Below are 57,671 nucleotides of genomic sequence, written 5' to 3'. Positions count from 1 at the left end.
CATGGACACAAAGAACGGGTTATTCAGCGTGGAGACAACCAGCGCAATGTTCTCTTTCGCCATCGCGCCAACGCTGACGGAAAGGGTAAGAGCGGTTGCAGAGACTATCATTGCCAGCTTTTTCATATTCATCGTCATCGTCATCGTTCCTATTATCAGTAAAGTGACTCGGCCAGTGAAGTTACTTGCCGCTTCGGTTTTCAACCAGCACCGCCAGCAGAATGACAGCGCCTTTTACAATCATTTGGAAGTAGGCGGAAACGCCCAACAGGTTGAGCGCGTTGCTTAAAAAGCCCAGGATCAGCGCGCCGATAAGCGTACCGGTAATGCGCCCCTTGCCCCCGGCAAGGCTGGTGCCGCCCAGCACGACGGCGGCGATGGCGTCCAGCTCATAGCCCAGTCCCGCCGTTGGCTGCGCCGAAGAGAGGCGGCCGACTTCAATCACGCCTGCCAGCGCCGTCAGCATGCCGCACAGAGCGTAAACGATAATCTTGACCCGATCGACGCTGATGCCCGACAGGCGGGTCGCCGCCTCGTTGCCTCCCAGCGCATAAATGTAGCGGCCAAGGCGAGTATGGTTAAGCAGGTACCAGGCAGCGATAAATACGACAGCCATAATCCAGATCGGTGCGGGAACACCCAGCGGCGTGCCGATGCCGAACCACTCAAACGCCTCGGCGGACTCATTAAAGCCCAGGTTAATCGGGCTGCCTTCGGAATACACCAGCGTCGCCCCGCGCAGCATCAGCATCATCACCAGCGTGGCGATAAACGCCTGCACCTTACCCTTGGCGACAATCACGCCGGAAACGCCGCCGATAGCGGCCCCCAGCAGTAACGCCCCCGCGACGGCAACGAAGACGTTGACCTCCAGCCCGACGATAGACGCCGCCACCGCGCCGGTCAGCGCCAGTACGGAGCCGACGGACAGGTCAATGCCGGACGTCAAAATCACCAGCGTCATGCCCACGGCGATAATCGCGTTCACCGAGGTCTGCTGCAGGATGTTGAACATGTTGTTGAGCGTGAAGAAGTTGGGGCTTAGAAACGACACCACGACAATCAGCACGATAAGCGCTATCAGCGACTTCTGCTCAAGCAGCCACTCTTTGCCGAACCGCTTGGTGGAAGGGGAATGGTTTAACGTATTCACGAATTATGACTCCTGCTCTACGCGGTTGCTGTTTATCAACTTACCTACGGCCGCCGCCATCAGTACTTCCTGCGTGGCCTGCGCTATGGGGAACTCGCCGCTGATGCGGCCTTCATGCATTACCAGAACGCGATCGCTCATGCCGATAACTTCAGGCATTTCCGAGGAGACGAGGATGATGCTTAGCCCCTCGCGCTTGAACTGGTTGATAAGCTGATAGATCTCTTTCTTGGCGCCGACGTCCACGCCGCGGGTGGGCTCATCCAGAATCAGTACGTTGGGCCGCGTCATTAGCCCGCGGGCGATCGCCACCTTCTGCTGGTTGCCGCCCGACAGCAAACCGATCGGCTGCATCATGGAGGGCGTTTTGACGTTGAACAGCTGGATAAAGTCGCCTACCGCCTGCCGCTCTTCGCCGTGCTTGAGGCTTCCCCACCGCCGGCTGAAGTAGCGCAGCGCCGTCAGGGACATGTTCTCTTTTACCGACATGCCGAGCACCAGCCCGTCGCCCTTGCGGTCTTCCGAGATGTAGACAATGCCGTTTTTCAGGCCGTCCTGAGGACGCTTAATCGCCACGGGGCGACCGTCGAGCAGGATTTCCCCCTTACCGTGGGGCAATGCGCCGTAAATCATTTTCACCAGCTCGGTGCGCCCTGCGCCCATCAGGCCGGAAACGCCGAGGATCTCGCCGCGATAAAGCTCAAAGTTGGCGCTATTGACGCCGTTGCCGGAAAGCCCCTTAACCTGAAGGCGAAGCGAGCCTCTGGGCAATTCCAAACGCGGATAGCGTTCATCGAGCTTTCGGCCCACCATCATTTCAATCAGCCGGTCTTCATCCAGCGACGAAACCGGACGTTCGCCGACAAACCCGCCGTCGCGAAGCACCGTTACGTCGTCGCAAATTTCGAAAATCTCTTTCAGGCGGTGGGAAATATAGACGATACCGCACCCTTGGGTGCGCAGCTCGTTGATAACGTTAAACAGCGAGGCGGTTTCCGTGTCGGTCAGAGCGTCGGTCGGTTCATCCATAATGATGACTCTCGACTCGAAGCTCAGCACCTTGGCGATTTCCACCATCTGTCTGTCGCCGATGGACAGCTCGCTCACCGGCATATGGCTGTCAAAGCGAACGTTCAGCCTTGCCAGCAGGCGGTTGGCCTCCGCATAGGTCTTCTTCCAGTTGATGCGCCCGATGGCGTTGACGAACTCCCGGCCTAGGAAAATATTTTCCGCCACGCTCAGCTGGGGGATCAGGTTCAATTCCTGGTGGATAATGCCGATCCCCGCCTCCTGAGAGGCCTTGGGGCCGTTAAACGCGGTCGGCTGCCCTAGATACTCGATGGTCCCCGCGTCTTTGGTATAAATGCCGGTCAGCACCTTCATCAGCGTAGACTTGCCCGCGCCGTTTTCCCCCAGCAGGGCCATCACCTTACCGGGATAAACGTTCAGGCTGGCGCCCGACAGCGCCTTTACGCCGGGAAACGATTTCTCTATTCCGCTGAGCTTAAGCAGAGGCTGCATCTTCATCGCTCCTTTAAAAAACCACGCCGGAGCACAAAATGACGTTGGCAAAAGGCGAGCACTCGCCGGTGCGCACCAGCGCCCGGCTGCCGGCGGTCAGCGCCTTAAACTCCGCGTGCGGCACGTATTCGACGGCAATGCGGTTGCGCTGGTTTTCCTCCAGATCCCGCAGTCGCGCCAGCAGTTGGAGGTGCAGCTCGGCGTTTTTCTCTTTAATTTCCGAAGCGATAATCGCTTTTTCTACCTGCATTTCTTCAACTACTGCGTCGAACACCTGTAAAAAAGAGGGAACGCCGTGAGTCAGGGCGAGATCGATACGCTCAACCAAGGCGGGAACCGGCAGGCCGGCATCGCCGATAGTCAGCGTATCGGTATGGCCGAGCCGGGCTATCGCAGAGGACAGCGGGGCGTTAAGCAGGAGGCCTTTTTTCATATGTTCCTCTCTATTCCTCTTAATCAGAGCACTGTCGATTCAGGTTAAAAAATCGACATCGAAACGTTTCGCTATTGAGCCGAGTTTAGGAATGAACGAAAAGAAAGCAATTTTTTTATTGGAAAACTGTGACAGTCATCGAAACGTTTCGATTTAGGCTGAACGCGGAATCGTGACAGCTGGAAAGGCAAGAAAAACTCGTTCGAAGTGAAGCTTCAGATTAATAACAAACACTGAAAACAAGCGCTGAACTGAGTGCGAAGTCAATCGGAGGGAGAGGTTACTCGCTTCGCTCGCCCTACGGGCCAACACGTTGTGTTGTTCAACGCCTAAAGGCGTTGTCCGTTGGGGTCGACTTGGCGTAAGCCAACGACAAACCGGCAAAGCCGGTTTGAATAGCGCTTGCGCTGGCACTGATGGGTGAAGCCCTTCGGGCTTCATAACTGCCCCTAGGAAGGCTATGCCCGACGCACTCCCAAAGCTAATAAAGGCGCCCTTCCGGCCGAGCACAATGGTAATATAGGCAGATAGTACTTTCGGCCGGAATATACACAAAAGGTAATTAAGACAATTCCTGCTCCATCACCAACATCTCCCGCAACTGCGACGAAACCACAAACTCCGCCTCCGTCTTTTGGCGGATCTGTTCAACGCTCACGCCCGGCGCGTGCTCGGTCAACGTTAGTTGGCCATTGATAAACTGGAACACCGCCAGTTCGGTCACCACGGTAGACACGCAGCCGCACGCCGTCAGCGGCAGCGTACAGCTACGCAGGATTTTAGACGCGCCGCTCTTGGCGCAGTGCTCCATCGCCACGATCACCTTTCGCGAACCGGTGACCAGATCCATCGCGCCGCCCATGCCGGGCACCATCTTGCCGGGAATCATCCAGTTGGCCAGATTGCCGTGCTGGTCAACCTCCAGCCCGCCCAACACGCAGGCGTCCACGTGGCCGCCGCGAATAAGCGCAAAGGAAAACGCGCTGTCAAACGTCGCGCCGCCGGGAATAATCCCACACGGCTGCCCGCCGGCGTTGGCGACGTCTGGATCGGGGTTTTCTTCATCCGCCGGGCAGATGCCGACAAAGCCGTTTTCCGACTGCAGGACGATGTCTACGCCGTCCGGCAGATAGTGGGCCACCATGGTCGGCAGGCCGATGCCGAGGTTGACCACGTCGCCATCTTTTAGCTCCAGCGCCACGCGCTTGGCGATAAAGGCTTTAGGGCTCATAGCGCGCCTCCTTTAAATACGCCGCTGACCAGCAGGCCCGGCGTCATGATGCTGTCAGGATCCATTGCGCCAACCTCGACCAGCTCCTCCACTTCGGCAAACACCCGCTCGGCCGCCAGCGCCACCAGCGGGTTAAAGTTTCTCGCCGAGCGACGATAATAGAGATTGCCCGCCGCGTCGCCGCGCTTGGCATAGACGATCGCCAAATCGGCGCGCAGCGGCATTTCCAGCAGGTAGTGACGACCATCGATGGTCATTCTCTGCTTACCTTCTTCCACTACGGTACCAACGCCCGTCGGCGTCAGAAAGCCGCCCAGCCCGGCACCGCCGGCGCGAATTCGCTCCGCCAGCGTCCCCTGCGGCACCAGCTCGACTTCCATCTCGCCGGCAATCATTTTACGGCCCGTTTCCGGGTGCAGGCCGATATGGGAGGCAATCACCTTGCGCACCCTGCCCGCCTCCACCAGCGGCGCCACGCCAACGTCCGGTTTGCCGGTGTCGTTGCCGATAAGCGTCAGGTCTTTGACGCCGGAATCCAGCAGCATTTGCACCAGCGTCGGGGGCGTGCCCTGCCCCATAAATCCGCCGAACATCACGCTCATGCCGTCGCGAAAGTGGCGGGAGAGGTCCTCCCGCGCGGTGACTTTAGACTTCATGACTCATCCTCCTTGGCAAATTACAGGCGTTCAACCACGACGGACACGCCCTGCCCGCCGCCAACGCACAGCGTCGCCAGCCCGAAGGTTTTGTCCCTAGCGCGCAGCGCGTGCAAAAGCGAGACCAGGATGCGAGCGCCCGAAGCGCCGATCGGATGGCCCAGCGCGATCGCGCCGCCGTTGACGTTGGTCTTTTCCATATCGAAACAGAGTTCGCGCCCCACGGCGATAAACTGGGCGGCAAAGGCCTCGTTGGCCTCAATCAGGTCGAGATCCTTAACGCCAAGCCGCGCCTTTTCCAACGCCTTTATCGTCGAAGGTACCGGCCCAATGCCCATCACCGACGGGTCGACGCCCGCGGTCGCATAGCCGCGGATGCGGGCCAGCGGCGTCAACCCAAGCGACTTCGCCTTCTGCGCCGACATCACGATAAGCGCCGCCGCGCCGTCGTTAATACCGGATGCGTTGCCGGCGGTCACCGTTCCCTCTTTGGCGAAGGCCGGGCGCAGCTTTGCGAGCGCCTCGGCGCTCGCATCGGCTCGCGGATACTCGTCGCAGTCGAATACGACCTCCTTTTTCCTCTGCATCACGGTCACCGGCACGATTTCGCCTGCAAACGCGCCGCTTTCCGTCGCCGCCACCGCGCGCTGCTGGGAACGCAGCGCCACTTCGTCCTGCTCTTGGCGGCTGATGCCGTAGCGCTGGGCGACGTTTTCCGCCGTAATGCCCATGTGGTATTGGTTAAAGGCGCAGCTCAAGCCGTCATGCACCACGCTGTCGGTCAAGGTGCCGTTGCCCATGCGGTAGCCCCAGCGGGCCTTGTCCAGCAGGTAGGGCGCGGCGGACATGTTTTCCATGCCGCCCGCCAGCACGACGTCGGCATCACCGGCAGCGATCGACTGCGCCGCCATAATGACGCTCTTCAACCCTGACCCGCAGACCACGTTAATCGAGGTGGCCGGAACGGCTTCGGGAATGCCGGCCCGAATGGCCGCCTGCCGCGCCGGGTTCTGTCCAAGCCCGGCCTGAAGCACGTTGCCGAGCACCACGTCGTTTACCGCGTCGGACGTAATCCCCGCCCGAGCGATGGCCTCTTTCGCCACGATAGCGCCCAGCTCAGGCGCGCTAACGCCCGCAAGCGAGCCGCCGAAGCTGCCGATGGCCGTGCGTACGGCGCTGACGATAACGATATCGTTCATCACTTTGCTCCCCGCAGGTTCAGGATCTGACGCGCCTCATCAGGCGTCGCCGGGTCGCGACCGGCCTCTTTCGCCAGGCGCACCGCGCGCTCGACGAACTCGGCGTTGGACTTCGCCAGCCGCCCCTTGCTGTAGTAGACGTTGTCCTCCATGCCGACGCGCACGTGCCCGCCCAGCGCCAGCGTCGCCAGCAGCACGGGCATATGGCCGCGGCCGATGCCGAACGCCGACCAGTGGGCGTCCGCCGGCAGCAGGTTCCTGAGGTAGACCAGGTTTTCCACCGTGGCCGCCGTGCCGCCCGCAGCGCCCAGCACCAGCTGATAGTAAGCGGGCGTTTTAATCAGGTTCTTTTTGATGTAGTGGAGGGAGTTATAAAACATCCCGGCATCGAAAATTTCGATCTCCGGCCGCACGCCGTTGTCGATCATCAACTGACCGAGCTTTTCCAGAAACGCCGGATGGTTGATAAACAGGCCGCTGTGGGCCCAGTTCATCGAACCGCAGTCGTAGGAGGCCAGCTCCGGCTTCAGCGCCGCCACGTGCATCATGCGCGTTTCGTCGGTCGCGTTCAGGTCGCCGGAAGTGGTGAGGTTAATCACGATGTCGCACTTCTCGCGAATAAGGCCTACCGTCTCACGAAACTTCTCGATGTTCATCGTGCCCTTGCCTTCGTCGTCGCGCATGTGCAGGTGGGCAATGGCGGCGCCCGCCTGCCAGCATTCGTAAACGTCGTTGGCTATCTCTTTCGGCGTTAGCGGAATGTTGGGGTTGTCCTGCTTGGTCGGAAAGGCGCCGGTGGTGGCGACGGTAATAATGGTTTTGTTATTCATTTCAGCTTTCTCCCTGTACTTCAGCGCCAGGCTGCGCCGCGGCAGCCGGTCGTTTTTCTTTGTCGATATCGGGCAGCGCGAACATCATCAGCCCGGCCAGGCAGAAGAAGACGGCGCAAATCATGATGCCGGTCACCAGACCGTAGCTCTGGGCGATAAAGCCCATGGCGAATGGAGCGAAGGCGGAAACGCCCCGGCCGATGTTGAAACAGAAACCCGCCCCTAACGTGCGAACACGGGTTGGGAACAGCTCGGGGAAGTAGGAGCCCATCAGTCCGACGAACGCGGTGAAGAAGGCGTAAACCGGCCCCATCACCAGCAGCGCGGTATGGCCGGTCATGTTGACGTAAATGGGCAGCGTTATCGCCGTGCCGATAAACGAAATCACCAGCGCTTTGCGGCGGCCGGCCTTGTCGGCCAAAATGCCGAACACGTTATAGCCGACGAACATGCCCACGTTCAGCACCACGAAGAACAGCGACATGGTTTCAATGCTCAGACCGCGATCCTGCGTCAGGAACAGCGGCAGCCAGGTGGTACAGCCCCAGTAGCCGATGAGGCCGAAGCTGGCGACCACGGTGGCCAGCAGCGTGTTGCGGGCCAGCTCTTTGGAAAAAATTTCGCCAATGCGCACCTTCTCACCCTTGCCCTTCTGCGCCTCTTTCTGCTTTTTCCAGCTTTCGGACTCCGGCACGAATATCAGGAAGTAGACGGCGGCGATAATCGCACCCGCGCCGCACAGGAACAGAGCGCGCCAGCCGTAGGTCGGAATGATAAGGTAGGCTAAAAACGCCGCAAGGCCTGCGCCCGCAGGGAACGAGCTCAGCACGAAGGAGGCTGCTCTGCCCCGCTGCTTCGGCGGCCAGGTCTCCGCGATGTAGGCCACGATGATGCTCCAAACTCCGCCTAAGCCCAGGCCCGCGAGGAAGCGCAGCACCAGAATTTCAAACCAGGTGCTGGTAAAGGCGATGGCCGCCGTCAGAACGCTGAATACCATCAGGCTCCAGAACAGGGTTTTACGGCGCCCGTAGTTGTCGGCGCACCAGCCTACGACGATGCTGCTCAGGCCGATGCCGACCATCGTCGCCGTCGCCAGCAGGCCGCCGTCCGCCTTGGAAATACCCAGATCGGCAATAATCACCGGCATGGATACGGCAAGCAGTAGAATATCTACCGCGTCGAACATGTAGCCAAAAAAGCCGCCGAACAGAACGTGCCACTTTACCCGGGAATTACCGGCGGTCGCAGCGGCGTTGTCATGAGATTGCTTCATAGCGTCGTCTCCCGTCAGAGGTCGAACATGGCGACCGGCCTGCACCATCCGGCGCTGGCGGCCTTAATTTTGATGGGGAAGCAGGCAATCTTGAAGCCAAACGGCGGTAGCTTATCCAGATTGTTCATCTTCTCCATGTGGTAGTACTCGCGCTCAATGCCGGCGAAGTGCCCTTCCCAAATCAGGGAGGAATCGCCGGTTTCTTCAAATTCTTCGGCAATCAGCGACAGCGGGCGATCCCAGCTCCAGGCGTCGGTGCCGACGACCTTTATGCCGCGCTCCAGCAGGTAGAGCGTCGCTTCGCGAGTCATGCCGCAGCCCGCGCTGGTGTAAGCGGCGGTGCCCCACTGCTTCATAGCGCCGGTGTAAATGACGACGATGTCTAGCGGCTTTAACGTATAGCCGATGCGAGCCAATTCCGCCTCCAGCAGCTCAACGGTAATCTTGCCGCCTTCACCTGGAACCTCGGAGAAGTCGAGCTTAACGCCGTCCGAGAAGCACCATTCAAGGGGAATGTGGTCGATAGTACGGGCCGGTTCGCCCTGATTCATGGTCGGGTGATAGTGCCACGGCGCGTCCAGATGGGTGCCGCTATGGGTAGTCAGTTGGATATACTCAATCGACCAGCCCAGCCCGCCGGGTAAATCCTTCTCGGTCGCCGTCGGGAAAAACTGGCGCATGTGTTCCGCCCCCTTGTCGTGCCCCCAGTAGTCAATGCGGGTCGGCATGGACGGCGGGTCGCAGGGGGTTTGGTCTTCAATCGTTACGCTCAGATCGATGATTTTCATGTTGGTTCTCACTGTTGCTTTTATATTTGGTCGTACGTCCAACCTACAATAATTTAGACAGTCGTCCAAATTGATTTATCAGGATCGTGAACGAGATCGAAAAATGGCGGGATAAGTAAATAAAGAGTTTGTAAGATGCTAATTAATTGTGTGGATTTTCGGCCTATTTAGGCGACAGCGGCACAAAACTTAACGCATTTTTACCCGAGCGACTTATAATGCCGCTTTAATGGAATTAAGAAACGGCGCTTTGACGGTAGCCCTAACGGTACGAACATGCAGATATCGACATCCGAAAAAATCCTGAACGCCGCAGAAGAGCTTTTTGCCCAAAGCAGCTATGACGCCGTCTCTATTCGGCAAATCACGCAAAAGGCCGACGTGAAGCTGGCGCTGGCACACTACCACTTTGGCACCAAAGAGTCGCTGTTCGACGCGGTCATCAAGCGCCGCATCGGCCAGCTTAGCCAGTCTCGCCTGCAGCTGTTGGACTACTTTCGTCAACAGAACGACGGCAATCCTCTGCCCCTTGAAAAAATCGTCCACGCCTTCGTGATGCCCTACCTGTTCTGGCACCTGAACGGCGGTGACGGCTGGCGCAGCTACGCCCGCATCGTATCAACGCTGCTCGGCTACAACCTGACGCTGCTTCAGGAGCAGTTTGACGGCGGCGCCAGAGCGTTTCAGCAGGAGATGCGCCGCTCGATGCCCAACGCCGACGAGGCGAGCGTTCAGTGGGGGTTCGACTTTATGGTCGGCGTGATGTGCAATACGTTCTCCGAAGTCGACCGCATCGGCGGGCTGTCGGGCGGGCTTTGCACGACGGAAAATAAAGAAGAGGCCTGCGAATACCTGCTGGCGTTTATCATCGCCGGGCTGGAAAAGCTGGCGGACAACAAAAAGCAGGATCTGAACGGCAGTTTGGACGTGCTGAAATCATTAACTATGTGTGAATGAAAAGCGGCCCTCGATCGCTCAAGGGCCGCCAGCCGATTTGATTATGAACTAAACTTCAGCCCGATGATGCCGCAAATAATCAGGCACAGGCTGATTATCCGCACGGCGCTCGCCGATTCCCCCATCAGCACGATGCCGGTGACCGCCGCGCCAACGGCGCCAATGCCGGTCCATACCGCATAAGCCGTGCCCATCGGCAGGGTTTTCATGGCGTTGGCCAGCAGCAAAAAGCTTGCGGCCATCGCCACCAGCGTAATGACGCTCGGCGTTAATCGAGTAAATCCGTGACTGTATTTAAGACCAATCGCCCATACCACTTCGAGCAAACCGGCAATTAACAGAATAATCCAGGCCATGTGGGTACTCCCCTTAACTTACGTTGGGGTCGTCCCCTGAGTGATGACGCCCGCCGGGTCGTCCCGATGGGCCAAAGAAATAAGCGTTGCACGATAACGTCACGCGCCGCACGCTGACTCTATTGTAGCCGAATCGACGCGATTTTTGCCAAAAAAATAGATTGACGACTTCCCGTTCCTCATCTTAAATGATGTACATACACCATTTTGAATGACGAGCTCCCCATGCAAACGCCGCTGCCGACAGAACCCTGCCTGTGTACTCGCGCCCGACGCGCGGCCCAGAGGATGACCGACTATTATGATAAGGCCCTCTCGCCCAGCGGCGTTAGCGTCAATCAGTATGCGCTGTTGATAAACATCGCTCGCCTCGGCGAATGCGGTACGGGGGAGCTGGCGCAGAAGCTTAAGCTTGAAAAAAGCACGCTGGTGCGCACCCTCAAGCCGCTGCTGGAAGCGGACCTGATTGTCGACGTCTCCGAAGCCAAAAGCCGAAAGCGCAAAATGCGCCTGACGCAGGAAGGTGAAAGCGTGCTGCAAAAGGCCATCCCTCTGTGGCAGCAGGTGCAAGACGAGCTGAAAGACCGGCTCAGCGACGACTATGAGCGCCTGATTCACTTTTTTGACACTGCTAACGACCTCTAGCGATTCCCCTACTCCCCCACAACATAAAGGAACACTCCGTGGACAATCATAACAACGCCGAGCGCCGGGCGCCCGGCCTGTGGCTCCCCATCGCTCTGGCCAGCGTCATCCTGATGGTGACGATGGGCATCCGGCAAACCGTCGGGCTGTTCGTCCATCCGATCATGGAAAATACGGCGATGAGCATCGCCGAAGTCAGCATGGCGCTGGCGATAGGCCAGCTGATGTGGGGCGCCTTCCAGCCGCTGTTCGGCGCCTGGGCGGATAAGAAGGGGGCCTTTTCCGTTCTGGTCGTCGGCGCAGTGCTTATCGCGCTGGGCCAAATCGGCACGCTGTGGGCGTCTTCGTTTCTTCCCCTCTCGCTGGCGCAGGGGCTTTTAAGCCCGGCGGGCGCGGCGGCGGGGAGCTTTTCGGTGCTTATCGGCGTGGTGGCGAGCCGCCTGCCCACCGATAAGGGATCGGTCGCCAGCGGGTTAATCAACGCGGGCGGCTCCATCGGCCAGTTCGTCTTCGCGCCGGTGCTTCAGGCCCTTATCAGCCTGCGCGGAGTGGCTTCCGGGCTGATATTTCTGGCCACTGCGGCGCTGGCGACCATCGTTCCCTCCTGGTTTTTGTGTAAGGACGACAAAAGCCGCGTTCATCGAGCTCCCGCTCATGCGCAAAGCCCGGCAGAATCCATGGGGCTCAAAAAGCAAATCGGCGAGGCGTTCCGCAATCCGAGCTATTTATTACTGCACGCGGGCTTTTTCACCTGCGGCTTCCACGTTGCGTTTCTCACCACCCACCTGCCGGGAGAAGTCAGCCTGTGCGGGCACGAAGCGTCGGTTTCGGCTATCAGCCTTTCTCTTATCGGGCTTTGCAACATTGCGGGCAGCATCTTTGCAGGCGTTTTAGGCAAACGCTTCCCGATGAAGTACATCCTGACGGCGCTCTACGGTTCTCGCGCGCTGATGATCGCCGTCTATCTGATGTCGCCTAAAACCGAGCTGACGTTCTACATCTTCGCCTGCTCCATCGGCTTCACCTGGCTTGCCACCGTGCCGCCGACGGCGGGCATCGTCGGCAAGCTGTTCGGCACCCGCTACCTGGCGACGCTGTTTGGCTTTACGCTGTTTACCCACCAAATCGGCGCATTCTTCGGCGCATGGTTAGGGGGCGTTGCGATGCAGTATGAAGGGAATCTGCTGTGGGTCTGGTACGCCGACATCGCGCTGGCGCTGCTGGCGGCGCTGGTCAACCTGCCGATTAAGGAGAAGAGCGTGGCGGTGCCGATTAGGGCATCAGAAGCCTAACATCATGAAGGCGGGCGGCAACGCCCGCTTACCCCATAATCTTATGGCGAAACATAAAGAACACCGCGCCCAAAAGGCACAGGCCGGCCCAGATGTAGTCGGTCCGGAAGGGTTCTTTCAGAATGTACATGGAGAAAGGGATAAAGACCGACAGGCTGATGACCTCCTGAATGATCTTAAGCTGGCCTGCGCTCGCCACTTCATAGCCGATGCGGTTGGCCGGCACCTGAATCAGGTACTCAAACAGCGCGATGCCCCAGCTTATTAACGCCGCGACGACCCAGGTTTTACTGTGGAAATACTTAAGATGGCCGTACCAGGCAAAAGTCATAAAGACGTTGCTCAGCGTTAAAAGGCCGATAGTAATGAACAGAGATGACATGACTGCTATCCCTTGATAACAGAAACTTGATAATGAGAAAAATCGGCTAGCGCCGAGTTAGCTTGCCCCGCGCTGGATAGCGCCGCCCACGTGTTGAACGTCTTCGCCAAAGCCGCGTACGGTATTACAGCCGCCGAGCGCCGCCGTCAAAGCTAAAACCAACAGAATTTTACCGGTGAAATTCAGCATATGACCTCCTTTTAGTTACAACCTCTAAGTACAAACAGGGCCGCATCACAACGGCCCTGTTTTAGCTTACGGCAATTACTTTACGCGAGAAACGTATTCGCCGGAGCGCGTATCAACCTTGATAACTTCGCCGATCTGAACGAATAGCGGCACTTTCACCACGGCGCCGGTAGTCAGCGTCGCAGGCTTACCGCCGGTACCGGCGGTATCGCCCTTCAGGCCCGGATCGGTTTCAACGATTTCAAGCTCAACGAAGTTCGGCGGCGTTACGGCGATAGGCGCGCCGTTCCACAGTGTAAGAATACACTCTGCCTGCTCAACCAGCCACTTGGCGTTGTCGCCTACGGCTTTAGCATCGGCAGCCAGCTGTTCGAAAGTATCGTTGTTCATGAAGTGCCAGAACTCACCGTCGGTGTACAGATAGGTGAGGTTCATATCCATCACGTCTGCGCCTTCTGCGCTGTCGGTGGATTTGAAGGTTTTTTCAAGCAGCTTGCCGGAAATCAGCTTGCGCAGACGTACGCGGGCAAAAGCCTGGCCCTTGCCGGGCTTAACGAATTCACTTTCAATAACGGCGCAGGGTTCTCCGTCCAACATGATTTTAAGACCCGGACGGAAATCGTTGCTAGAATAAGACGCCATGATGGTCCTCTTTCTTAATTAATTTAGGTAGTACAGCAAAAAATGGCGCACATTGTAACCCAAAACACCGCGGATAGAGAAGAATGGTTACAGCAGTTATCGGACGTTATTACCGATCCCGAAGAATTATTGCGCCTTTTATCGTTAACGGATAACCCCGAACTTCGCGCCGGCATGGCGGCGCGGCGGCTGTTTCCGCTGCGCGTTCCCCGCGCGTTTGCCGCCAGAATAAAAAAAGGCGATGCCCGCGATCCCCTATTGCTGCAGGTTATCGGTCTGCCCGACGAGTTTACCCTAACGCCGGGATATAGCAACGATCCGCTGGAGGAGCAGGCTCCCGCAGCCCCTGGGCTGCTACACAAGTATCGCAATCGCGCTCTGCTGCTGGTAAAGGGAAGCTGCGCGGTCAACTGCCGCTACTGCTTTCGCCGCCACTTTCCCTATCACGATAACCCGGGCAACAAGGCCTCCTGGAGCCAGGCGCTCGATTACGTTCGTCGTCACGACGAGCTGGACGAGCTGATTTTCTCCGGCGGCGATCCGCTGATGGCGAAAGACAAAGAGCTGGACTGGCTGCTTGGCGAAGTCGAATCCATCGCGCACATAAAAAGGCTGCGTATCCATTCGCGCCTGCTGGTGGTCATCCCAGCCCGAGTCACCGACGCGCTCTGCGAACGCTTTTCCCGTTCGCGCCTTCAGATTGTTTTGGTCAGCCACGTTAACCACGCCAATGAAATCGATGAGCCGGTAATAAAAAGCATGGGCAAACTCAAACAGGTGGGTGTAACCTTGCTAAATCAAAGCGTGTTGCTGAAGAATGTAAACGACAGTGCGGACATTTTGGTAAATTTGAGCCTTGCGCTATTCAACGCGGGAATAATCCCTTACTACCTTCACGTATTGGATAAAGTACAGGGTGCAGCCCACTTTATGGTGGACGATGCGCAGGCTAAGCGAATTATGGAACAGATGCTGGCAAGCACGTCGGGATATCTGGTTCCAAGATTAACCCGCGAAGTCGGTGGTATGCCCAGCAAAGTACCCCTAAATCTCGATATCATGTCGTGAGCAGCCTAACTTAAAGCGTGTTAACAGGGGAATAGGCATCGAGAGAATATCTTATTTGTTTTCATAAGCTAAACCAAAAGCACACCGTTAGCCATGAAACTCGTTTGCCTTTTATGACGATGATTTGTTAGTTTAATGATTAATAAACGCGTTTCAAAAAAGAGAGCGCGACGGGAAAGCGCAGCCAAAGATCACTATGAACATTATCACGATTTATGAACCTGAATACGTAAGGCGTTTTCAGTGCAACGGTGGTGGCTGTTTATGTACTTGCTGTATAGGAAAGGCGATCCCGTTAGATAAAACCAGTACGCGTTCCTATCTCAAAAGCCCCGACGTCACGATACGCAACATCGCCCAACAAAACATTCAGGTGGAAAAAGTCGACGTTGACAACTGGAGCACCATTGCGCTCAACGGCGACAACTACTGCCCGTTTTTTGATAAATCGCGTTCTTGCACCTATTGTCGCATCGGCGACCGCGCCGATCTGCACACGCGCCCGCCCTTTTGCCTGGACTATCCCTACGTCAACGTGCGCTGGCAGAATGAAGTCCGCAAAAGTTTGGCCATTGAATGCCCGGAGGCCTGCGGCCAGATCCTGATGAACCAGACGTCAATCTGGATGGAGTCTCAAAAGCAGATCGCAAGCCACAGCCAGTCGCCTCTCAATAACGTCTATCAGGCCGTCAACGCGGCCTGTATGTCACAGGCGCTGCGCCCGGAAATGTCGCCTGCGGAAAGGCTGTACGCGATAGGCCGGCTAATGCTGTCCATCCCGGCTGAACGCTATGGCGATCGCAGATGCGCCGCACAAATAAAAGAAGAACTGAACGAACGAGCGGCCGCGTTTAGCCTTGATGAAATCCAGCGTCAAATGCAAAACGTCGTCTACGATCGGGGGGCGCGCTGGAAGCTGTTTGCTGAAATCGGCGCGCGCGTGGCGCAGCTTGCGAACTCGGAAACAACGCCGTCGATGGCCAGCTTCTGGGAAAGCATCTATCGGGACATAACCCAACAGACGCCGGAAAGCGGCCCTGAAAAGATGTCAATGCTGGAAGATGCCTGGCAGCGCAGCGTGTTGCCCATATTTAAAGACTATCCGCACGTGTTCACCAACTATCTGTTCTATCGTCTGTATCACGACGGGTTTCCTTATCATCCTAGGATGTCCACTTACGAGTGCTACTATCAGCTAGTTACCGACTGCTTTGTCATTCGCAATCTGATTGCCTATTGGTCTATCACTCACGTAAGAACGAAAAAGGCCAGGATGATAGACATCGTGAACATCTATCACCGCTGGCGCCGCCAGTACTCGGATGCCTATCAGCAGTCGGCTGACAGCCTCAAGGCGTCGGGGCTGTATCACCCGGAAAGGATTTATACGCTGTTGAACCACTGGTAGAACGTGCGCGTCAAAACGAGTCCAACGCGCCTTACGCCCTACTTTGTCTTACGGTCTGGCGGCCGTACCGTCAGGCAGGCGAGCGTTGGTCCACGACGGCAAGCCGCCCTCCACCGGGTATTTCTTCGCCTTCTCTTCATCGATATCGATTCCTAGTCCCGGCGCATCATTCAGGTAGGCATAGCCGTTATCAATCTCAGGGCAGCCGGGGAAAACTTCCCTCAGCGCATCGTTCATCGGCGTGTATTCCTGAACCCCCAGATTTGTAATGCTTAAATCGATGTGCATATTGGCCGCTACGCCAACCGGAGAAATATCCCCCGGCCCGTGCCAGGCGGTGCGCACGCCGTGGAACTCTGCCAGCGTCGCCAGCTTTTTCGCCGGCGTAATGCCGCCTATCATGCTGATGTGGCAGCGAATAAAGTCTATCAGGTGCTCCGTAATCAGGCGCTTATACTCCGCCACGTGGACAAACAGTTCGCCAATGGCGATGGGCGTTGACGTTTGGCTGCGCATGACGTTAAGGAAATCAACTTGCTCCGGCGCCACCGGATCCTCAAGGTAAAACAGGCGATAGGGTTCCAGCGACTTGGCCATTTGCAGCGCGGCCACCGGCTGTACGCGCTCATGCACGTCGTGGATAAACTCCACGTCAAAACCAATTTTATTTCTCAGGTGGTCAAAAAACTGCGGAATGCTTCTGGCGTAAGCGTCCGGATCGAAGTATATCCCAGGCGTGCGGGAGCGAGGGGAGCGCTTGGGCCGAATGTCCTTCGCCCGGTTGAGCTGAGTTGCAATCAGCTTCAGGTCGTCGGTACCGGCTCCGCCGTACATGCCCATTTGGCAGCGAACGTACTGATAGCCCTCTTCCATCGCGGCCAAAATATTGTCTTCCGCTTCAACCGCATCGGCGCCATCGCAGTGGCGGTAGAGCGGGATGCCGTCCCGGCACTTTCCGCCCAACAGCTGGTAAACCGGCATGTTAGCCATCTTACCTTTGATGTCCCAAAGCGCCATATCGATGGCGGAAACGGCGTTGTTCATCACCGGCCCGTTGCGCCAATAGCCGCTGACGACCGCGGACTGCCAGATATCCTCAATGCGCTCGGCGTCTTTTCCTATCAAAAATGGGCGAATGTAGTCATCAATAGCCGCCTTTACCGCAAAGATCCGCTGCGTAAACGTGGCGCAGCCGAGCCCGTATAGGCCATCCTGATTGGTTTCCACCTTAACGACCACCAGATCGATTCCCCCCGGCGCCGTCAGGATCGTTTTGACGTTTGTAACTGTAACCATTAATGACTCCTGAAATTGAGATTAAACACCTTCACGTTATGCTGAATACAATTATGTTGTATGACATCATATATCAATGAGGTATTACTACCAGAGGAAAATGGCAAAATCAAGCGGCTTTAAAAATAAAGATAAGTAGAAACGGTAAGCGGGAAAAGCGCCGACCGGGCTCAAATCGCCCGGCGTCAGGGGAAGGTAGGGTTAACTCAGATGTTTTCCAGGCTGTTGATCATCACGACGTTTTCCGCCATTGCCTTGTCCAGGCACTGCTTCGCCGTTTCAACATCGTGGTTCTTGATGGCCATAAAAATCTTGATGTGTGCGTCGATGCTTTCCAGCGTAATGCCGAGCACCCGGTTCAGCTCTTCAAGATAGAAGTAATACATGTCCTTAATGTATTTGATGGTATGGGAGAACACCTTGTTGTGGGCGGCATGAATAATCGCCATGTGAAAATCCAAATCCGCCTGCGAGTACTTTTTATAGTCGTTTTTACTCACCAGCATGCGGTTAAGCGCGTCCTCAATAGCGAGGATATCTTCCGGCGTAGCGTTCTCTACCGCCAGCTCTATGCATTTGAATTCAACGCTTTGGCGGAAAAACATCATATCCATAAACTCTTTCTTGGTCAGGTGCAGGATAGGCCGGTTTTGATAAAGCATTTCAAAGCTGTCGAACTCGCTGGAAACGAAGGAGCCCTTCCCGTGCTTGGTATAAATCAGTCCCAGATTCCTGAGCTTTTGCACCGCGCTGCGGATACTGGTTCTGCTAACGTTAAACATCTCGCTAAGCTCAAACTCTGACGGCAGCTTATCTCCTTTAGGCCACTCGCCGTCGAGAATTTTTTTCTGCATTTTCTGATAGACCGCTTCGGCAATGTTATTGCGCGTTATTACGTCGTCGTTATCCATAGCGCCTCATAGATTTATTGCAAGCAAGATCACAAAAAGGAAGATTCGATATTGTTGGAAGTATATCAAGAAGGTATTACTGTTGCCAGTTATGTGTTGTATGACAAGTTGATGTAATACAACATTACCACGTGAAATTGGTTTTATTTACGACAGTCAAAGCAAAGGTAATACACAATGGATGCTCTTAATCTCTTTAATTTAAAAGGTAAAACGGCCCTGATTACCGGTTCGGCGCGAGGGCTCGGCTTCGCTTATGCGCAAGGCCTGGCCTCTGCCGGCGCGTCGATTATCCTCAGCGACATTAGGGAAGACACCCTCAATGAAGCCGTTTCACAGCTGCGCGGTCAGGGCTACCAAGCGCGAGGCTGCGTACTGGATGTGTCAAAAGAAGAGCAGATCGTCGACGCCTTTAACGCCTTCGACCGCGACGGCGTACAGGTAGATATCGTTATCAACAACGCCGGCATTCAACACCGCCAGCCGATGGTGGAGCTTGCGCTAAAAGACTGGCAAAAGGTGGTAGACATCCATCTTACCGGTTCGTTTCTGGTGTCCCGCGAGGCGGCCAAAAGAATGATTGCGCGCGGCACCGGCGGGAAGTTCATTAACATCTGTTCACTGACCAGCGAGCAGGCCCGCCCGACCGTAGCGCCCTACACTGCGGCCAAGGGCGGTATCAAGATGCTGACCCGTGCGATGTCCGCCGAGTGGGGACAGCACAACATTCAGGCCAACGCCATCGGCCCCGGCTATATCCTGACAGACATGAACGAAGCGCTGATTAAAGACGTCGAGTTTGACGCCTGGGTGAAAAACAGCAACCCGGCCAAGCGCTGGGGAAAGACCGAAGAGCTTATCGGCACCGCCGTATTTTTATCATCGCGCGCCTCCGACTATATCAATGGGCAGGTAATTTACGTGGACGGCGGCTGGCTGGCGGTGCTTTAACGCTCTCATTCCCGACTATCTCCAGTTAACCCGGCTTACGTTAAGAGAGTTATATCAAGATGGAAATAAAAACCCTGACGTTCGAAGCCTGCATGATGCATGGCCAGAAGGCGGTCAAAGTCGAACCGCAGTCGCTCACCTACTCACCGCAGGATACCGTCGTCAAAGTCGAGTGCGGCGGCATCTGCGGCTCCGACATTCACTACTATTACGAAGGTCGTGCTGGCCTGTCGGTCATTAAGCACCCTATGACGATCGGCCACGAATTTGTTGGCCGGATCCACCAGGCGCCAGAGGGATCGCCCCTCAAAGTCGGCCAAAAGGTCGCCGTCAATCCGTCCCAGCCCTGTAACCACTGCGCCTTTTGCCTCGAAGGCAAACAAAACGAGTGTCCCAATATGCGGTTTATGGGCAGCGCTCAGTTTAACCCGCACGTTGGCGGCGGGTTCGCCCAGTACGTTAGCGTCTCTCAGGCCCAGTGCCACCCTTACGATGAGAGCGTCGCGGCGCGGATAATGGCGTTCGCCGAACCGACCTCTGTCGCCATCCATGCGGTTAACGTCGCGGGCAGCATTGTGGGTAAGCGCGTGCTGGTTATCGGCGCCGGCCCTATCGGCGCGTTGACGATGTCGGCGGCAAAAGCGGCGGGCGCAGCCGAGGTTATCGCCTCGGACCTCAGCGAAAGGTGCAGAAGCATTGCGCTGGAAATGGGCGCTGACGGAAGCTTCGACCCGCGTGATGCCGAATCAACCGAGCGCTATTATCGGGATCGCGGCTATTTTGACGTGGTTTTTGAGGCCAGCGGCGCACAGGCCGCCGTTGAATCCGCCGTTTTCGCAACCCGCCCTAACGGCGTTATTGTGCAAATCGGCATGGGCGCAAGCCCCGTTCAGTTCCCGGTGGCTCAAATGCTGGCAAAAGAGCTTTCGTGGAAAGGCTCGTTCCGCTTCATCAACGAGTTCGCTACCGCGGTTGCGTGGCTGGAAAAGGGCATTATCGATCCTCGCCCAATCATCTCTGCAGAGTACGACTATCACCAGATTGAAGAAGCGCTGATTAAGGCCAGCGATAAAAACGTCTCTTCAAAAGTGCTGGTCACCTTTTAATTCATAGTAGGCCATTCGTAACGAAGCCTGATGGATGTGAATAACACATTCATCAGGCCAATCATACGGTTAACTTTAACAATCTTTATCGTCACGGATAAGGAGCAGGCTTCGTGACGCTAAAATTCGCTAATGTGATGGTGGAAACATGAGTCAATCTTCAAATAAAAATGAAAGAAGCGCTTCCGACCTGATCCGGGCCTCCGTCTCGGGATGGCTAGGCACCACGCTGGAATTTATGGACTTTCAGCTTTATTCCCTCGGCGCCGCATTGGTTTTTCACGAGGTGTTTTTCCCCGAGCAGTCCGGCGCAATGGCGCTAATACTGGCAATGGGCACCTACGGCGCAGGTTACGTCGCCCGCATCGTCGGGGCAGTCATCTTCGGTAAGATGGGCGACCGGGTCGGAAGAAAAAAAGTGCTGTTTATCACTATCGCCCTGATGGGGGTTTGTACGACGCTCATTGGGGCGCTCCCCACCTATCAACAGGTCGGGATTCTGGCGCCGATACTGCTGGTCGTGCTTCGCATCATTCAAGGGCTGGGCGCAGGCGCAGAAATCTCCGGCGCCAGCACCATGCTGGCCGAGTATGCCCCCGAGGGCAGAAAGGGCATTATCGCGTCGCTGGTCGCCATGGGCACCAACTGCGGTACGCTGAGCGCGACGGCTATCTGGGCATTTATGTTTTTCGCCTTCAGCAACGAGGACATCGTTTCCTGGGCCTGGCGCATTCCCTTCCTGGCCAGCTTTATCGTCATGGGTTTCGCCATCTGGCTGCGTATGAACCTGAAAGAAAGCCCGGTGTTTGAAGGCGTTCACGGTGAAAATGCGCCGTCGGCGGTAAAGCAGGAAAGCACTCCGGTTCTACAGATGCTGAGAGGGAAATCGTTCTGGATTGCAACGGGCCTACGCTTCGGTCAGGCAGGCAACTCGGGCATTATCCAGACCTTCCTTGCTGGCTATCTAGTACAGACGCTGCTGTTTAATAAGGCCATTCCGACCGATGCCATGATGCTAAGCTCAATCATCGGTTTCATCACTATCCCTCTCACCGGCTGGTTATCCGACAGGTTTGGGCGACGGATCCCCTACATTATACTGACGCTGGGTTCCATCATTCTGGCTTACCCCATGCTGTCCGTTGTCGTTGACGGCGCGCAGTCGGTCGGCACTATTACGCTGTGTCTGATCTTAATTCACAACGTCGCCGTACTGGGGCAGGCCGCGATTGAAGGCATTACGATGGCGGAGATGTTCGGCGCTAGGAATCGCTTTGCCCAGATGGCTATCTCCAAAGAGATCGGCGGCCTGTTTGCTACCGGCCTAGGGCCGCTGCTGGCGGGTATTTTCTGTCAGATGACGGGAAGTTGGTACCCGATCGTCATCATGATTATCGTTTACTCCTGCATCGGCCTAATATCGGCGCTGCTTATGCCGGAAGTCGGCGATCGCGATCTGCAGGACTTAAGGGACGCAACGGACTGTGAGGCGCTAAGCCTAAGCCGCGCTTCGTAGCGACAGCCTTTCATCGAAGCACAAAAAAACGGGCAGGATGATTATCCTGCCCGTTTTATTTTTTGGATGCGGCTCCCGCGATGATGCAAGAAGCCGTCGGCATTTATGCAGCTTTCGCTACATTACATCATGCCGCCCATTCCACCCATGCCGCCCATACCGCCAGCAGCGCCTAAATCAGGTGCGTCGCCTTTCGGCAGGTCGGTAACCATGCACTCGGTAGTGATCATCAGGCCAGCGATAGAAGCCGCGTACTGCAGCGCAGAACGGGTAACCTTGGTCGGGTCCAGGATGCCCATTTCGATCATATCGCCGTACTGCTCGGTTGCAGCGTTATAGCCGTAGCTGCCTTCGCCCGCCTTCACGTTGTTAGCAACAACGGACGGCTCTTCACCGGCGTTAGCTACGATTTGACGCAGAGGCGCTTCCATCGCGCGCAGCGCTACGCGAACGCCCACGTTTTGATCTTCGTTATCACCCTTCACGCCGGTGATCTTGGCCGCTACGCGAATCAGCGCAACGCCGCCGCCGGCAACAACGCCTTCTTCAACCGCTGCGCGAGTCGCCTGCAGGGCGTCTTCTACGCGGGCTTTCTTCTCTTTCATTTCGATCTCGGTCGCTGCACCCACTTTCAGTACGGCAACGCCGCCGGCCAGTTTGGCCACGCGCTCTTGCAGTTTTTCGCGATCGTAGTCAGACGTTGCTTCTTCGATTTGCTGACGAATCTGAGCCACGCGGCCTTTGATTGCGTCTTCTTCACCTACGCCGTCGATGATGGTGGTGGTATCTTTATTGATAACCACGCGCTTGGCCTGACCCAGATCTTCCAGAGTCGCTTTTTCCAGCTCCAGACCGATTTCTTCAGAAATTACGGTACCGCCGGTCAGAGTAGCGATGTCTTGCAGCATGGCCTTACGACGATCGCCGAAGCCCGGCGCCTTAACGGCCGCAACCTTAACGATGCCGCGCATGGTGTTAACCACCAGCGTAGCCAGCGCTTCGCCTTCAACGTCTTCAGCAACGATAGCCAGAGGCTTGCCGGCTTTAGCAACGGCTTCCAGCACCGGCAGCATTTCGCGGATGTTGGAGATCTTCTTGTCTACCAGCAGGATGAACGGGCTTTCCAGCTCAACGGCGCCGGTTTCAGGCTTGTTGATGAAGTAAGGTGACAGGTAGCCGCGATCGAACTGCATGCCTTCTACCACGTCCAGCTCGTCTTCCAGGCCGGTGCCTTCTTCAACGGTGATAACGCCTTCTTTACCTACTTTCTCCATCGCTTCAGCGATCAGTGCGCCTACGGTCGCGTCGGAGTTAGCGGAAATGGTGCCGACCTGAGCAATCGCCTTGGAGTCAGAGCACGGAACGGACAGCTTTTTCAGCTCTTCCACGGCTGCCACTACGGCTTTGTCGATACCGCGCTTCAGATCCATCGGGTTCATACCGGCGGCAACGGCTTTCAGGCCTTCGGTGATGATGGACTGAGCCAGCACGGTTGCGGTTGTCGTACCGTCACCGGCAGCGTCGTTGGCTTTGGAAGCAACTTCCTTCACCATCTGCGCGCCCATGTTTTCAAACTTGTCGTCCAGCTCGATTTCGCGGGCGACGGACACGCCGTCCTTCGTAATGGTCGGAGCGCCGAAAGACTTATCCAACACTACGTTACGGCCTTTCGGGCCCAGAGTTACTTTTACCGCGTCTGCCAGAACATTCACGCCGCGCAGCATCTTGGTGCGAGCGTCATTACCAAATTTTACGTCTTTAGCTGCCATCTTTAGGTATCCCTTAACTTTTAATTCAGTTCAAAAAAAAGAGCGTTCTAAATTACGCTTCAACAATCGCCAGGATGTCGCTCTCGGACATGATCAGCACTTCGTCGTTATCGATCTTTTCTGATTTAACGCCGTAACCATCGTTAAAAATAACGATATCGCCGACTTTTACGTCCAGGGCTTTTACTTCGCCGTTTTCTAAAATACGACCGTTGCCGACCGCCAGTACTTCACCGCGAGTAGATTTTCCCGCTGCGGAACCGGTCAATACGATGCCGCCAGCTGATTTGGTTTCTACATCTTTACGCTTGACGATCACGCGGTCATGTAATGGACGAATTTTCATTGATAGCTCTCCTTTGAGAAAGTCCTTACCAGGTTTAGGGTTAAGCGGATAATCGTTTTATCCGCCTTGTGGATTTCATAATGGGGGCAGAACCGAAGGCTTCAAGGGGGAAAATGAAAAAAAATTTACGCCTGCGCGATATATCGCGGTTTAGCGGCAAATTGCGCGCAAACATAGCAGACTATTTGTCGTTCTTGTCGTCAATACGCCGATCGCTATCGTCGTTTTTCCGCTCAAACTCGCCTTCTACGGTATAGCCGCCCTGAGACCCTGCGCCGGCGTCGCCGGCAGAAAAGCCGGAAGGCGGACGAAAAACGTGAATATAGGGCATCATTCGCAGCGTAAGCAGCTTTTGCACCGGCGGCAGCAGCAGCAACAGGCCGAGAAAGTCGGTAAAAAAGCCGGGGATAAGCAGAAGAAAGCCGGCAATAAATAAAGAAACGCTTTTAACCATTTCCGCCGCAGGATTTTCCCCCTGCGCCAGCTTGGTTTGCATTTGAATTAGCGTACGAAGCCCCTGCTGACGCACCATAGAAACGCCCAGGCATGAGGTGGCGATAATCAGTATTAACGTTAGCGCAACGCCAAATACATCGGAAACTTTAATAAATAGCGTAATCTCTATATAGACCAGCAAGAACAATAAAATAAGCGGAAACCAACGCACGAGAGCTCCTTAATGCAATAAAATCATTATGTTTTATGTATTTATGTTAAAGATTTCCTACCGAAAGTAGGCAAACGTTTAACATCACATAGACCCTTTATTAACCCATCATTAAAAAACGATATTCCAGTTTAATATCCTGCCATAAAGGCAATCATACAGTGACGTTATCTTTAAAATTCTCATATGACGACAAAAACACCAACTACCTATTTAGTGTGATTTAAATCACGTTTATGCCATTTAAATTTCTTATGATGTCAATTATCTGATCTAGGTTCATACTTTTGGTGAAAAGGAGCTTATGATCTTCGGCATCGAAAGCTACAACGCTTTTGTGATAGAAGTCTTTTTAGTAGCTTGTTTTTCACTGTTTATTCATCTTGGTATAAAAAGAAGGTTTACATGTCAAATAATATCCGTATTGAAGAAGACCTGTTAGGCACACGCGAAGTTCCTGCCGAAGCATACTACGGCGTTCACACTCTGCGTGCTATCGAAAACTTTTATATCAGCAACAGCAAAATCAGCGACGTTCCTGAGTTTGTTCGCGGCATGGTAATGGTGAAAAAAGCAGCGGCAATGGCGAACAAGGAGTTAAAAACGATTCCTCGCGCAATCGCTGACACAATCATTCAAGCCTGTGATGAAGTTCTGAAAAACGGCAAGTGCATGGATCAGTTCCCGGTTGACGTTTACCAAGGCGGTGCCGGTACATCCGTCAACATGAACACCAACGAAGTTATCGCCAACATCGGCCTGGAGCTGATGGGCCACCAAAAAGGCGAATATCAATACCTGAACCCGAACGACCACGTCAACAAGTGCCAGTCAACCAACGACGCCTACCCGACCGGTTTCCGCATCGCCGTTTACGCTTCTCTGATGAAGCTGGTTGACTCCATCGAAGTGCTGCGCGCCGGTTTCGACCGCAAAGCGGAAGAGTTTAAAGAAGTCCTGAAAATGGGCCGTACTCAGCTGCAAGACGCCGTTCCGATGACTCTGGGTCAAGAATTCCACGCGTTTAGCGTACTGCTGAAAGAAGAAGTGAAGAACATCCACCGCACCGCTGAGCTGCTGCTGGAAGTTAACCTTGGCGCTACCGCTATCGGTACCGGCCTGAACACGCCGAAAGAGTACTCTCCTCTGGCAGTGAAAAAACTGGCTGAAGTCACCGGCTTTGCCTGCGTTCTGGCTGAAGACCTGATCGAAGCGACCTCTGACTGCGGCGCTTACGTTATGGTTCACGGCGCGCTCAAGCGCCTGGCCGTTAAGATGTCCAAGATCTGTAACGACCTTCGTTTGCTGTCCTCCGGCCCGCGCGCTGGCTTAAACGAAATCAACCTGCCTGAACTGCAGGCCGGTTCTTCCATCATGCCGGCTAAAGTTAACCCGGTTGTTCCTGAAGTCGTTAACCAGGTTTGCTTCAAAGTCATCGGTAACGACACCTGCGTCACCATGGCGGCGGAAGCCGGCCAGCTGCAGTTGAACGTAATGGAACCCGTTATCGGCCAAGCCATGTTCGAGTCTATCAGCATCCTGTCTAACGCCTGCCATAACCTGGTTGAGAAGTGCGTTGACGGCATTACCGCTAACAAAGAAGTCTGTGAAGCGTTTGTCTTCAACTCAATCGGTATCGTTACCTATCTGAACCCGTTCATTGGCCACCACAACGGTGACATCGTCGGTAAGATTTGTGCCGAAACCGGTAAGAGCGTGCGCGAAGTTGTTCTGGAGCGCGGCCTGCTGACTGAAGCCCAGCTGGACGACATCTTCTCCGTGAAGAACCTGATGCACCCTGAGTACAAGGCTAAGCGCTACGACGACTAGTCATAAGGTCTATAAGACCAAACCTGTAGATGTTGAGTTGCCGCCTGCGGCAACGGTGTAAAGCCCAGGCTTGACCTGGGCGGCCGAAACGGCAAAAAACGCGACAACGTTAACAACCACGGGTATAGGAGACAAAAGGCATGTTATCGCACTGAAAACATGCCTTTTTACTATCCGCTGGCTTCTGTCAGCCCTTTATTTTGTGTTATCCCATTTTTTTAACACGCTTAAATCAAGGAAATAATAATATGTTAGCAGTGCAATTTGTGATCGTTCTGCTCGCGATATATCTGGGCTCCCGCTTGGGTGGTATTGCGATAGGCTACGCAGGTGGCCTTGGCGTGCTGGTGCTGACGCTGTTTTGTCAAATCAAACCCGGCAACATTCCTTTCGACGTTATTCAAATCATCATGTCCGTTATCGCAGCGATTGCCGCCATGCAGGTGGCCGGCGGTATGGACTATCTGGTTAGCCTGGCGGCCAAGCTGCTGCGCAAACACCCCAAATACATTACGTTCTTAGCCCCGGTCGTCACCTACGTCATGACGCTGTTCGCGGGTACCGGCCACACCGCATTCTCCACCATGCCGGTTATCGCCGAAGTGGCCAAGGGTCAGGGCATTCGTCCTTCTCGTCCGCTGTCTATCGCCGTTGTGGCGTCGCAAATCGCGATTACGGCGTCTCCAATTTCCGCCGCCGTAGTCTTCACCGCGGGCATTCTGGAGCCGGTGGGCGTTAGCTACCTCACCCTGCTGGGCATTTGTATCCCAACCACCTTTGTGGCCGTGATGCTGACCGCCATCGTCAGCAACTTCCTCGGCAGCGAGCTGAAGGACGATCCGGTGTACAAAGATCGCCTCGCCAAGGGCCTGGTCAGCGACGCCAAGGTTGCCGACATCGTCATTAAACCGGGCGCCAAGCTGTCGGTCGTGCTGTTCTTAATCGGCATCGTCGCCGTTATGGGCTACGCCACCGCCATCAGCAGCACCGTTGGGTTGATTAAGGATCCGCTCCTTGGTCGCGACCACGCTATCGTGACGTTCATGCTGACCATCGCTACCGCTATCTGCATCTTCTGTAAAATCGACACTAACCAGATCCTGAACGCCGCGACGTTCAAATCCGGTATGAGCGCCTGCGTCTGCGTACTGGGCGTTGCGTGGTTAGGCGATACTTTCGTACAGGCTCACATCAACGAGATCAAAGAGTTCTCTGGCGGCCTGCTGCAAGAGCACGCCTGGATGCTGGCTATCATTCTGTTCTTCGCCGCAACGCTCCTGTACTCTCAGGCCGCGACGGCGAAAGCCCTGCTGCCCGCCGCGCTGGCACTGGGCGTATCACCGGTTGGCGTTGTAGCGTCCTTCGCTGCGGTATCGGCGCTGTTCGTGCTGCCAACCTACCCCACCCTGCTGGCCGCCGTACAGATGGACGACACCGGCTCAACCCGCATCGGGAAGTTCGTGTTCAACCACTCCTTCCTGATCCCCGGCGTAGTGGCCATCGGCCTGTCGGTACTGTTTGGCTTCATCGTGGGTAATATGGTGCTGTAATCAATAAAAGTCTCTGGGAACCCACTGGGGGCGCTATATGCGCCCCCAGTTTTCTTTCCACTCTCTCCCTACGTTTACTGACAATCCCCCGTTCTGCCGGTATAGTGTTTCGCATGCGTCATGTGTTTCCCCCCACTCTCGAGGCAAACATAATGAAATCAGATGGTTCTGAAGCACCTTCCGCCCGTGCGGTTCTCGTCCTCTGTACCGCGCCCGATGAGGCCAGCGCGCAAGAGCTGGCGGCTAAAGCGCTGAACGCAAAGCTCGCCGCCTGCGTCACGCTGCTGCCCGGCGCAACCTCCCTCTACCACTGGCAGGGAAAGCTTGCGCAGGAATACGAAGTGCAGATGCTGCTAAAAACCAACCGGCAGCATCAGGAGGCGCTGATGGACATGCTGAAACAGAATCACTCTTACGAAACACCGGAGCTGCTGGCTATCGACGTCAGCGGCGGCAATAAAGACTATTTATCATGGCTAAACGGCTCTCTAAACTGATTGCACTCTTCTGGCTGGCGTTTGTTTTCAGCACTTTTAGCGTACAGGCCTCTCCGTTTGACGGCCTGTCCGGTAAGAACAAGTTTCTCAGCGTCGACAGCGCGTTCGCCTTTGATTTCCAGCAAAGCGGCCAGAAATTAACGCTCAAGTGGGACATCGCTCCCGGCTACTACCTTTACCAGCATCAGATAAAGATTGAGCCCACGGGCGCCGAACTGGCGCCGTTCACCCTGCCGCAGGCGCAAACCCATCACGATAACTTTTACGGCGACACGCTGGTGTACACCAAAGCGCTGGAAGTCCCTCTGACGCTGACGCAGTCCAGCAACGACGCCATCGTTACCGTCACCTATCAGGGCTGCGCCGAAGCGGGGTTCTGCTATCCGCCGGAAACCCGTAAAGTGCCGCTCAGCGCGCTGACCGAAGGCGGGCAACGGGCCGCGCCAAGCGCCGCTCAGGCTAACCTGCCGACCGGTGCGCCGCAAAGCCAGACGCAGGAACTGCCGTTCTCCCCGCTGTGGGCGCTGCTTATCGGCATCGTCGCCGCAGCGACGCCCTGCGTGTTGCCCATGTATCCGCTGATTTCCAGCCTGATCCTCGGCGGCAAGCAGCGCATGAGCCTTAAGCGCGCGTTCTTTCTGGCCTTCGTTTACGTTCAGGGCATGGCGGTCACCTATACCGCGCTCGGCATCGTGGTTGCCGCCGCCGGCATGCAGTTTCAGGCCTACTTCCAGCACCCGGCGGTGCTAATTGGCCTTTCCGCGCTGTTTATTTTGCTGGCGCTGTCGATGTTCGGCGTCTTTACGCTACAGATGCCCTCCTCCGTTCAAACCCGGCTTACCGAGTGGAGCAACGGCCAGAAGTCAGGCTCAACCTTCGGCGTCTTCGTGATGGGCGCGCTGGCGGGCCTTATCAGCTCGCCCTGCACTACCGCGCCGCTGACGGCCATTCTGCTGTACATCGCCCAAAGCGGCGACCTGCTGGTCGGCGGCGGTACGCTGTACCTGTATGCCTTGGGGATGGGCCTGCCCCTTATTCTGGTCGCTACCTTCGGCAACCAGCTGTTGCCCAAGAGCGGGCCGTGGATGGAGAGCGTTAAGGTCGCCTTTGGCTTTGTTATCCTAGCCCTGCCGGTGTTCCTGCTCGAGCGCGTCGTCGGCGACGTTTGGGGGCTTCGCATGTGGAGCGCGCTCGGCGTCGCCTTCTTCGCCTGGGCGTTTATCACAAGCCTTAAAGCTAATGCCGCCTGGGCGCGGGTCTTACAGATTATCCTGCTGGCGGCGGCGTTTATTTGCGCCCGCCCCCTGCAAGACTGGGCCTTCGGCGCGCCGACGGCTTCAGTGGCTCCTTCACAAAGCGGCTATGCCTACGTTTCCGACGTTGACGAGCTACAGCAGGCGCTTGTGCAGGCCAACGGCAGGCCGGTCATGCTTGACCTCTATGCCGACTGGTGCGTAACCTGCAAAGAGCTGGACAAAAAGACCCTTAGCCACCCCGACGTGGTTCAAGCGCTTTCCCGTGCGATGCTGCTTAAGGCGGACGTCACCGCCAATGAAGACCGCCACGCGCAGCTGTTAAAGCAGCTTAACGTGCTCGGGCTGCCCAGTATTCTGTTTTTCGACGCGCAGGGTAAAGAGATCGTCGATGCGCGCGTTACCGGCTTTATGGACGCGCAGGAATTCAAGGAACATCTGAAACACTACGGCATCGCCCCTTAGGGGCGATAAACGCTTATATATGGAGATAATCATGCGTACCCTATTGGCACTGACGCTAACTTTGCTTTTCACCCCCTTTATCTTCGCAGCTCAACCCGAAGGGATGTCGTTTAGCTATAAAGACTGGGAAATGACCTGTGACAATACCCGCACCTGCCGCGCGGCAGGGTACGGCGTTGAAGAAGGCGAAGTGTCCGTTCTGCTGACGCGCGAAGCAGGCGCTGGAAAAGAGGTGAGCGCCGTCGTCACCTTCGGCACCTTTGACGAACAGCCGGCGAGCGCCGAAAGCGTCACGATGGTTATCTACAACAAGCCCAAATTTACGCTTACGCCAGGGAAAGAAGGCGAGTGGCTTCTGACGCCCAAACAGGTCCCTGAGCTCATTGAGGCGTTGATCCAGTCTTATCGCATCGTGTTTTATCAAGGCTCAAAGGCGCGAGAACTTTCCAGCAGCGGCGTTAACGCCGTGTTATTGAAGATGGACGAATATCAGGGGCGGCTGGGCACCGTTGGCGCGCTCATCAAAAAAGGCAATAAGGACGAAAGCGGCGTTCTGCCCGCCGTTACGCCGCCCAAAATCGTTGCGGCGCCTGTTTACGTCGAAAGCGAAGAAAAGCCGTTCCCGCAGGACAGGCTGGCAGCTCTGTGGCCCACGCTGAGCAAGACCCTGCTCGACGAAGACTCCTGCTTCTCATCGAACAAAGACGAAGCTTCCAGCAAAGAAAACCTGCGAATCATTGCGTTAGATAAGGAGCACTCGCTTATCAAAGGCGCGTGCTGGATGGCGGCCTATAACTACGGCAACGCCTACTGGCTTGTCGACAGCGAGCTGAAAACGACGCCAACGCTGATTAATACCGACATCACGTTCTATGGAAACGGCGTGCTGATGTCTAGCCAGAAGGGGCGCGGCGTTGGCGACTGCTGGTCGCACGATGAATGGGTATGGGACGGCGAGAAATTCCAGAAAAGCCAGTCTTACGACACCGGCGCATGCAGAGCCATCAGCGCCGGCGGCACCTGGCAGCTGTACAGCTGGGTGACTGACGTAGTAAAACCCTAACGGGCTTTTCGCCATCGATGACAGCGCCCGCGACGCGGGCGCTTTTTACTGATGCGACGCAGCAACTTCCTTCTTTATCCAGTCGCGAAATATCTCCATGGCGGGCGTCATCGGCTTCGATTTCAGGTGCGTTAACCAGTAGCTCCCCACGTCTATCTCTACGTCAAACGGGCGAACGATCTGCGCCGTTTCCAGCTCGCGGGCAAACATCCTGGGCGGCGCCAGCGCCACACCGCCGGTATGAATGGCGGTTTCAACCATCAGGCGCGATGAGTCAAAGACCAGGCCGTTAACCCTTTCCGCTACCACGCCCGCGGCGGCAAACCAGCTGTCCCACTCCTCAACGCGATAGGATCGCAGTAAATTCTCCTTAAGGAGATCGGCGGGGCAACTGAGCCGCTCTGCCGTTTCCGGCGTACAGAGCGCGCTCAGCGGCGCATTCAACAGCATTTGGTTATGGGTTGACGGCCACGTCCCGGCGCCAAAGCGGATGGCGAAGTCCAGCCCTTCCGCAGCGAGATTGACGACGTTATTGTTGGTGCGCAGCCTAAGCTCAACAAACGGGTGCTCCTGCCTGAATTTTTCGATACGGGGAAAAAGCCAGCCAACGGCGAAGGTGCCTACCGCCGCCACGGAGAGCACTTCACGATACCCTCCGCCCTCAAACTTCCTGAAGACGGCGTCAATCTGGCCGAAGACGTCGGTCAGCACGGCGAACAGCGCCTGCGCCTCATCGGTCATTTCCAGACCTCTCGGCAACCGCTTGAAGAGCGTCATACCGAGGCGGTCCTCCAGCATTCGCACCTGCTGGCTAACGGCTGCCTGCGTGACGTAAAGCTCCAGCGCGGCCCGCGTAAAGCTCAAATGCCGGGCGGACGCCTCAAAGGCGCGCAGCGCATTAAGAGGAAGATTAGAGCGCATAACGTATTACCCATTAGATTTTCTTTAGGCTAGGGGAAATTCTTCTCGCTTGTTAATTAAGGCACAGAAGCGGATAGTTCTGCAATATGAAAAGAGGCAGTGCGTATCCGTTATTTAATTTCCTTATTTTTCATAACAATGAATACCTGTTTTCTATTTTTAGTTATGGCCGAGTAAGAATAAGGAATGATGCCCGCAACGCCTCTGGCAATACATATTCTTTTGCGTCCCACCGTTTTACAACACATTAATCATTCAAGGAGTTATACGTGATGAAAAATACGTTTCGCCGCACGGCGCTGATGGCCGCCGCCGTGGCACCACTACTTTTGGGCTGCGCCCCCCTGTGGGCAAGCGCAGCATCGGACGCAGCCGGCATCCAGCAGAAGCTGGCCAATTTGGAAAAAAGCGCCGGCGGGCGACTGGGCGTCGCCCTTATCGATACGGAGGATAACTCGCGGGTCCTTTATCGAGGAGACGAACGCTTCGCCATGTGCAGCACCAGCAAGGTTATGGCAGTTGCCGCCGTTTTAAAGCAGAGCGAAACGGATAAAGGCGTACTGAGCAAGAAGATAAAAATCAAAAAGGCGGACCTGGTTAACTGGAACCCCATCACGGAAAAGCATGTGAATTCGAGCATGACGCTAGAGGAGCTTAGTGCCGCAACCCTTCAATACAGCGATAACGTCGCGATGAACAAAATTATCGCCCACCTCGGCGGGCCGAATAAAGTGACCGCCTTCGCCCGTTCTATCGACGATACAACCTTCCGTCTGGACCGTACCGAACCGTCGCTCAATACCGCCATTCCCGGCGACGAGCGCGACACCACCACGCCGCTGGCGATGGCCGAAAGCCTGCGTAACCTGACGCTAGGTAATGCCCTTGGCGAAACGCAGCGCGCCCAGCTTGTCGAATGGCTGAAGGGCAACACTACCGGCGGAGAAAGCATCCGCGCTGGCCTGCCGAAGGCGTGGATCGTGGGCGATAAAACCGGCAGCGGCGACTACGGCACCACTAACGACATCGCCGTTATCTGGCCGGAGAACCGCGCTCCGCTGATTCTGGTGACCTACTTCACCCAGCCGAAGCAGGATGCTAAAAGCCGCAGGGACGTGTTGGCCGCAGCTGCGAAAATCGTGGCCGAAGGGCTTTAGGATTTGGCAAAAGCCGCCTGCGATGCGGGTGGTTTCCTGCACTAAACGGCAAAACGCCGCAATGTTAAGCAGTCGAGCGCGCTTTTGACGATTTACCATTGACGAAGCGAACCGGATCGGGTTTAATGCCCGCCGTTGCCCGGATAGCTCAGTCGGTAGAGCAGGGGATTGAAAATCCCCGTGTCCTTGGTTCGATTCCGAGTCCGGGCACCACTATTTAAAGAACCCGCCCACAAGGCGGGTTTTTGCTTTTTGGTGAATCCACCTTAAGTGCTCCCTGTAAACAGCAGGCTCCCAACACCTAACCCATACTCCCCTACCCTATCGATATCCCGGCTTTCGATAACGAGAAGGCCAAATCTGTTCCGGTGCGATACCCAGCGCTTCGGCAATCAACCTTTCACCTTTCGGCCAGTGGCGATTGAGGGCATTTGCCAGCGTGGAGGACGCCAGCCCGGCCTGACGTGAAACGGCGGCGAGCGTTGTTCCTTTCTTCTTTAGCCCGGCGACAATATCAGCCGGGTGCCAATCCTTATCCGTCATTTCCATTATCCTTAGTTTGTAGAGTTTCAAATAAACGCCAACATTAACACTACTAAGAATTCTGGTTGCTTAGACATCCTGAACAAGCCGCATGATGCACACCTCGATAAGCCCCTCTTCTGCCGCTGCCGGAAGGATTTTCCTGAAAGCAACTCGCAGAAAAGAAAAAAGAGCAACTTAAATACTCCTCCATAAAATCACTTAGCATTACCATCAGCCGAACATATCACGCCCAAGTCAGAAAAAATCAAACATGGAGAATTACAGATTGATGCCATTCCTCGCCATTGAAAAAAAACCGCCCAAAGTTATACTTTGTATAAACAACGTAGGAGCATCTATGAGTATAACGATCAAACGGTGGGGCAACAGCAATGGCGTTATACTGCCAGCCCTGCTTCTAAAACAGCTAGGCGTGACTGTCGGTCAATCGTTGGACGCAGAAATTCGAGACGGCACGTTGATCCTGACACCGGTACGTCCACGCTATACGCTGGAAGAGCTGGTTGCACAGTGCGACCCCAACGCTCCCGCCATCAGTGAAGAGGAAGTATGGGGTAAGGATGCACCGGTGGGGAATGAAATATGGTAAAGCGCAAGCAGGGATGGCAGCGCGGTGATATCGTGATGGTCGACTTTAACCCGTCAATCGGCAGTGAGCAGCGGGATGCTCGTCCGGCGTTGATACTGACTAAAAAGTTGTTTAACGATCTGGGCATGACGTTTGTTGCGCCTATCACCCAAGGAGGCAACTTTGCCCGCAACGCCGGGTTTACCGTTTCGCTTTCCGGCTCCGGCAGTAAAACACAGGGCGTAGCGCTGCTGAATCAGGCCCGCATGATCGATCTTAATACCCGTAATGCTCGGTTTGTTGAGACGTTGGATGAAACAATCGTTAACGATGCGTTATTGAAGTTTTCCGTACTGGTAGATGTCAATTAATGCCTGCAGAAGTCATTTTAAAAACGTATAACGAATGGTCGGACAAGCTTTAGATATCTTAATTAAGAGCACCCAGAATAACAGCCATGAACAACATATCCCCCGATAACGCCATACGTTCATTCCTCGAAGCCGCCATCGTTCCCGGTGATATGGTTCTGCCTTTCAAGTATCCACGGCCCGAGCAGTGGGAAGAGTGGCAAAGCGGTTTTCGTTACGACGGCGTATCCGGAGCGAGTCTGGTCGCCAGTACGCCCGGCGAGTGGCAACCTGGCTGGTACGTCGTAGCGCTTAACTATTTCGACGATCCCTTTTTCATCGATCTGAACGAGGTCACACAGGGCTACCCGGTTTATTATGCACCACACGGCGCAGGCCGCTGGGACGCCGAACATATCGCCTCCAGCCTGCAAGAATTTTCCAACCTGTTGGCCGCTCTGCGAGACTGCAGTGAGGATGACGAAGCCGCCCTGAGCCATATCCGCTCGCAGCCCTATCTACAAACAAAATTCTGGAACGAAGTATGTGAAAACCGGCTGGCTCGTGAACCTGCCGAGGATACTGCATCCAAACCGCTTAACCCGCTGGATTGGCAGCGCGGCAGCCTCGTCATTACGGCGATTGGAGAACAGAAGCTCAAGGTTATTCAGTTTCTAAAAAAGATGCTGAATCTCCCACTGCCGCAGGCGCTGGCTTTAGCCGCTCAACCAAAGATTACCGTGGCGGAAGGCTATCGCATCCAGCTGCGCGACACGGAGGAAGAGTTACAGGCGCTGGGAGCGACGGTGGAATTTCAGCATGACGGCCAACCGAGTCTGAAGATCTTTAGACTAGATACATTTTATGCCATAGAAGATCTGATTGACTGCGTTAAGGCAGAGGTAGAAAGCAATACAGATTATGCGGTGTATTCAGCAAACGATGATGACTTTTGTTCCAACGCCAGCTTCTTTATTGCCGCAGGCGTTGGAATTGATGACCATGACAACGAAATCTACCCTAAATCCGTCCGTCAGCGCGGTCTGCAATATATGTGTTCCTGCGGGCTAATTCAGGACGTAGTGAGCGTAGCAATTAGACAAAAGGCCGACGCTAGCCATGAAGAAATCATTCAGGCGCTTAATCATTACAGTAAATATGACAACTTCTTAGAGTTGAAATAGCGAATCAAAGAAACTTCTTCATACCCCAACGCCCCGTTCTAACAGAACGGGGCGCAAAGAAATTCAAATGCGAATGTTACTTCTCCCGCTCCCACGGCGCCAAAGTCTGCATCGTTTTCCGTAACTCAGCGCTTGGCGCAGGCGATTCGTCCAAACGGTTGTGAAACGCCCTACAGGCTTTCAGTTCCCCCATTTTCACTCGTAAAAATCCCCCGCCCAATCTCAAACGCCGCCTCAAGGCAGGCCTCCGGCGTCCCCAGCTCCGGCATCAGCAGCATCTCGGAGGTCACCACCCGCGCGCCGCAGTAATCAAAAATCCCATGGGCGATTTGCGCGTTAAAGGCGTCGGAGAATCCGTGCTTCTCGTACGTTCTTTGCCCGGCGGCGCCCAGCGCAACAAGGTGTACCGGCAGGCGCCCCAGCTTCTTCACAACGTTGCCGTCAGCGGTTTCTTCATAAGCCCAGCCGTTTGAAAATACGCGATCGATCCAGCCTTTCATTATTCCCGGCATTGACCACCAGTAAACCGGAAACACCAGCACCAGCGCATCCGCACTGTCAATGCGGGCCTGTTCCGCCGCGACGTCGGGCGGTATTGCCCCCGTCAGCTGAAAAGCCGCCATGTCTGCCGCAGAAAAAACCGGATTAAAGCCTTCCTGCGTGAGGTCCACTATCTCAGACGTATTATCCGGGTTTACTTCAGCAATCCCGCGCGCAATGGCGTCGGCGGAGCCGTGGGTAAGTGAGGTATTAATAGGGTGAGAAACAACGATCAGCGCATGCATTTCAGATACTCCCTGTTGCTATAAAACGGTATCATACTTAGTCTAATATGTACCAAAGGTAACTTACCATTAGTAAGTTACCTTTGGTACATAGCCATGTCAACAGGAGAATGCTTGCGATGCCTAACTCACTCACGCGGCAACGTTTATCAAGAGAAGAGCGCCACATACAGCTGGTGGAAACCGCATGGCAAATTATCCGCGAAGAAGGAACCGAGGCCCTGACCCTAGGACATCTGGCAAAGCGGGCGGGCGTCACCAAGCCCGTGGTTTACGACCATTTCATTAGCCGTTCCGGGCTTTTTGCCACGCTATATAAAGAATTTGATCGTCGCCAAACGAGGCTGATGGACGACCTTATCCGTAAAACGGAGCCGGTGCTTGATAAGCTGGCCTCGGTTATTGCCGACGCATACATCGAGTGCGTGCTGCTTCAGGGGCGCGAAATGCCCAGCGTGATGGCGGCGCTTGCCGGAACTCCCGAGCTTGAACAAATCAGGCGGGATTATGCCGCCGCTTTTACCGAAAAATGCCGCAGTCTGTTTGCGCCATTCTGCGATCGGCCCCTCAGCGACGCAGCGATCCGCGCCATGATAGGCTCCGCCGAAGGGCTCTCCTGGGCCGTGGTGAACGGCGTTATTACGGAGCAGCAGGCAAAAGACGAGCTGTTTCAGGTCATTATCGCTATGGTGCAGAGGTGCTGCGGAGCTCATTAGAGCAGCCATCGTAACTCACAAAGGCATAGTGGGGAGCGCCCGGCGGCTTAACGTAGCGTTCTAATATGGAAATGTTCAGGTCGCCCGGCCCTGACCTCCTTCCCCCTAAAAATATCCCAAGGCTTTTCCCTATCCTACCCTCACCCCACATCCTCAAAAAAGACTAATTTATTTATAAGCAGCAACTCATCTAGTTGAAGTTAAAAGGATAAAGACAACATTTTACAATAACCACAAATTAACGCCTTCTAATAGACTTTGGTAAACTTAAAAAAACTCACTCTGGCAACGAACCAATGAAACCTACAGAACATCTCGTTAAACTCATAGACGCCGTTTCAGATAGCGATCGTATTCAACACGGCAGGGAGCGCCAGATAATCTCCCTGCAGCAATACGTTGAGCCAATGAGCTTTATTCTTCATGAGGGGTCCGCCGGCGTTTATCGCACCAGCGATAACCTACTTATTTTAAATATAAAGGCTCCGGTCATCGTAGGCTTAAACTTCCTGGAGAAAGAGAATAACGATTTCTACCTGCAGGCCCGTCAGGCCATCCGATATGAGATCGTGCCGCGCGAGCTTTTAAAAGAAAAAGTGATAAAAAACAACATGTGGGAAAGCATAAGCTACGCCTATATGCACGTTGCACACAGATTCCTCGAATATCATTTTGTCTCTGTCGGCGTTCCTACCTATAGCCTTATACGTAACAACCTCATAGAGCTGATGAAGGAGAACGATGACATTCGCCTGTCCACCAATGCCTGTGACTACATTCAGGAAAGAACGCTGCTTTCACGAAGCGGAATAATGAAAATATTGGGCGATCTGAAAAAGGGAGGACATATAGAGATAAAGCGGGGCGTACTTATGAAGATCAACCATTTGCCTGAAAAATACTAATACGTTCATATTGCCAGAATCAGCCTTGTCGCTTATTGAAACAGCCCCGTCGCCGCAGTCGGCCTCGGGGAAGCCAGCGCAAAGGAGTCAGCGATGGCAAACCGTTCCTACCTCTACAGCCTCAGCAATCGGCCCTCCGCCTATGCCGACCGTCCGGAAACCATCTCAGGGCTTTCCGAATGGGCATACTGCGTTCCCTTTTCCTACCGCGTGCTGATGTCAGGCAATCCAACGATGTGCTCGTCTCTGATATCCGACGGCTTTGCCGCTGAAGAAGACGGCGACGGCGAAAAGCCCCGCCTTTATGCCATCAGCAGCGGCTTTGACGCCGGCTTTGCGCGGCTAAAGAAATTTTTTACCGTTCTGAACGCGGCAGTTACCGATGCCCCCTATCTGGCTGAAGAGATAAAAGATGGGCTCGCGTTTCTTGAAGCGCATCGCGACGGCTACCTTCTTCTGGAAACCATCGAGCTGGACGTCATGACTGAAAGTGAAGAGAGCAAGCTTCGCGCCTGCGTTGAAGCTGAAATTGAACAATGTCGCCATGCCGGCGCTGCCGTAGATGCCCTACCGGAAAACGTAGAAGAGGCAGCAGAGCTGTTAAAACAGGCGGCCCGGCGGCCAAATGGCTCTGTGCTGGACGCATTCTTTGGGTTACAGCTTAACGAAAGCTACGATCACTCCCGTTTCGACTATCCGATAGGCGTTTCAGAATGGAGCGAGATCCTCTACTTTGGCCTATGGAATCGAACGGAATTTGAGGCCAACCGTTAATCGGAACGCCCCTTGGCTCAAAGGCGCTATCACCTTCGGTGGACGGCTTACCCTATTTTATGCCCACCGAAGGGCCTACGGTTCGAACGGCCTACGATCTGATCTTCTCACAGTAAAACATCCGATCGTCCATTATCGAACACAGCGACGCAGAGGATTCGGCGTTGACGTTCATCATAATAAACTGCCCATCGGCACAGAGAATGTCCCTGTTTTTCATCAACAGCTCAATCTCTTTCCTTAAGCTACCGGGGCTCGCCTGCCGCTGAGAGAAAGTATAAACATGGCACTCATGCTTAAATGAGAGTATCGCATCTTTACTTTTTACTTCTCCCTTCCATACGTAGTAAGCGCCCAGCGCCAGCGCAAAAATCAGCGAAGCAAGCAGTAAAAAACTAAAGCGCTTAGAGCCGCCAGACAGCCGTTGTGGACGCCCATTATCCACCTTTATAACCGCTGGCTCTGGGGTCGATATCGTCGGCTGCTCGGACTCTTCATCTTCAGATGAAGCCCTGCCGGCCGTTTTGGTCAGTATTTCGGATGCCAGCTTATCGATTTCCCTATCTACGGAATACGTTGACGGCTCATCCTCCTTGGCTCTGGGCGAGTCGCCCTCTTCGCTGATGAGAACGACCGGTATCGTATCGCTAAACCGAAAGCCGACCTTCGGAACGGTAATGATAACCTTGTCGTTTAAGCCAAAAGAAGTGAGGCTTTTTCTTAACTGGCTAATATAGTGGTTTAAGTTACTATTTGAAGAAACCAGCCCGTGCTTATCCCAAACGTTTTGAAAAAGTGTATCTCTGGAAACCGTCTGCCCATAGTCATATAAAAGTTCGTACAATAAACGATTAGACGAATTGGATAAGACAACCACAGACATTTCATCCTGCAGCATTGCCAGAGTTCTATCTTCCGTATTGAAGACAATATTTTTATTTATTAGATAAAGCATATAAAACCCTATAGCCTCATGAATTGAATACACATCAGGAAATAACGATACTACCAGAACCTAAGGCGTGACGATCAATTCACACTATGAACGACATTCTTTTAACGCTGAATAACAAACCGGTTATCTTTAATAACCAACAGGGAAGCCGCGATTATATTAATAAAAAACAAATAATAAACCTTAATAGACAAAAATCATAGGTAAAGTACATTTAACTAATTTTATGTAATTTTACAGGTTATTAAGCCTGAAATTTACTATAAATTATGTTTTCAACCCAAGGAAGTGACTGCTATAAAAAACATTATCTATCAGTAAAATACGAGATTAACGCCTAATCTCCTTTCAAATAATATCTATAACCTCGTAGAGGCGTTTAAAAATTGACACAAAAAGAAATCAAACCAAATATAAAAACTTCAGTTTCCCTATAGGAAAATCCATTTCCTATAGGGAATAAAATTCAAAGAGATTTAAAACACTGCTATATCCATAATAATGCAGCGTTAATTATTGTATTTTACTATTATATTCAGGCGAGGCATCTCTTCCAACGGCGCATAGAGACTCCGGAGCGGAAGAAGGAAAGCAGCTTTCCTCTTACCTCAATAATAGCGCTACGGCGCCACCAGAATGCCTATAAATCAAACCATCAGGGAATGAAGGAGGAATAAAAAAGCCGCTTGATGAAAGCGGCTAAAGGGTGGTGTTAAAATCCAAGCAAAACGATAGAACCGTCTTTATTCACCTTCTCTACGCGATGCCAGGAAGCGGCTGAAATCCTCTTTATTGCCGTCAAAAACCACGCTGCCGCCGCTGAGCATCACAATCCTATCCACCAGCGCCACCAGGTTTGCCCTGTCGGTCGCGATAATCATCCCCTCTCCGGCATCGGCCCGCTGCTTTAAGTGCTCAATCAGCACGGACTCCGACGCAGGATCGAGATGGGCGGACGGGTTATCCAAAATGCAGCAAGAACGCTTGGACAGCAGCAGACGCGCCAACGCCAGCTGCTGCTTTTGCAGTGAGGTCAGAGGAACGGCCAGACTCTGCCACCGGCTGTTTAGCCCCTGGTTTAAAAAAGGCATTAATCCAGTTAAGTTGGCTTTCTTCAGCACGGACAGAATTTCTTCCGCACTCTCGGGCAGCGGGTTATCAAGAGAAAGGTAGTCAAACACCGTCTCACCAATCACGTCACCGTCCTGCCAGGCGTAGTGAACGCCACGGCGAACGGCATCCGCGCTGCGGGCCGAGAGCAGCATGCCGTCCCAGGTAACGTGCCCGCCGTTGGGCATCAGGATCCCCAACATAAGCTTAAGCAGCGTGCTTTTCCCCGCTCCGGCGCCGCCGACGATCGCCACGCGCTCTTTCGGTGATATGTGCAGGTTTATTCGGTTAATGCAGGGCAGGGAAGGATGGTAGTTAAAGTCCAGCTGCGACGCGCTCCATCCGCCGTTAGGGCCGTGGTACCCCACCGGCTCTTCGCTGTCCTGCTTGTGCTGTTCCTCAACCAGCTGATTGATTTCAGCCATCGAACGACGCATTTTTTGCAGGCTGGGAAGCAGCTGCATTAAGGAGAAAATTGGCTGACCCAGCCGCCCGGCGATAACCACGGTAACAAACAGCCCGGCCGGTGACATGCCGCCGCTCTGCACCAGATAAAACGCGCAGATAACCGCCAATACGGTCTGGAAGTTCATCAGCGCCATCAGCGAGGCGCTGCACCGGTTCTGAAGAATAAAGCGGTTTTGTTCCGCCTGCTGCGCCTTCTCGTTGGCGCGCAAAAACTGCAGCGTCGCGGCCTTATAGGCCACGGTCGCCCGGTAGTTATCAAGCGTTCCGGTGGAAAACGGCACCTGCGCGCCGTGGCTGGGCAGCCTTTCGGTTTCCAGATAAAAAAGCACGACCCGCACGATGGCGCAAATAAAGATAAATAGAGGCACCAGCACCAGCCAACCGGCGATAGCGGCAATCACCACAAAGTAGAGCACGCTGAACGCCAAATCCAATGCCGAGCTGGAAAACAGCCCCAGACACTGCATCCTGAAGCGGTTCCAGTTGTTCATCGCCTCCAGAACGCCGCGCCCCCATTTGTTATCCTGCGACGGTACGGTATGAATCAGGTCCTTTATCAAGGCGGGTTCAAGACGCTGCTGCATCGACGATAAAAATCGCCCGCCGGTTTTAACGCGCTCGACGCGAAAGACGTACTCTACCAGCAGCGCCAGCACCACCGCGGCGGACAGCGTCCACAGCGATGAATCTGCATGGCCGGGAATTATCCTGTCGTAAACGGCGTTCAGATACAGCGGCATCACTATCGCCAGCAGGTTGATAATCAGGGTCGACCACAGCAGGCGGCTGACCGTCTTTCCTTCCTGCTCGCCCAAGCGAAACAGCGCACGCCAGCTCAGCCGCTGTGCGCCATCGCGCACAACGACTCGCCAGGCTTTGCGGCGCTGGGCCAGTTCAGAAAAGGGCGCTGGAGACAGGTGACGATCGGCGGTTAAAACGCCCCATCCGTCCCGAGCCTGAAGCAGATATACACCGCCCTTCACCGGCTGATGCTCCGGCTCGCAGGGCAATACCTCCACGCCGAGCGCTCTAGCGGCCAGCTCAAACCAGGCGTCGACGGGAGCATCAGGCGTCAGCGTTTGCGCCAGCGACTGCCACTCCCAGCGGGCAACGGGGACGGACAGCGCGTCGGCCGCCGCCGCCAGGCCGTCGCCTAACGTTAAATACGCCTTTGCAGCTCCCAGAGCGTTAATCTCTATGTCCTGCGCCGTCTGCTCTTCTGGCGACGCTTCTATTTCCAGTATCGTCATGGCACTCCCCGTTAAGCCCAGGACCAGGTAAAGGTCTGGTCGCCGTTGCTCCAGGTTTCACTTTCCGCGCCGCTGGAAGTCATGCTCCAGCCGCCGCCGGCAGTGATGTTGACGACGTCGGACGCATCGGTATTCAGCAAAATCGACGCGTTACTACCGTAGTTGCCGAATAGCCCGCTCAGGTTGACGTTCAGAGTGTCATTCTGGCCGTCGGAAAAGTCTAGCTTCTCAATGTTGGAAATGTTGAAAGCCGCGTCGCCCAGCGTAAACAGGCCGCCGCTGCCGCTTTTTCTAATTACGTCGTTGCCTGCGCCGCCGTCCAGCGCGTACTGGTGCAGGCTTAAGTTGTTGGAGATCTCAAAGACGTCGTCTTTTGCCGAACCGGTGATTTTGGAAATAGAAATTAGCGTATCCTGCGTGCCGTAGCCGTCCTGAACCTTGCCGGTGGTCAGATCGGCGACGATGCCCTTGGGTGATACGCTATAGTCTGCGGTGACAAATCCGTCGCCGCCGATCAGCGTATCGTTGCCACCCAGGCCGATAAGCGTATCGTCACCGCCGCCGCCGCGGATCACGTTACTACCGCTGCTGCCCTTCAGCACGTCGGCATAGGCGCTGCCGGTAATATTTTCGATATTGCTTAACGTATCGGTGCCGTTAACGCCCTTATTCGCTCGACTGGCGGAGAGATCAACGTTAACCGCAGCGTTCATCAGGCTGTAGTCGATGGTGTCAGTCCCCCCTTCACCGTTAATCGTGTCGTTGCCGCGGCTGCCGTAAATATAGTCATCGCCCTCTCGAGTCGAGATGATATTGTTGGCGTCACTGCCGTAAATGGTATCCGCATAAATAGAGCCGATAACGTTTTTGATACCGATAAGCGTATCCTGACTGCCGTATCCGTCTTCGCTCGTCACGCCCAGCGCCAGGTTAACCGTTACCCCTTTGTTTTTATTGGCAGAGTTGTAATAGGCGTAGGCCGACGCGCTGTTGCCGCCGTCCAGAATATCGTTCCCTGCGCCGCCTTCCAGATAGCCGGTTCCCGTCAGAACGTCATTATAGTTCGAGCCTCTCAGGTGTGAGATGCCGTTTAATACGTCCTGCCCGCCAAAGCCGTTGTCGGAGCTAAAGCCTTGCCCTGCGCCGTACAAATTGAGGTCTACGGTAACGCCGTGAAGAGCGCTGACGTACTCCACCCAGTCGCTGCCTCCGCCGCCGGTCACTACGTTGTTGCCGCCGTTAGTGCGAAATATGTCGTTACTGGCGCCGCCAACGAACTCATTCCCTTCGGTCAGGCTGCCGATAAAGGCGCTGCCAGTGCCGCTGGTCATGATCACTTTTTCAATATTGCTCACGGCTAGCGAACCGAGGGCCTGGTTAGTGCCGTTGCGCCCAGTAACGACGCCGGATGAAAGGTTAATCGTCAGCGAGCCGCCGAGAGAGCCAAAGTCGAGAACGTCAAATCCCTCGCCGCCGTCGACGGCGGCAACGCCGCTGGTTACCAAAAAGGTATCATCCTGCGACGTACCGACAAAACGATTAAACTGTGTAAAGGCGTCCGCGCCGTCCGCGCCTTTAAGCACCGTACCGGCCACCATATTGACGTTAATGCCTTCCGCCAGTCGGCTATAGTTAAGCGTATTGCTGCCGGCGCCGCCGCTGAGCGTATCGTTTCCTTTCGAGCCGTAAATCAGGTCGTCTCCGGCGCCGACGCTGATAACGTTATCGTTATCGTCGCCTTCAATAACGTCATTCCAGGCTGACCCGACAATATTTTGAATGTTAGCCAGCGTATCCTGCCCGCCAAAGCCGTTATCCAGCGCCTCGCCGTCTTTCAGGCTCACCACGATGCCCGACACCGCATTACTGTAGTTCAGGGTATTGTTCCCCGCGCCGCCGTCAATGTGATTGAGGCTGCCACCGCCCGCGACGATCAGGTCGTTCCCCTCGCCGGCGTCGATCGTGGCGCCAGAAGATCCCAGCTCGATATAGTCATCAAACTTGGAGCCGATGATGCGTTCAATGCCGGAGAATCGATCGATGCCGCCAAAGCCGTTGGCATAGGCGCGTTCGTCTTTCATGCTGATATTGACGCTTTCCAGCGCGTAGCTGTAGTCCAACGTATCGAAGCCGCTCCCGCCGGTAAACGCGTTATAGCCGTAGCCGGCGATGAACAGATCGTCGCCCGCACCGCCGTCCAATACCGCCCGGCTGCTGGCGTCTCCGCCAATGATAAGCGTATCGTTGCCAAGCCCGGCCTCAATCGATGAACCGCCGTTGCCACTGACGATGCGATCGTCAAAATCAGAGCCGATAATATTTTGAATATTAATAAGCGTGTCAACGCCGCCAAAACCGTTGTTTACCCGATTAGTGGTCAAATCGGCATCAATGCCGACCAGTGCGCGCGCATAGCTGGCGGTATTGACGCCCGCACCACCATTAAGCACGTTATTACCGCCCATCCCCATCAGCGTATCGTCACCGCCGCCGCCGTACAGCGCATTATCGGCAGCATCGCCAATAAGCAGATCGTTATGGCTGCTGCCGACGACGTTTTGAATATTTAAAATGCGATCGCTTCCGCCGAGCCCGTTGTCAGACGCAACGCCCAGGCTGAGATCGACGCTGACGCCGGAAGCGCTGGTGTCATAGTTCAGCGTGTTTATGCCGCTGCCGCCGTCAAGTACGTTATTGCCGCCACCGCCGCGCAGCACATCGTTTCCAGCTCCGCCCTGCAGGTAGTTATCCTGGCCGTCGCCCGTTAGCACATCGTCGAAGTCCGTACCGATAACGTTCTGAACGTTAGTCAACGTATACTGACCGTCGCTGGACGCCGTGCCGTTGGCCAGGTCGACCGTCAACGCGTTTTTCATGCCGCTGAAGTCCACGGTATTGCTGCCGCCACCGCCATCATAGGCACCGTTTCCGCTACCGGCGATGATAACGTCATCCCCGCTGCCGCCCGTCACGCTGACGCTGTTGGCGTGTGAGGCAAGCTGTATTTGGCCCTGGCCGTTAATAAGTGATGTCGGGTTATCTACCACCACGAACGTCATATTCTCTTGACGCAGCTCACCGCTGGAATCGGTAAAAGAGACGCTTGCGGTAAACATGTCGTACTGCGACTGCGGATAGATAAGCAGTATTTCACCCGGCATCAGGCCGTACTGATTCCCCTCCGGCGTTCCGCCGATAATGGCCTGATAGCTCGCCGGCAGCCCGTCAATAGACACGGAGCTGACGGCTTCATCAAAGCGCACAATCCGCGCAACCGTATTTTCCGGGAAGTATTCCGCATTTCGGACGTCGATCGTCCAGTTCGCGCTTTCGGCGGACAGGTCCGCCGACGTTGCCCCGTACTGAAGCACAATGTTTCCGTCAGTACGCGCAGCGTTGCTGCCGCTGCCGACCTGATAAACATGCGAACCTGCGTCGCGCCAGGCGCTAACCTGGAGCAGAGTCACCTTTGGATAGGTCACCGTCGGATCCGTCGAATCAGACGGCGCCGGGGACGGATCCGTGGCGTCGTCCGGCACGGTGCTAGCCTGAGTATGCTCTACCGACGGCGCGCCCGAACTCTTTTTAACCAGCGGGATGCTGTCATCAATGGTCGCGCGCTGGGCCAGTTCGGTCATGGTCGGCGTTTCCAGCTCGGCATAGGTGGAATGCTCCTCCACGTCGGTCTGGCCGCCGCCTTTGCTGTCGACAACGATGATGTCTTCAACCACCACTTCCTTTACGGTAACGTCGCCTTCGTTGCGCGTCTCCTTACCGATGCTCTCCGGAGCTCTGTCGCGCTCGGGAGATATTTCCTGCACCTGAGCTTCGCGAAGAATTTGCGCAGCGTCCAACGACTTGCCGTCGGTAAACGTGATGCGAAATATGCCCTTATGCAACGAGGCCAGTTCGGCGCCCATGGTAAAAACCAAGTTCTCACCGCCTGCGGTTTCAATAACGAGATCCGGCCCGTTAACCCTAAGCTTCACGCCGTCCGCACTCCACGAATACGGCACGCGGTTTTCCGCATAGGTAAAGGGAACGACCGATTTCATGGCGTGTTCCGGCTGCGGTAACTGATTGTTCATGTTCTTATTCCGTTAGTTGCTGTCGTACTCAATTCGACCTGCCCGTTAAGCCCAGGTGTGGCTAAACGTTTGGCTTCCGTTGCTCCACGTTTCGCTGTCGCTGCCGCTGTCTATCATCGACCAGCCCGCGCCGCTGAGGTTGACCGTATCAGACGCATCCGTATGGAGAGACATCGAGGCGCCTCCCACCTGACCGGTAAACAGCGTATTAAGGTCGATATGTACGTTGTCCGACGCGCCGTCGGCAAAGTCAAACCGCTCAACGTTGCTAATGTGAACGCCCGCACCTGTCAAATCAAAGGCCTGCCCGGCGCCGCTTTTCTTCAACGTGTCTATCCCCGCTCCGCCGTCAATCCAGTAGCTTAGGAGATCCGCGCTGCTGGAGATTTTGAAGGTGTCGCTATAGGAAGAGCCCAGGATCTTGTCGATTTGAACCAGCGTATCCACGCCGCCCAGGCCGTCGTTGACCGACCCCGTACTCAGGTTTGCGACAATGCCGGACGTCGACGTCTGGTAGCTTGCGGTCACAAAGCCGTTGCCGCCGATGAGCAAATCGTTGCCCGCCCCACCGATCAGCAAGTCGTTACCGCCGCCGCCGGTCAAAATATTGTCGAGCGCATTGCCGGTCAGCACGTCGTCAAAGGCCGTTCCCGTCAGGTTCTCAACCAGAGACAGCGTATCCTTGCCGTTTACGCCTTTATCCACCGCCCCGGTTGACAGGTTGGCGTTAACGGCGGCGTCCAACAGGCTGTAGTCCACGGTATCAATACCGTCACCGCCGTTGATCGTGTCGTTCCCCTTACTTCCGTAGATCAGGTCGTTGCCGTCAAAGGTAGATATTTGGTTGTCCTTAGAACTGCCATAGACGATGTCGCCGCTGTTGCTGCCTTGGATATGGTGGACGTTGATAAGGGTGTCCTGACATCCGTAACCGTCGTTGCTAACAATACCCGCCTCGAGGTCGGCAACAATCCCGGTGCCGACTTCTCGATAGTAGGCAATCGCGTTATTGCCCGTTCCTTCCAGCGTGTCGTTGCCGTTACGGCCGTTGAGAATGCTGTTCCCCGCCAGATAGTCATCATAGTTCGAGCCTTGCAGGTAGGCGATACCGTTGAGAACATCCTGACCACCGTAGCCGTTCACCGTCGCCATACCGTTATGGTTCGCGTCAACCCTGACGGTAACGCCGGAACGTGCTGAGGAATACGAGACCCAGTCCCAGCCGCCGCCGCCCGTAATGGTATTACTGCCGCCCATCACGTAGAACGTATCGTTGCCGTTGCCGCCGACAAACCAGGTGCTTCCCGAGGTGCTGGTATAGCCAACGCTGCCCGCGCTGGAAACGCCCTGCGGGAAAATGATTTTTTCAATTGAAATCAGCGACTGATCGAGGAAGCTGGCGTTACTTGCGTCATACTTCGTCGCTTTCCCCGATCGTAAATCAACGGTTATCCTGACGCTAAGCTGGCTGTAGTCCACCGTATCCATGCCCGCGCCGCCGTTAATCGTCAACGCTGCTTTGGGCGAGATAAAGACGTCGTTGCCGGAGGTTCCGGTAAACTGAGTGAATCCGGAGAAGATATCGATGTCGCCGTTGGATTTTGTCGTGCGCCCGTTGATAACGTCTACCGTGACGCCTCCGCTCACGCGGCTATAGTCCAGCCGATTATTTCCGGCGCCGCCGTACAGCAGGTCGCTACCCAAAGAGCCATAGATAACGTCATTGCCAGCGTTGCCATAAATCACGTCGTCGCCGTTCCCACCGGCAATTTCATCGTCAAATGACGATCCCAGGATCCGCTGAACGTTGGTCAAGGTGTCTTGACCGCCAAAGCCGTTACTCGTCACCGCGCCGCTAACCAAATCGACGTTGATAGCGGACAGCGCCTGACTGTAGTCGACGGTATTGGTCCCCGAACCGCCGTCAATGCGATGGTTCCCGGAGCCGGCGATAATCTCGTCATCGCCATCGCCCGCATTAATCGTGCTGTCGCCGTTGCCCAGAGTAAAGCGATCGGCAAACCGCGTGCCGACGATGGCGGAAATGCCTTCCAACGTGTCCATATCGCCAAAGCCGTTGTTGTACACCTGACCGGTTTGGAGATTAACGTCAATTCCGCTAAGCGCGCGGCTGTAGTCAACCGTATCGAAACCGCCACCGCCGATGAATTTGTTAACGCCGTAACCGGCGATAAACAGGTCGTCACCCGCGCCGCCGTCAAGGATCGCGCGGCTGGCGGTGTCGCCGTTGACAATCAGAACGTCGTTGCCGTTTCCGGCGCGGAGATAGTAAGAGCCGCGTCCGGTTATCATCTCATCGTCAAACGCGGAGCCTATCGCCTGCTGAATGTTGATAAGCGTATCCGTTCCGCCGTAACCGTTAGTCGCGCTCCCGGTAGAGAAGTCGACCCGAACGCCGTTGGCGCCTCTTTCATAGCTGACCGTATTCGTACCGGCCCCACCGTCAAGCACGTTGTTGCCGCCCAGGCCCATCAAAACGTCGTCGCCTCCACCGCCCTGAATGTGGTTGTCCGCGCCGTCGCCAATCAAGACGTCGTCATGAGCGCTGCCGATAATGTTTTGAATATTGAGTAGGGTATCTTGCCCGCCGAGGCCGTTGTCGCTCGCCGCGTTTGCGCTCAAATCGACCGAAACGCCACCGCGGGCGTCCGCGTAGGAAACCGTATTCACGCCGCTGCCGCCGTCAAGGGTATTGTTGCCGCCTCCGCCGCTGAGGCGATCGTCGCCCGCACCGCCGCGCAGCACGTTGTCGTTCGCGTCGCCGATAAGCACGTCGTCATAGTCAGAACCAATCACTTCCTGAATATTTACCAGGCCGTGCAGCTTTTTGTCGCTGCCCTGAAGTGAAGACGCCCCCTCAGACAGGTTGACGTTCAGCGCACGCGTCGCCTGCGAATAGTCAACGATATTATGCCCTGCGCCGCCGTCATAGGTTCCACGCTGGGAACCGGCAATGATGCGATCGTCTCCGGCCCCGCCGATGACGTTCACTTCGTTCATTTCGCTCGACAGCTGGAAGCGGCCTTCGTTATCAATATTGGTGCTGGGGTTATCGACAATGACGAACTTGGCGCTTTCGCTGGTCCGCACGCCGCCGGTGGAGGTATAGGTAAAGGTAAGTTCAAACGACGCCTTGTGCCCTTCAGGATAAATAAGCAGCATTTCATTAGGCTGTAGCTGATACAGCCGGCCTTCCGAGCTGTCGGCCGTAATCAACCGATAGCCGCCGGGCAGGCCGCTGACGGTAATGTCTCCCGCACCGCTATCCAATCTCAATACGCGTCCAACGTAGCCTTCGGGGATAACCTGCTGATTGTTCACCTGCACGGTCCACCCTTGCGTCTGAGACGACAGATCGATATTTGTCGCCGCATACTGAACGCTCCAGTCGCTGGAGCTGGCCGCTGCAGCGTTCCCGGTTCCGCCCGTCCACACGCGTCTGGCCTCATCGGCGATGCCAGACGTTTGCAGCAGCGACATCGGCATCACTGTCACATCGTTCCCTGAAGAGTCCGAGGGCGTAACGGGATTTGAAGGCTGTTCGGAAGCGCCAGAATAGTCTCCAGGGCCGGGCGTTTCGGGCGCCGTTCCCGACGATGAGGACTTCACTAAAAGCGATTCGACCAAGGGCTTCTTCGGCAGCGGCTCTATGCTGTCAGCCGAGATAACCGCCGTCGCAGACGTCCCTTCGCTCTCGTCGTCCACTTCACCGCCGAGGTCCTCTTCGATGATGACCTGATTGATCACTTCTTTAATCACCACGTTCTCTGGCAAACTCTCTGCCACTGGCTTGGCCTTCACCTCTTTACCGGCTCGGTTCATCCCCGGAGAGTCGAAATCCACTTTCGCGACCTGCAGCAGATCGTCGGAGTTAATCACCTTTCCATCGGCGAAGCTCAGCGTATAGAGGTTATTGTTGAGCGAAGCAAGCTTAGCGCCGAGCGGCAGAATCAGCCGCTTGCCATCGTCGCTTTGGACGACCAGATCTGACCCGCTGATTAACAGCTGAACCTGTTCATAGTTGAGCGGAATGTGGTTATCCGCATAGGTTACCGGAATGACCGATACCGCCGGCGACGCCGGTAATGGAAGTTCGTTCGACACGTTTTGTTCCTTTTATCCTGTCTACCGTATTCCGCTACGGTTCTGAAAGCGCTAATTTGGCGTTGTTTAATAAGGGTTTAAAGAAATACTCCAGCGGCGTTCTCTTTCCCGTCAGCAGATAGGCGTCCACCCCCATGCCGGGGTATATCGCTTTCTCGTACTGGCCTTCCGGCACCTCAATGCTGACCAGGTAGTAGCGCCCGTTTTGCTCGTCGCTGACGGCGTCGGCGCTGATGACCGTAATCTTGCCGTCCAGCGTATCGGCATACGATGAGCTAAAGGCGCTAATATGCAGGCGGGCAGGCATCTTTTCCCAAATGCGGTCACGGTCTTCCGGACGCACTTTGACTTCCGCAATCAGCGGCACTCTGGTCGGCGAAATTTCGATAACCTCTCCGCCGGACTTAATCACCGCGCCGCTGTGGGCGACAAACAGCTTTTGCACTACCCCGTCAACCGGGCTAATGATGCGCGCATTGGCCTTACGCCCAACGCTTGCGCTGTTTTGTACGTCGACCCGGCTCAGGTCCACTTTGGTTTGGCTCAACTGCTTTTGCGTCTCTGACATAAAGTCCGCCAGAGCCTGATTGGTACGTGCCTGATATTCATCCAGCTCGCTTTGTACTTTGGGCAGCCGGAGCCTCGCCTCGTTAAGGGAGGTTTGAACCTGCTGTAAATCGGCTCGTTTTTGCAAAAGCACCGCCTCTGCGGCAGCGCCCTTCGCGACCATAGCGCTGTAAAGATTGACCTGGCTTTGCGACAGCGACAGCTGTTTGGTTAGATCGTCGACTTTGGTGGAGAGCTCAACCAACTGGGCCTTTCGCTGCTCAACCTGCGCACGGTTAACCTGCTGCTGCTCGCGCAGCGCGGTTTGACGAGACAGATAAAGCCGATATTCGCTGTCGGCGATTTTGTCCGTTTCAGCGTTGCCGGTAGGCTCGGGGTTAAACGCCTCACCCGCCAACTCCTGCTGTAGACGCCGCTCGCGAATAAGCAAGGCCTGGCGCTCAACCTCGCTTTTGGCAAAGTCTTCGCTCACCAGGCTGTTGTCGATAATCGCGATGAGCTGTCCCTGTTTTACCGTTTCGCCTTCGTGTACCAGCAGCTGGCTCACAACGCCGCCCTCCGGATGCTGTAACAGCAGGTTGCGGCTCTCAACGCGAATAACGCCGCTGCCCTTCACCAGTACGTCAAGCTCAAAGCAGCAGGCCCAAACGATAAACAAAAAAAACGCCAGCAGAGTGTAGCCCGCAATTCCCTGCGGGAACCACCTGCTCAGCGAGCGGACGTGCTTCAGCCCGCTCAACATTATTGCCCTCCCGCCGCAGCGGGCGCGCTGTTTACGGAATGACTGGGGATCTGAGCGTCGTTCAGATCCTCATTTCCAACGCTATTGTCGACTTTCCCGGCAGAAATGCTGGGGTTCTTGACGTAAATCGCCACGAACTCGTCCTTGGCAACGTTGACCGAAGAGTTATTGATCGTGACCCGCGCGGTTGGAATGTCGTGCTGCTGCATAATCCTCAGCACTTCCAGACTGCGGTCGTACTGCACCGTCAGGTTAACGCCTACCTGAGTATCGTTTTGCACCGCCGCGTAAATAACGGCGCCGTTTTTACTGATGCCGTCGCGGTGCGCCTCTAGCCACTTCACCAGCTCCTGCTGATTTTTCGTTCCGAGGTAGTTTTGATTGGTATCCAGCGCCAGGCGCAGCTCATTCGCCAGCGGATCCTGACCGACCGCACGGATCTCTACCTGCCGCTGCTGGCTAAGTTTCACGCCCACGTTTTGCTGAGCAACGATAAGCAAGACCTGGAAGATCATGGAGATAAGAAGATAAACCAGCAAAAGCACGGTCATCATATCTACATACGCAGGCCAAAAGTGTCCATTTGATTTCATAGCCCGTTCCTCTTAGCGCAGGTTAAGCGTCTGAATGCCGCTGTTGACCTGTCCCAGCAGCATGTAGAGCCCCATAACGGAGAGATAATAGTCATACTGAGACGAGACCCGCCCTACGCTTGCGTTGAAGAAGTCCGTCTGTACGCTGATAAGATCGTTCAGGCTGCGGTTCCCCAGTCGAAACTCCTCCAGATAGAGCGACTTCGTCCGTCCGGCATCCAGCTTCGCCTGCCCTTGGATCTTCCAAAGCTCTCTGGCGTTGACGGCGTCGTTAGAGAGGTTGAACGCCATTTCGTTGACGTCGCGCTGAAGCTGACCATAGCTTGCCTCAGCAACCCGCAGTCGAGCCATCGCCTGGCCAATGCGGGACGAGTTAATTCCGCCGTCCAGAACCGGCACGCTGACCTGAAGCGCGACGTTCCCGCCGAGGTAGTTATTGTCCAGGCCGTCCGGGCGCTGGAAAGGCCGCTTATAGGCGCCAACAACGTCCACGCTGGGATAGCGAGCAGCCTGAGCGACAGAGACGTCCTCTTTGGCGCTGTCGAGCTCGGCCAGCTTTGCCTTGATGCCCGGGTTTTGTTGCAGAATACTGGCGACCATTGCGTCAAAGTTCGTACCGCCGGGAATATCCGCCAGTTCGGCCATTTCAACCGCAACGTCGATCCCCAGCAGGCTGCGCAGCTTCTGCTTTGCTTTAGCCAGCTGAAGGTCTATCGTTTTTTGCCGGTTTTCTGCATTCGTCAACGCCAACTTGCCGCGGATCAACTCCGACTCGGGGGAACCACCGCCGGCGACCCGAGCGGTCAGGGTATTGACCAGATCGGACGTCACCTTAACGTAATCTTTCGCCGCAGCCTGAAGCAGGGTATAGCGGCGCACGTCGAGGTACGCCTTGGCGGCGTCAAAAGAGACCGAGTTAATTTCATTCTCAGCGCCCAGCGTCGCCGAGCGGTGAACGTTCTCAGCGCTGCCGACGGCATGGCGGGTCCGCCCAAAGTCCATCAGGTTATACTGCAGCGTTAGCTGCATTTGGGAGTATTCGTCGTAAGAGCGCGACACCTGAGAACTGCGGTCAGAAATCCAGTCCGCTGTCTTTACCATCGCCTGCAGCTTGGGGTAATAACCGGCCTTCGCTTCATCAATCCGCTGCTCCGCTTCATCCACCCTGGCCATGCTGATGACCGTTCTTAAAGAGTATTCGTGCGCCCTGTTGAGCGCGGCCTGCAAAGAATAGGTTGTCGACGCGCCGACGGACGCCGAAGCGCTCGGTGCGATTTGCGAACGTTTATCTTCGCTTTTCTTACCTATAGTTGCGGAAGAAGAGAGGCCTATGGCCTCTCCCTCGCTCATCGTCCGGGGCGCGCTGTCTTCATCCTTTTGGTTTAAAGCTGGCGTCGCCTGCGTTTGCGTTTCATCCACGTTGGAACTGCACCCCGTTAACCACAGCGCGCAAAGCGCGGTGCTAACGAGCATCCCTTTTTTTATTTTCATTTTTTTACTTATTTCTTTTTATTCAAAAATCTGCGTTCAATAACCAATGCGCGAGCCTCAAGCCGGCTCATCGACGTGTAATGGCTTGGCATGCGCCGTCTCAGCCTTCTCTGCGTGCAGCGCTTTGCGGCACTCTTCAATCAGGGCACGGCTGGCGGAAGAAACGGAAACTCCGGCTTCCGTTATCTGGCTTACGCATTCAAGCAGCGCCCCGTTTTGAGATCTGACCGCCTGAACGATACTCTCGGCGTCGCCGCTTCCGGCGCGCAAAACGGACTCAAGGGTCAGCAACTGTTGACGTCCGCCCTGCATTTCCACATGCAGCCCCTTCAAGCTGTCCGCCACCTGTTCAAAGGTGCCGCTGACCTGAATTCGGTTAGCGTTAAGATGACCGGACTGCTCAACCAAAACCTGGCGCATATGCCCCATGGCGTGATTGATTTCATCAAGCGTCGCGTTCTGTTCGCTCAGTTTTTCACTCTGTTTGCCGGCGCATTGGTTCAGCTCGCTGAGCTCATAGTGAACGTTCTTCAATCCGTCGGTCCCGCGTTCCTGAACGATGAGGGACTGTTCCAGAAGTTCGCCGTTCGCAGACAGCCGCTGATTGGTGCTTTGCAGCGCGGTCACAATGCCCTGCTGCTGGTTAACCGCGCCCTGCAAAAGCTCGATAACGCGCAGATTATGGGCGTCAACGGCATTCATCGTCTGTTGATGGTTGTTTTCCAGGCTTTCTAACGCGCGACGCTGGCTCTCAGCGATCGTCTGCTGGCTTTCAAATAGCTTTTCCTGGCTATGAAGAAGCTTGTTCAGATAGCTCACGCTTTCATGCTGCTGGGCCTGCTGAACCTCGGTAAACTTCAAAATGGCCCGCAGCAGGCGCTCGATCTCATAGTTCTGGCCGATCCCGGTCGGCACGCCCTGGCTGGCAATGCCGACGCGCCCGTCAGTCAGCGCACACTCACCGCTTGAATAGGCCGGTTCGGTATTGGCCAGATGGGTGTGAACCCAGCCGTCAACGTCGGAATAGAGGTGATCGGAGGCGGTGCTCAACATATGGGCGATAAGTCCCATAACCAGAGAGCCAAGCAGACCCAGTAAAGAGGCGGTAAACGCGGCGGACATGCCCCCCAGCGGCGCGGCCAGTCCGTCGAGCAGCGCGGATATCTCGCTATCGCCGGAACTCATAACGCCAATCGCGGCCTTGATGCTGCCCATCGTCATGATAAGCCCGATAAAGGTTCCCAAAAGCCCTAAGCCGACGAGCAAGCCGGAGATATATTCAGCGCCGGTAACCTTACGCATCAGCGACTCTTTAAAAGACTGCAGCAGCGCGTTTCTCACTTCATTATTGGAATGAATCAGATCGGAAACTCGGCTTTCCAACATCTTGGTCGCGCCCCGTAGGCGAGCCGGCGCTTCGTCTGAAATGCTGCGCTGTGAGAAGCGCCGCCAGTCCCTGATGGCTAAAGCCAAAGAGAGAGACACGAACAGAGAATAAAGAACGCCGATTATCTGAACGCCAATGATGCTTGCGTTGACCAACGGCGAGTGTTCGATAGTCACCAGCAGATCTTTTGCGAAAAAGAAATAGCCACAGATGATGATAGTAATAATGATAAATACAAATCGTAGCGATCGATTTGCTAACGTTAACGACATGAATACAATCCCTTAATAAACTGACCTATATTGTTTTTTTATTAAAAACGTTGAAATTTACCTTCCAGAAAATATCAACGCATAAAGAAACAACCGACTCATCCACACAAAACTTAACGACGACCGTTCATTTAATTGATAGGGCCTTATCCCTCATCAAAAACGGTTCCCTTTGTTCCTGCCGCGCCCTGTCAAAGCGGACCTATACAAACAGCAGTTACGCTCCTCCAAAAACGGCTAGCGTAATGCAGCATCAAAACCTGCGCTTTTTCCGACGTTCAGCTATGCGCCACGCCGGTCCTTGGGCTGGAGCTCGGTGCTCCACTTTAACAACGGACCTCTGAAATCAGCCTATGAACCCTAACTACGCGGTATACGTTGCTCATAAGCGGCCTATCATTTAATGATTTTTATTTTCTTTAACAGAATGAATGGATTATTGATCGCCGCTTTTTTATCTAAAAAACGATAACGTTCAGCTGGCTGATAAAATATGAAAGGCTTTAAGTAATCCATATTTATTCAGATGATGAGTCCACCGCTATTCTTAATGATATTCCGTTATATAAATTCAGCTTTTACTGCAAATCTGGCCACTAAGAAAAATAAGCCTTTACCCTAAGCACAAATGAATACTATCAATAGACGGATAAGAACAGAAGCTTAGCCTCAAATATCACAAAATATAGTTTTTTAATCTAGATAAATGCAGATTCACATGTTTAAAAAACAAATAGAGGCGGTATGCGATCTCATTACCCGGCTAAATTTTGATATCAGCGTGATTAAATATTAACCAACTTTGTTTTAAAAAAACAAGTAACACAATGATATTATTATATTTTTATTTTTCTATGTTTTAGCCATTTACGCAACACGCAAAACGTCGAGCATTTGCAGCACCGTTTCCCCTCTCGTTAACAGAAAATCACGGTTTAATCTTTATTGGAGTAACAAAGCGGCATGCTCAGCCCATGGGCAATGTACCAAAAGCGATTGAGCGGACTTAGCACCATCACAGGAGCCGGCCTTACGCCGGCCAAACGCGCCATCAGGCATGCCATATTCCAATTCTTAGGGTATTTACGGTTGGTAATAACATTATTCATATAGGGATATTAAACAGAAAATATAAAACCCTTTTGAATAAATATTCAAACAGGTTGTAAAAAAAGCACTAACGTGAATATTGAAAACAAGGAAAAACTAGATTCCTTTAATACAAACGGAGGGTCAAAAAATAACGCATAGAGCAGTAATCCACCGTGCATCCCTACTTCCGTTATAGCTACGCCCCTCCAAAAGAGGAGAGGCGTAGCATATCCTTGCTTTCGTATTAGAACCGGTACTTAACCCCCAACGTCACCGCCGTGTCGCTGTAGCCCTTGTCGCCCAGCTGCTGCGCCACGTTGCTCCACAGGTTCAGATTGCGGTTCAGCTGCCCCTCGGCCCCCAGCTTCAGCTCGCCCACGTT

At 54.8% G+C, this 57,671-nt stretch carries 51 protein-coding genes, 1 tRNA gene and 1 pseudogene (1 of these 53 running past the window's edge); 21 read left to right on the top strand and 32 right to left on the bottom strand.

Features of this window, described 5'->3' with window-relative positions:
- The 10 genes from rbsB to G544_RS0115815 all read right to left on the bottom strand — a co-directional run.
- Positions 1-132, bottom strand: partial view of a ribose ABC transporter substrate-binding protein RbsB gene (gene rbsB, locus G544_RS0115860; RefSeq protein ID WP_027275512.1) — the 5' end (the start) only. The gene continues 756 nt to the left of window position 1, outside the view; the window shows 132 of its 888 coding nt (coding positions 1-132); it begins with the start codon at positions 130-132; its stop codon lies beyond the left edge, outside the window.
- 49 nt (positions 133-181) lie between these two features.
- Positions 182-1,153 (bottom strand): ribose ABC transporter permease, encoded by a 972-nt coding sequence (rbsC, locus tag G544_RS0115855; RefSeq protein WP_027275511.1) that lies wholly within the window; start codon positions 1,151-1,153, stop codon positions 182-184.
- Positions 1,154-1,156: 3 nt separating this feature from the next.
- Complete coding sequence (rbsA, locus tag G544_RS0115850) at positions 1,157-2,674, bottom strand: ribose ABC transporter ATP-binding protein RbsA (protein WP_027275510.1); 1,518 nt, start codon at positions 2,672-2,674, stop codon at positions 1,157-1,159.
- 13 nt (positions 2,675-2,687) lie between these two features.
- Complete coding sequence (gene rbsD, locus G544_RS0115845) at positions 2,688-3,107, bottom strand: D-ribose pyranase (RefSeq protein ID WP_027275509.1); 420 nt, start codon at positions 3,105-3,107, stop codon at positions 2,688-2,690.
- 562 nt (positions 3,108-3,669) lie between these two features.
- Positions 3,670-4,338, bottom strand: a complete 669-nt coding sequence (locus G544_RS0115840) for a 3-oxoacid CoA-transferase subunit B (RefSeq protein ID WP_027275508.1) — start codon at positions 4,336-4,338, stop codon at positions 3,670-3,672.
- On the bottom strand, positions 4,335-4,994 hold the full coding sequence (gene atoD / locus G544_RS0115835) for an acetate CoA-transferase subunit alpha (RefSeq protein ID WP_027275507.1): 660 nt from the start codon (positions 4,992-4,994) through the stop codon (positions 4,335-4,337). The genes G544_RS0115840 and atoD overlap by 4 nt, the downstream gene beginning before the upstream one ends.
- Positions 4,995-5,014: 20 nt before the next feature.
- Positions 5,015-6,193, bottom strand: coding sequence for an acetyl-CoA C-acetyltransferase (locus G544_RS0115830; RefSeq protein WP_027275506.1), 1,179 nt, complete (start codon positions 6,191-6,193; stop codon positions 5,015-5,017).
- Positions 6,193-7,023 (bottom strand): beta-keto acid cleavage family enzyme, encoded by an 831-nt coding sequence (locus tag G544_RS0115825; protein ID WP_027275505.1) that lies wholly within the window; start codon positions 7,021-7,023, stop codon positions 6,193-6,195. Before G544_RS0115825 ends, G544_RS0115830 begins: the two co-directional genes overlap by 1 nt.
- Position 7,024: 1 nt before the next feature.
- Entirely contained in the window at positions 7,025-8,296 is a 1,272-nt protein-coding gene (locus G544_RS0115820; RefSeq protein WP_051155795.1) for an MFS transporter, read from the bottom strand.
- Between the two features lie 14 nt (positions 8,297-8,310).
- Positions 8,311-9,084, bottom strand: a complete 774-nt coding sequence (locus G544_RS0115815) for a cyclase family protein (RefSeq protein WP_027275503.1) — start codon at positions 9,082-9,084, stop codon at positions 8,311-8,313.
- Between the two features lie 276 nt (positions 9,085-9,360).
- Here G544_RS0115815 and G544_RS0115810 point away from each other — a divergent pair, with 276 nt between their 5' ends.
- Entirely contained in the window at positions 9,361-10,041 is a 681-nt protein-coding gene (locus G544_RS0115810) for a TetR/AcrR family transcriptional regulator (protein ID WP_027275502.1), read from the top strand.
- A 41-nt stretch (positions 10,042-10,082) separates the two neighbouring features.
- On the opposite strand, the gene sugE is transcribed toward G544_RS0115810, so the two are convergent.
- Entirely contained in the window at positions 10,083-10,397 is a 315-nt protein-coding gene (gene sugE / locus G544_RS0115805) for a quaternary ammonium compound efflux SMR transporter SugE (RefSeq protein ID WP_027275501.1), read from the bottom strand.
- Positions 10,398-10,622: 225 nt separating this feature from the next.
- On the opposite strand from sugE, the gene G544_RS0115800 reads away from it, so the two are divergent.
- Together G544_RS0115800 and G544_RS0115795 are read left to right on the top strand one after the other, a co-directional pair.
- Positions 10,623-11,042: a MarR family winged helix-turn-helix transcriptional regulator gene (locus tag G544_RS0115800; protein ID WP_051155794.1), complete on the top strand. Its 420-nt coding sequence runs from the start codon at positions 10,623-10,625 to the stop codon at positions 11,040-11,042.
- A 38-nt stretch (positions 11,043-11,080) separates the two neighbouring features.
- Positions 11,081-12,334 (top strand): MFS transporter, encoded by a 1,254-nt coding sequence (locus G544_RS0115795; RefSeq protein ID WP_211218911.1) that lies wholly within the window; start codon positions 11,081-11,083, stop codon positions 12,332-12,334.
- A 28-nt stretch (positions 12,335-12,362) separates the two neighbouring features.
- Here G544_RS0115795 and G544_RS0115790 read toward each other — a convergent pair whose 3' ends face one another.
- The 3 genes from G544_RS0115790 to efp all read right to left on the bottom strand — a co-directional run bounded on the left by G544_RS0115790 (position 12,363) and on the right by efp (position 13,547).
- Positions 12,363-12,716, bottom strand: coding sequence for a DMT family protein (locus tag G544_RS0115790; protein WP_027275498.1), 354 nt, complete (start codon positions 12,714-12,716; stop codon positions 12,363-12,365).
- Positions 12,717-12,773: 57 nt separating this feature from the next.
- Positions 12,774-12,905 (bottom strand): entericidin A/B family lipoprotein, encoded by a 132-nt coding sequence (locus G544_RS21825; RefSeq protein ID WP_071783409.1) that lies wholly within the window; start codon positions 12,903-12,905, stop codon positions 12,774-12,776.
- 75 nt (positions 12,906-12,980) lie between these two features.
- Positions 12,981-13,547 (bottom strand): elongation factor P, encoded by a 567-nt coding sequence (efp, locus tag G544_RS0115780; RefSeq protein ID WP_027275497.1) that lies wholly within the window; start codon positions 13,545-13,547, stop codon positions 12,981-12,983.
- Between the two features lie 42 nt (positions 13,548-13,589).
- On the opposite strand from efp, the gene epmB reads away from it, so the two are divergent.
- Together epmB and fliB are read left to right on the top strand one after the other, a co-directional pair.
- The gene (epmB, locus tag G544_RS0115775) at positions 13,590-14,615 is read left to right on the top strand and encodes an EF-P beta-lysylation protein EpmB (RefSeq protein ID WP_027275496.1); all 1,026 of its coding nucleotides are present in this window, start codon (positions 13,590-13,592) and stop codon (positions 14,613-14,615) included.
- Positions 14,616-14,811: 196 nt separating this feature from the next.
- A complete protein-coding gene (gene fliB, locus G544_RS0115770; protein ID WP_027275495.1) occupies positions 14,812-16,023 on the top strand; it encodes a flagellin lysine-N-methylase in 1,212 nt (403 codons plus the stop codon).
- A 48-nt stretch (positions 16,024-16,071) separates the two neighbouring features.
- On the opposite strand, the gene G544_RS0115765 is transcribed toward fliB, so the two are convergent.
- Both G544_RS0115765 and G544_RS0115760 read right to left on the bottom strand, forming a co-directional pair.
- Positions 16,072-17,319, bottom strand: a complete 1,248-nt coding sequence (locus G544_RS0115765) for an enolase C-terminal domain-like protein (protein WP_027275494.1) — start codon at positions 17,317-17,319, stop codon at positions 16,072-16,074.
- A 206-nt stretch (positions 17,320-17,525) separates the two neighbouring features.
- The gene (locus tag G544_RS0115760; RefSeq protein ID WP_027275493.1) at positions 17,526-18,230 is read right to left on the bottom strand and encodes a FadR/GntR family transcriptional regulator; all 705 of its coding nucleotides are present in this window, start codon (positions 18,228-18,230) and stop codon (positions 17,526-17,528) included.
- A gap of 177 nt (positions 18,231-18,407) precedes the next feature.
- Between G544_RS0115760 and G544_RS0115755 the strand changes: the two genes are divergently transcribed.
- The 3 genes from G544_RS0115755 (at position 18,408) to G544_RS0115745 (ending at position 21,803) form a co-directional block, all read left to right on the top strand.
- Entirely contained in the window at positions 18,408-19,181 is a 774-nt protein-coding gene (locus G544_RS0115755; protein ID WP_027275492.1) for an SDR family oxidoreductase, read from the top strand.
- A gap of 59 nt (positions 19,182-19,240) precedes the next feature.
- Positions 19,241-20,287, top strand: coding sequence for an L-idonate 5-dehydrogenase (gene idnD / locus G544_RS0115750; protein ID WP_036024297.1), 1,047 nt, complete (start codon positions 19,241-19,243; stop codon positions 20,285-20,287).
- Positions 20,288-20,435: 148 nt separating this feature from the next.
- On the top strand, positions 20,436-21,803 hold the full coding sequence (locus G544_RS0115745; protein ID WP_027275490.1) for an MFS transporter: 1,368 nt from the start codon (positions 20,436-20,438) through the stop codon (positions 21,801-21,803).
- Between the two features lie 122 nt (positions 21,804-21,925).
- Here G544_RS0115745 and groL read toward each other — a convergent pair whose 3' ends face one another.
- From groL to G544_RS0115730, 3 genes are all read right to left on the bottom strand, one after another.
- The gene (gene groL, locus G544_RS0115740; protein WP_027275489.1) at positions 21,926-23,572 is read right to left on the bottom strand and encodes a chaperonin GroEL; all 1,647 of its coding nucleotides are present in this window, start codon (positions 23,570-23,572) and stop codon (positions 21,926-21,928) included.
- A gap of 52 nt (positions 23,573-23,624) precedes the next feature.
- On the bottom strand, positions 23,625-23,918 hold the full coding sequence (locus tag G544_RS0115735; protein ID WP_027275488.1) for a co-chaperone GroES: 294 nt from the start codon (positions 23,916-23,918) through the stop codon (positions 23,625-23,627).
- Positions 23,919-24,099: 181 nt separating this feature from the next.
- On the bottom strand, positions 24,100-24,585 hold the full coding sequence (locus G544_RS0115730; RefSeq protein WP_027275487.1) for an FxsA family protein: 486 nt from the start codon (positions 24,583-24,585) through the stop codon (positions 24,100-24,102).
- A gap of 405 nt (positions 24,586-24,990) precedes the next feature.
- Between G544_RS0115730 and aspA the strand changes: the two genes are divergently transcribed.
- The 5 genes from aspA (at position 24,991) to G544_RS0115705 (ending at position 31,243) form a co-directional block, all read left to right on the top strand.
- Complete coding sequence (gene aspA, locus G544_RS0115725; protein WP_027275486.1) at positions 24,991-26,415, top strand: aspartate ammonia-lyase; 1,425 nt, start codon at positions 24,991-24,993, stop codon at positions 26,413-26,415.
- Between the two features lie 248 nt (positions 26,416-26,663).
- Positions 26,664-27,965 (top strand): anaerobic C4-dicarboxylate transporter, encoded by a 1,302-nt coding sequence (locus G544_RS0115720; RefSeq protein ID WP_027275485.1) that lies wholly within the window; start codon positions 26,664-26,666, stop codon positions 27,963-27,965.
- A gap of 152 nt (positions 27,966-28,117) precedes the next feature.
- Positions 28,118-28,462 carry a divalent cation tolerance protein CutA gene (gene cutA / locus G544_RS0115715; RefSeq protein ID WP_036024293.1) on the top strand — a complete coding sequence of 115 codons (345 nt, stop codon included), beginning with the start codon at positions 28,118-28,120 and terminating at the stop codon, positions 28,460-28,462.
- Positions 28,438-30,180, top strand: a complete 1,743-nt coding sequence (locus tag G544_RS0115710; RefSeq protein ID WP_027275483.1) for a protein-disulfide reductase DsbD — start codon at positions 28,438-28,440, stop codon at positions 30,178-30,180. Before cutA ends, G544_RS0115710 begins: the two co-directional genes overlap by 25 nt.
- A gap of 31 nt (positions 30,181-30,211) precedes the next feature.
- The gene (locus G544_RS0115705) at positions 30,212-31,243 is read left to right on the top strand and encodes a DUF1176 domain-containing protein (RefSeq protein WP_027275482.1); all 1,032 of its coding nucleotides are present in this window, start codon (positions 30,212-30,214) and stop codon (positions 31,241-31,243) included.
- A gap of 45 nt (positions 31,244-31,288) precedes the next feature.
- Here G544_RS0115705 and G544_RS0115700 read toward each other — a convergent pair whose 3' ends face one another.
- Positions 31,289-32,164 carry a LysR family transcriptional regulator gene (locus G544_RS0115700; RefSeq protein ID WP_027275481.1) on the bottom strand — a complete coding sequence of 292 codons (876 nt, stop codon included), beginning with the start codon at positions 32,162-32,164 and terminating at the stop codon, positions 31,289-31,291.
- Positions 32,165-32,436: 272 nt separating this feature from the next.
- Here G544_RS0115700 and bla point away from each other — a divergent pair, with 272 nt between their 5' ends.
- Both bla and G544_RS0115690 read left to right on the top strand, forming a co-directional pair.
- Positions 32,437-33,321, top strand: coding sequence for a class A beta-lactamase (gene bla, locus G544_RS0115695; RefSeq protein ID WP_071783408.1), 885 nt, complete (start codon positions 32,437-32,439; stop codon positions 33,319-33,321).
- Between the two features lie 137 nt (positions 33,322-33,458).
- Positions 33,459-33,534, top strand: a tRNA-Phe gene (locus G544_RS0115690).
- 108 nt (positions 33,535-33,642) lie between these two features.
- Here G544_RS0115690 and G544_RS0115685 read toward each other — a convergent pair.
- The gene (locus tag G544_RS0115685; RefSeq protein WP_027275479.1) at positions 33,643-33,864 is read right to left on the bottom strand and encodes a helix-turn-helix domain-containing protein; all 222 of its coding nucleotides are present in this window, start codon (positions 33,862-33,864) and stop codon (positions 33,643-33,645) included.
- Positions 33,865-34,204: 340 nt separating this feature from the next.
- On the opposite strand from G544_RS0115685, the gene G544_RS0115680 reads away from it, so the two are divergent.
- The 3 genes from G544_RS0115680 to G544_RS22410 all read left to right on the top strand — a co-directional run bounded on the left by G544_RS0115680 (position 34,205) and on the right by G544_RS22410 (position 35,969).
- On the top strand, positions 34,205-34,456 hold the full coding sequence (locus tag G544_RS0115680) for an AbrB/MazE/SpoVT family DNA-binding domain-containing protein (RefSeq protein WP_027275478.1): 252 nt from the start codon (positions 34,205-34,207) through the stop codon (positions 34,454-34,456).
- Complete coding sequence (locus G544_RS0115675) at positions 34,450-34,806, top strand: type II toxin-antitoxin system ChpB family toxin (protein ID WP_027275477.1); 357 nt, start codon at positions 34,450-34,452, stop codon at positions 34,804-34,806. Before G544_RS0115680 ends, G544_RS0115675 begins: the two co-directional genes overlap by 7 nt.
- A gap of 86 nt (positions 34,807-34,892) precedes the next feature.
- A complete protein-coding gene (locus G544_RS22410) occupies positions 34,893-35,969 on the top strand; it encodes a DUF7716 domain-containing protein (RefSeq protein ID WP_051155793.1) in 1,077 nt (358 codons plus the stop codon).
- 76 nt (positions 35,970-36,045) lie between these two features.
- Here the strand turns inward: G544_RS22410 and G544_RS22750 are convergent.
- Both G544_RS22750 and G544_RS0115665 read right to left on the bottom strand, forming a co-directional pair.
- Positions 36,046-36,135, bottom strand: a pseudogene (locus G544_RS22750) (DUF1778 domain-containing protein); the annotation flags it as partial.
- 4 nt (positions 36,136-36,139) lie between these two features.
- Entirely contained in the window at positions 36,140-36,754 is a 615-nt protein-coding gene (locus G544_RS0115665; RefSeq protein WP_027275476.1) for an NAD(P)H-dependent oxidoreductase, read from the bottom strand.
- A gap of 119 nt (positions 36,755-36,873) precedes the next feature.
- On the opposite strand from G544_RS0115665, the gene G544_RS0115660 reads away from it, so the two are divergent.
- The 3 genes from G544_RS0115660 (at position 36,874) to G544_RS0115650 (ending at position 39,149) form a co-directional block, all read left to right on the top strand.
- Entirely contained in the window at positions 36,874-37,470 is a 597-nt protein-coding gene (locus G544_RS0115660) for a TetR/AcrR family transcriptional regulator (protein ID WP_027275475.1), read from the top strand.
- A 296-nt stretch (positions 37,471-37,766) separates the two neighbouring features.
- Positions 37,767-38,375, top strand: a complete 609-nt coding sequence (locus G544_RS0115655; RefSeq protein ID WP_027275474.1) for a helix-turn-helix domain-containing protein — start codon at positions 37,767-37,769, stop codon at positions 38,373-38,375.
- A 93-nt stretch (positions 38,376-38,468) separates the two neighbouring features.
- Positions 38,469-39,149 carry a DUF7822 domain-containing protein gene (locus G544_RS0115650; protein ID WP_027275473.1) on the top strand — a complete coding sequence of 227 codons (681 nt, stop codon included), beginning with the start codon at positions 38,469-38,471 and terminating at the stop codon, positions 39,147-39,149.
- Between the two features lie 91 nt (positions 39,150-39,240).
- Here G544_RS0115650 and G544_RS21415 read toward each other — a convergent pair whose 3' ends face one another.
- From G544_RS21415 to G544_RS22215, 9 genes are all read right to left on the bottom strand, one after another.
- Positions 39,241-40,047 carry a transcriptional regulator gene (locus G544_RS21415; protein WP_051155792.1) on the bottom strand — a complete coding sequence of 269 codons (807 nt, stop codon included), beginning with the start codon at positions 40,045-40,047 and terminating at the stop codon, positions 39,241-39,243.
- Positions 40,048-40,847: 800 nt separating this feature from the next.
- The gene (locus G544_RS0115635; RefSeq protein ID WP_027275472.1) at positions 40,848-42,932 is read right to left on the bottom strand and encodes an ATP-binding cassette domain-containing protein; all 2,085 of its coding nucleotides are present in this window, start codon (positions 42,930-42,932) and stop codon (positions 40,848-40,850) included.
- Between the two features lie 11 nt (positions 42,933-42,943).
- Positions 42,944-47,020: a beta strand repeat-containing protein gene (locus G544_RS0115630; RefSeq protein ID WP_027275471.1), complete on the bottom strand. Its 4,077-nt coding sequence runs from the start codon at positions 47,018-47,020 to the stop codon at positions 42,944-42,946.
- A gap of 45 nt (positions 47,021-47,065) precedes the next feature.
- A complete protein-coding gene (locus G544_RS0115625) occupies positions 47,066-51,145 on the bottom strand; it encodes a calcium-binding protein (protein ID WP_027275470.1) in 4,080 nt (1,359 codons plus the stop codon).
- 34 nt (positions 51,146-51,179) lie between these two features.
- Positions 51,180-52,454 (bottom strand): HlyD family type I secretion periplasmic adaptor subunit, encoded by a 1,275-nt coding sequence (locus G544_RS0115620; protein WP_027275469.1) that lies wholly within the window; start codon positions 52,452-52,454, stop codon positions 51,180-51,182.
- Positions 52,454-53,047 (bottom strand): hypothetical protein, encoded by a 594-nt coding sequence (locus G544_RS0115615; protein ID WP_027275468.1) that lies wholly within the window; start codon positions 53,045-53,047, stop codon positions 52,454-52,456. The genes G544_RS0115620 and G544_RS0115615 overlap by 1 nt, the downstream gene beginning before the upstream one ends.
- Positions 53,048-53,059: 12 nt before the next feature.
- Positions 53,060-54,538 (bottom strand): TolC family protein, encoded by a 1,479-nt coding sequence (locus tag G544_RS0115610; RefSeq protein ID WP_027275467.1) that lies wholly within the window; start codon positions 54,536-54,538, stop codon positions 53,060-53,062.
- A gap of 57 nt (positions 54,539-54,595) precedes the next feature.
- Positions 54,596-56,197 carry a sbcc family protein gene (locus G544_RS21410; RefSeq protein WP_027275466.1) on the bottom strand — a complete coding sequence of 534 codons (1,602 nt, stop codon included), beginning with the start codon at positions 56,195-56,197 and terminating at the stop codon, positions 54,596-54,598.
- 1,336 nt (positions 56,198-57,533) lie between these two features.
- Positions 57,534-57,671, bottom strand: a 138-nt coding sequence (locus tag G544_RS22215; protein WP_147654622.1) for an autotransporter outer membrane beta-barrel domain-containing protein, incomplete at its 5' end; no start/stop codon positions are given.

Origin of the sequence: Leminorella grimontii ATCC 33999 = DSM 5078 (genome assembly GCF_000439085.1) — a bacterium.
GTDB classification, from domain to species: domain Bacteria; phylum Pseudomonadota; class Gammaproteobacteria; order Enterobacterales; family Enterobacteriaceae; genus Leminorella; species Leminorella grimontii.
The sequence above is the reverse complement of the archived record's forward strand: the minus strand, read 5'-3'. Positions and strand labels throughout refer to the sequence as shown.

What these genes read in the sequence shown, in the direction of transcription:
- rbsA (WP_027275510.1), bottom strand. Translation starts at nt 2,674, where the DNA reads ATGCAGCCTCTGCTTAAGCTCAGCGGAATAGAGAAATCGTTTCCCGGC.
- rbsD (WP_027275509.1), bottom strand. Translation starts at nt 3,107, where the DNA reads ATGAAAAAAGGCCTCCTGCTTAACGCCCCGCTGTCCTCTGCGATAGCC.
- G544_RS0115840 (WP_027275508.1), bottom strand. Translation starts at nt 4,338, where the DNA reads ATGAGCCCTAAAGCCTTTATCGCCAAGCGCGTGGCGCTGGAGCTAAAA.
- atoD (WP_027275507.1), bottom strand. Translation starts at nt 4,994, where the DNA reads ATGAAGTCTAAAGTCACCGCGCGGGAGGACCTCTCCCGCCACTTTCGC.
- G544_RS0115830 (WP_027275506.1), bottom strand. Translation starts at nt 6,193, where the DNA reads ATGAACGATATCGTTATCGTCAGCGCCGTACGCACGGCCATCGGCAGC.
- G544_RS0115825 (WP_027275505.1), bottom strand. Translation starts at nt 7,023, where the DNA reads ATGAATAACAAAACCATTATTACCGTCGCCACCACCGGCGCCTTTCCG.
- G544_RS0115820 (WP_051155795.1), bottom strand. Translation starts at nt 8,296, where the DNA reads ATGAAGCAATCTCATGACAACGCCGCTGCGACCGCCGGTAATTCCCGG.
- G544_RS0115815 (WP_027275503.1), bottom strand. Translation starts at nt 9,084, where the DNA reads ATGAAAATCATCGATCTGAGCGTAACGATTGAAGACCAAACCCCCTGC.
- G544_RS0115810 (WP_027275502.1), top strand. Translation starts at nt 9,361, where the DNA reads ATGCAGATATCGACATCCGAAAAAATCCTGAACGCCGCAGAAGAGCTT.
- sugE (WP_027275501.1), bottom strand. Translation starts at nt 10,397, where the DNA reads ATGGCCTGGATTATTCTGTTAATTGCCGGTTTGCTCGAAGTGGTATGG.
- G544_RS0115800 (WP_051155794.1), top strand. Translation starts at nt 10,623, where the DNA reads ATGCAAACGCCGCTGCCGACAGAACCCTGCCTGTGTACTCGCGCCCGA.
- G544_RS0115790 (WP_027275498.1), bottom strand. Translation starts at nt 12,716, where the DNA reads ATGTCATCTCTGTTCATTACTATCGGCCTTTTAACGCTGAGCAACGTC.
- G544_RS21825 (WP_071783409.1), bottom strand. Translation starts at nt 12,905, where the DNA reads ATGCTGAATTTCACCGGTAAAATTCTGTTGGTTTTAGCTTTGACGGCG.
- efp (WP_027275497.1), bottom strand. Translation starts at nt 13,547, where the DNA reads ATGGCGTCTTATTCTAGCAACGATTTCCGTCCGGGTCTTAAAATCATG.
- epmB (WP_027275496.1), top strand. Translation starts at nt 13,590, where the DNA reads ATGGCGCACATTGTAACCCAAAACACCGCGGATAGAGAAGAATGGTTA.
- fliB (WP_027275495.1), top strand. Translation starts at nt 14,812, where the DNA reads ATGAACATTATCACGATTTATGAACCTGAATACGTAAGGCGTTTTCAG.
- G544_RS0115765 (WP_027275494.1), bottom strand. Translation starts at nt 17,319, where the DNA reads ATGGTTACAGTTACAAACGTCAAAACGATCCTGACGGCGCCGGGGGGA.
- G544_RS0115760 (WP_027275493.1), bottom strand. Translation starts at nt 18,230, where the DNA reads ATGGATAACGACGACGTAATAACGCGCAATAACATTGCCGAAGCGGTC.
- G544_RS0115755 (WP_027275492.1), top strand. Translation starts at nt 18,408, where the DNA reads ATGGATGCTCTTAATCTCTTTAATTTAAAAGGTAAAACGGCCCTGATT.
- idnD (WP_036024297.1), top strand. Translation starts at nt 19,241, where the DNA reads ATGGAAATAAAAACCCTGACGTTCGAAGCCTGCATGATGCATGGCCAG.
- G544_RS0115745 (WP_027275490.1), top strand. Translation starts at nt 20,436, where the DNA reads ATGAGTCAATCTTCAAATAAAAATGAAAGAAGCGCTTCCGACCTGATC.
- groL (WP_027275489.1), bottom strand. Translation starts at nt 23,572, where the DNA reads ATGGCAGCTAAAGACGTAAAATTTGGTAATGACGCTCGCACCAAGATG.
- G544_RS0115735 (WP_027275488.1), bottom strand. Translation starts at nt 23,918, where the DNA reads ATGAAAATTCGTCCATTACATGACCGCGTGATCGTCAAGCGTAAAGAT.
- aspA (WP_027275486.1), top strand. Translation starts at nt 24,991, where the DNA reads ATGTCAAATAATATCCGTATTGAAGAAGACCTGTTAGGCACACGCGAA.
- G544_RS0115720 (WP_027275485.1), top strand. Translation starts at nt 26,664, where the DNA reads ATGTTAGCAGTGCAATTTGTGATCGTTCTGCTCGCGATATATCTGGGC.
- cutA (WP_036024293.1), top strand. Translation starts at nt 28,118, where the DNA reads ATGAAATCAGATGGTTCTGAAGCACCTTCCGCCCGTGCGGTTCTCGTC.
- G544_RS0115710 (WP_027275483.1), top strand. Translation starts at nt 28,438, where the DNA reads ATGGCTAAACGGCTCTCTAAACTGATTGCACTCTTCTGGCTGGCGTTT.
- G544_RS0115705 (WP_027275482.1), top strand. Translation starts at nt 30,212, where the DNA reads ATGCGTACCCTATTGGCACTGACGCTAACTTTGCTTTTCACCCCCTTT.
- G544_RS0115700 (WP_027275481.1), bottom strand. Translation starts at nt 32,164, where the DNA reads ATGCGCTCTAATCTTCCTCTTAATGCGCTGCGCGCCTTTGAGGCGTCC.
- bla (WP_071783408.1), top strand. Translation starts at nt 32,437, where the DNA reads ATGAAAAATACGTTTCGCCGCACGGCGCTGATGGCCGCCGCCGTGGCA.
- G544_RS0115685 (WP_027275479.1), bottom strand. Translation starts at nt 33,864, where the DNA reads ATGACGGATAAGGATTGGCACCCGGCTGATATTGTCGCCGGGCTAAAG.
- G544_RS0115680 (WP_027275478.1), top strand. Translation starts at nt 34,205, where the DNA reads ATGAGTATAACGATCAAACGGTGGGGCAACAGCAATGGCGTTATACTG.
- G544_RS0115675 (WP_027275477.1), top strand. Translation starts at nt 34,450, where the DNA reads ATGGTAAAGCGCAAGCAGGGATGGCAGCGCGGTGATATCGTGATGGTC.
- G544_RS22410 (WP_051155793.1), top strand. Translation starts at nt 34,893, where the DNA reads ATGAACAACATATCCCCCGATAACGCCATACGTTCATTCCTCGAAGCC.
- G544_RS0115665 (WP_027275476.1), bottom strand. Translation starts at nt 36,754, where the DNA reads ATGCATGCGCTGATCGTTGTTTCTCACCCTATTAATACCTCACTTACC.
- G544_RS0115660 (WP_027275475.1), top strand. Translation starts at nt 36,874, where the DNA reads ATGCCTAACTCACTCACGCGGCAACGTTTATCAAGAGAAGAGCGCCAC.
- G544_RS0115655 (WP_027275474.1), top strand. Translation starts at nt 37,767, where the DNA reads ATGAAACCTACAGAACATCTCGTTAAACTCATAGACGCCGTTTCAGAT.
- G544_RS0115650 (WP_027275473.1), top strand. Translation starts at nt 38,469, where the DNA reads ATGGCAAACCGTTCCTACCTCTACAGCCTCAGCAATCGGCCCTCCGCC.
- G544_RS21415 (WP_051155792.1), bottom strand. Translation starts at nt 40,047, where the DNA reads ATGCTGCAGGATGAAATGTCTGTGGTTGTCTTATCCAATTCGTCTAAT.
- G544_RS0115635 (WP_027275472.1), bottom strand. Translation starts at nt 42,932, where the DNA reads ATGACGATACTGGAAATAGAAGCGTCGCCAGAAGAGCAGACGGCGCAG.
- G544_RS0115630 (WP_027275471.1), bottom strand. Translation starts at nt 47,020, where the DNA reads ATGAACAATCAGTTACCGCAGCCGGAACACGCCATGAAATCGGTCGTT.
- G544_RS0115620 (WP_027275469.1), bottom strand. Translation starts at nt 52,454, where the DNA reads ATGTTGAGCGGGCTGAAGCACGTCCGCTCGCTGAGCAGGTGGTTCCCG.
- G544_RS0115615 (WP_027275468.1), bottom strand. Translation starts at nt 53,047, where the DNA reads ATGAAATCAAATGGACACTTTTGGCCTGCGTATGTAGATATGATGACC.
- G544_RS0115610 (WP_027275467.1), bottom strand. Translation starts at nt 54,538, where the DNA reads ATGAAAATAAAAAAAGGGATGCTCGTTAGCACCGCGCTTTGCGCGCTG.
- G544_RS21410 (WP_027275466.1), bottom strand. Translation starts at nt 56,197, where the DNA reads ATGTCGTTAACGTTAGCAAATCGATCGCTACGATTTGTATTTATCATT.